Source organism: Buttiauxella gaviniae ATCC 51604, assembly GCF_001654835.1.
GTDB classification, from domain to species: Bacteria; Pseudomonadota; Gammaproteobacteria; order Enterobacterales; family Enterobacteriaceae; genus Buttiauxella; species Buttiauxella gaviniae.
This window is the reverse complement of record NZ_LXEP01000020.1, coordinates 115,343-173,013: the sequence shown is the minus strand read 5'-3', so window position 1 is coordinate 173,013 and position 57,671 is coordinate 115,343. Positions and strand designations below refer to the sequence as shown.

Here is a 57,671-nt window from a genome sequence, read left to right as displayed (position 1 = left end):
TGAAGGTAACCAGCAGATCATTCTGACTTCGGATCGTTATCCAAAAGAGATCAATGGGGTTGAAGATCGTCTGAAATCTCGCTTCGGTTGGGGGCTCACAGTTGCGATTGAGCCACCAGAACTGGAAACGCGTGTTGCGATCCTGATGAAAAAAGCAGACGAGAACGATATCCGTCTGCCTGGTGAAGTGGCCTTCTTTATTGCTAAGCGTTTACGTTCAAACGTGCGTGAGCTTGAAGGGGCATTGAACCGTGTTATCGCCAACGCCAACTTTACTGGCCGGGCGATTACTATCGACTTCGTGCGTGAAGCGCTGCGTGACTTGCTGGCGCTGCAAGAGAAGCTTGTCACCATCGACAATATTCAGAAGACGGTGGCAGAGTACTATAAAATAAAGATTGCTGACCTGTTGTCCAAGCGTCGTTCCCGCTCTGTTGCCCGTCCACGTCAAATGGCAATGGCACTGGCGAAGGAACTGACGAACCACAGCTTGCCAGAAATCGGCGATGCCTTTGGTGGCCGCGACCATACTACGGTTCTGCATGCCTGCCGTAAGATTGAGCAGTTGCGTGAAGAAAGCCACGACATCAAAGAAGATTTCTCTAACCTAATCAGAACATTATCTTCGTGACGCTATGAAATTTACCGTTGAACGTGAAACTTTATTAAAACCGCTGCAACAGGTGAGTGGCCCGTTAGGTGGCCGTCCGACGTTACCGATTCTCGGCAATCTGCTGTTGCAAGTCGCGGAAGGAACTCTTTCATTAACAGGTACTGACCTGGAAATGGAGATGGTGGCGCGTGTCGCGTTGGTGCAACCGCATGAGCCGGGTGCCACAACGGTTCCAGCACGTAAATTTTTCGATATCTGCCGTGGTTTGCCGGAAGGTGCAGAAATCGCTGTTACGCTTGAGGGCGACCGTATGTTGGTGCGCTCCGGGCGTAGCCGTTTCTCGCTCTCGACGCTGCCTGCTGCTGATTTCCCGAACCTGGACGACTGGCAGAGCGAAGTAGAATTCACGCTCCCGCAAGCGACCATGAAACGCCTGATTGAAGCCACGCAATTTTCTATGGCGCATCAGGACGTTCGTTACTATTTGAACGGCATGTTGTTTGAAACCGAAGGCGAAGAGTTACGCACCGTGGCGACCGATGGTCACCGCCTGGCTGTGTGTTCTATGCCGGTCGGTCAGTCTCTGCCAAACCATTCGGTGATCGTGCCGCGTAAAGGCGTGATTGAGCTGATGCGTATGTTGGATGGCGGCGATTCACCGTTGCGTATCCAGATCGGCAGCAACAACATCCGCGCTCACGTCGGCGACTTTATCTTCACATCCAAACTGGTTGATGGCCGTTTCCCGGACTATCGCCGCGTATTGCCGAAGAACCCGGATAAACATCTCGATGCCAGCTGCGATTTACTGAAACAAGCGTTTTCACGCGCGGCGATTTTGTCTAACGAGAAATTCCGTGGTGTTCGTCTGCAAGTGATTGCCAATCAGTTGAAAATCACCGCTAACAACCCGGAGCAGGAAGAAGCCGAAGAGATTCTCGACGTCACTTATGACGGCACAGATATGGAAATCGGCTTCAACGTCAGTTACGTGCTTGATGTTCTGAATGCACTCAAATGCGAGAACGTGCGCATTTTGCTGACCGATTCTGTTTCCAGTGTGCAGATTGAAGATGCAGCTTCTCAGGCGGCGGCCTACGTCGTCATGCCAATGCGTCTTTAGTATCGGGCTATCTTACTTGTTATTCTGGTTCCGGGCAGTGCTGACAATCCTCACGTACTTCAGTACGCTCCGGTTGTTGCGCGCTGGCCGTAATCAGACTAACTGCGCCGATAACGCCCTGGTTGTGAGTTAAATATGTCGCTGTCGCGTTTATTGATTAAAGACTTTCGAAATATCGAAGATGCGGATCTGGCTCTGTCTCCAGGGTTTAATTTCCTGGTCGGAGCCAACGGAAGTGGCAAAACCAGCGTGCTTGAGGCGATTTATACCCTCGGGCACGGTCGCGCTTTTCGCAGTCTGAAAATTGAGCGCGTCATTCGCCATGAAACAGAATCCTTTGTACTGCATGGGCGTATACAGAACGGTGAGCGGGAAACCTCTGTTGGCCTGACCAAAGACCGTGCAGGCGACAGCAAAGTGCGTATCGATGGCAGCGACGGCCACAAAGTGGCTGAACTTGCTCTATTGATGCCAATGCAACTTATCACTCCTGAAGGGTTTACATTGCTCAACGGCGGTCCCAAATTCCGTAGAGCTTTCCTCGATTGGGGATGTTTCCACAACGAACCAGGTTTTTTTGTCGCCTGGAGCAATCTCAAGCGCCTGTTAAAGCAACGTAACGCTGCGTTGCGCCAGGTAACGCGTTATGCGCAACTGCGGCCATGGGATCAAGAACTTATCCCACTAGCGGAGCAAATTAGCCGCTGGCGTGCTGAATACAGTGCGGCCATTGCCGATGACATGGCTGATACCTGTGCGCAATTTCTACCAGAGTTCTCGCTAAACTTCTCTTTCCAGCGCGGCTGGGAAAAAGAGAGTGACTACGGCGAGCTACTGGAACGCAATTTCGAACGCGACAGAATGCTGACCTACACCGCCCACGGCCCTCACAAAGCTGATTTTCGGATCCGTGCTGACGGTGCGCCGGTAGAAGATACTCTGTCGCGCGGGCAGCTTAAATTACTGATGTGCGCCTTAAGACTGGCGCAGGGTGAGTTTCTCACCCGACAGAACGGGCGACGTTGCCTGTATCTGATAGATGATTTTGCCTCTGAACTAGATGATGCACGCCGTGGTCTATTAGCCAGCCGGTTAAAGGCGACGGAATCACAAGTTTTTGTTAGCGCGATTAGCGCAGAACATGTGATGGATATGGCGGACAAAAATTCGAAGATGTTCGCCGTGGATCAGGGTAAAATAACGGATTAACCCAAGAATAAATGAGCGAGAAACGTTGATGTCGAATTCTTATGACTCCTCCAGTATCAAAGTCCTTAAAGGGCTGGATGCGGTACGTAAGCGCCCGGGAATGTATATCGGTGATACGGATGACGGCACCGGTCTGCACCACATGGTATTTGAGGTCGTAGATAACGCTATCGACGAAGCACTTGCCGGTCACTGTAAAGACATCGTTGTCACCATTCATGCTGATAACTCTGTCTCAGTAACCGATGATGGTCGTGGTATTCCTACTGGTATTCACCCGGAAGAAGGTGTGTCTGCTGCCGAAGTTATTATGACCGTGCTTCATGCCGGCGGTAAGTTCGATGACAACTCCTATAAAGTTTCTGGTGGTCTGCACGGTGTGGGTGTTTCGGTTGTTAACGCCCTGTCCCAGAAGCTGGAACTGCTGATTCGCCGCGAAGGCAAAGTGCACCAGCAAACTTATGTTCACGGTGTGCCACAAGCGCCGCTGGCGGCAACGGGTGATACCGATGCAACCGGTACGCAAGTCCGTTTCTGGCCAAGCCACGACACCTTCACCAACGTGATTGAGTTTGAATACGACATTCTGGCTAAACGCCTGCGCGAATTGTCGTTCCTGAACTCTGGTGTTTCTATCCGCCTGATTGATAAGCGTGATGGCCGCCAGGACCACTTCCACTACGAAGGTGGTATCCGTGCGTTTGTTGAATACCTCAACAAAAACAAAACTCCAATTCACCCAACTGTGTTCTATTTCAGCACTGAAAAAGACGGCATTGGCGTAGAAGTGGCGTTGCAGTGGAACGATGGTTTCCAGGAAAACATCTACTGCTTTACCAACAACATCCCGCAGCGCGATGGTGGTACTCACCTGGCAGGTTTCCGCTCGGCGATGACGCGTACATTGAACGCGTATATGGAAAAAGAAGGCTACAGCAAAAAAGCGAAAGTTAGCGCCACCGGTGACGATGCCCGTGAAGGCTTGATTGCTGTTGTCTCCGTAAAAGTTCCAGACCCTAAATTCTCTTCTCAGACCAAAGACAAACTGGTTTCTTCTGAAGTGAAAACAGCGGTTGAGCAGCAGATGAACGAACTGCTGTCTGAATACCTGTTGGAACACCCGTCTGACGCGAAAATCGTGGTCGGTAAAATTATTGATGCCGCTCGTGCTCGTGAAGCAGCACGTCGTGCACGTGAAATGACTCGTCGTAAAGGCGCGCTGGATTTGGCTGGTTTGCCAGGCAAACTGGCTGATTGCCAGGAACGCGACCCGGCTCACTCCGAACTGTACCTTGTGGAAGGGGACTCAGCGGGCGGCTCTGCAAAACAGGGGCGTAACCGTAAGAACCAGGCGATCCTGCCACTGAAAGGTAAAATTCTGAACGTTGAGAAAGCGCGCTTTGACAAAATGCTCGCCTCTCAGGAAGTTGCCACGCTGATCACCGCGTTGGGCTGCGGCATTGGCCGTGACGAATACAACCCGGACAAACTGCGTTACCACAGCATCATCATCATGACGGATGCGGACGTCGATGGCTCACACATTCGTACTCTGCTGTTGACCTTCTTCTACCGTCAGATGCCTGAAATCGTTGAGCGCGGCCATGTGTATATCGCACAGCCACCGCTGTACAAAGTGAAGAAAGGCAAGCAAGAACAGTACATCAAAGATGATGAAGCGATGGACCAATACCAGATTGCAATCGCTCTGGATGGCGCAACGCTGCACACCAATGCTCACGCACCAGCCATTGCTGGCGAAGCGCTGGAAAAACTGGTGTCTGAGTTTAAAGCCTGCCAGAAAATGATTGGCCGCATGGAGCGCCGTTATCCGCGCAACTTGCTGAACAACCTGGTTTATCACTCAACACTTGCTGATGCCGACTTGGTTGACGAAAGCAAAGTGACAGCCTGGGTTTCTGCTCTGGTCACCGCACTGAACGAAAACGAACAGCACGGCAGTACCTGGAACTCTCTGGTTCGTCATAACCGTGAACTGAATCTTTTTGAACCGGTAATTCGTGTGCGTACCCACGGCGTTGATACTGACTATCCGCTGGAGCAAGAGTTTATCGTTGGTGGCGAATACCGTCGTATTTGCACGCTGGGCGAGAAACTGCGCGGTCTTATCGAAGAAGATGCGTTCATCGAACGTGGCGAGCGCCAACAGCCAGTTGCCAGCTTCGAGCAGGCGCTGGAGTGGTTGGGCAAAGAGTCCCGTCGTGGCCTGTCTATTCAGCGCTACAAAGGTTTGGGCGAAATGAACCCGGATCAGCTGTGGGAAACCACAATGGATCCACAAAGCCGCCGCATGCTGCGCGTGACTGTTAAAGACGCGATTGCAGCGGATCAGCTGTTCACCACCCTGATGGGTGATGCGGTTGAACCACGTCGCGCATTTATCGAAGAAAACGCCCTGAAAGCGGCGAACATCGATATCTAATCTCTACCCGTTGGTGGGCGTCTGCCCACCAATAATCTCACTCTCTCGCACCTCTATTTCTCCACGCTAATATCCGTCAATGACTACACTTCTAATGCACACTTCGTGATTGCAGAGGACACGGTCATGGGTTTATTCGATCAAGTTACTGGCATGATGGGGGGTGGCGATGCAGGTAAATTCAAAGTCATCCTTACGTGGATTAATGAACAAGGCGGCATTCAGACGATTCTTGAGCGGTTTCGCGAAAAGGGTTTCTCTGATGTGGTTACCTCCTGGCTGAGCGGCGCGCATAACCAAAGCGTTAGCCCAGAGCAAATGCAAGACGTGCTGGGCACACCAGCAATCAGCGGTCTGGCTGAAAAACTCGGGATTGATGTTGGAAGCGCATCGCAACTACTCGCTGAGCAGTTCCCGAAAATTGTCGATACGCTTTCACCCGCAGGTGAAGTTGCTCACGACGAAGATTTGCTGACTAAAGGCTTCCATATGCTAAAGGATAAATTCTTCAGCTAATACCCGTCATACTTCAAGCCGCAGATGCGTTGGCTGCAACTCGAATTATTTTGGGTATAAACGCCACACTCTACGGGTGGCGTTTTTTTATGCTTAAAACGGACCTTTTTCATTCGAAACGTAGCGCTATTTTTGCAGGCTTAATCGCGTTAGCATGAGATAAACTCATTACCTCAGAAAATCCTATGACTATAAAACTTATTGCTATTGATATGGACGGCACATTGTTGCTGCCTGACCACACCATTTCTCCAGCCGTTAAAGCCGCCATCGCCAGTGCGCGCGAACGTGGCGTAAACGTTGTTTTGTGTACCGGACGCCCTTTTGCAGGTGTTGAGAGCTATCTCCGCGAGCTGCATATGGATAAGCCGAATGATTACTGCATCACCTATAACGGAGCTCTGGTGCAGAAAGCGAGCGACGGCAGCAGTGTGGCGCAAACCGCACTTAGCTATGATGACTACCGTTATCTGGAACAGCTTTCCCGTGATGTTGGTTCTCACTTCCATGCGCTGGACAGGCACACGTTGTACACCGCGAACCGCGATATCAGCTATTACACCGTTCATGAATCCTTTATCGCTAATATCCCGCTGGTGTTCAGCGAGCCAGAAAATATGGATAAAAACGGTGCGTACCTGAAAGTGATGATGATCGACGAGCCGGCTATTTTGGATAAAGCGATCGCTAAAATTCCAGCCGATGTTTATGAGCGCTATACCCTGCTGAAAAGCTCGCCATACTTCCTGGAAATTCTCGATAAGCGCGTCAACAAAGGTACGGGCGTGAAAGCGCTGGCAGAATCTCTCGGCATCAAGCAAGAAGAAGTGATGACGCTGGGCGACCAGGAAAACGACATCGCGATGCTGGAATATGCGGGCATCGGTGTTGCGATGGATAACGCCATCGATAAAGTTAAAGAAGTCAGTAACTTCGTCACCAAATCAAACCTTGAAGATGGCGTTGCGTACGCGATTGAGAAGTTTGTTTTGAACGACCGATAAAGCATGCACCCCGGTAGTCATTTATGCCGGGGCTTATCTACACTGATACTCATCGGGTCTTATTCTTTAGAAGTTAACCATGCCTTTTCTGACCTCCGCTCGACAATACTGCCTCGACCATTTTTCGGCTTTAAATCATGAACTCCGTTTCTGGCATACATCGGCCACAAAAATGCTTTTTGCTGCTGAGGTCATTGTCGCGCTTGCGCTTGCAGTGTGGGTATCAGAAAAATTAGGGTTACATTTTGCCTGGTGGGCGGCACTCAGCAGCTTTGCCGTGACAAAAGCAACGCCGAAGGAAAGCTCGGTTCGTGCTCTGCAACGATTGCTGGGCACAATAGTTGGGGGCTGCTTTGGTCTCCTCTCCACTGTTGTCGTTCTGCCATATGTCGATGTTGCATTTCTGCTGTGTGGCTTGATTGGCGGGTACACCGTTTATCGCGCTAATGAATCTCCCTGGTCCTATGCCTGGCTGCTCGGTGCGGTTACAGCGATGATGGTTATCATCGATGCACAATCTGTTTCATCATTCCCCGTAGTCGTGAGGTTTACGCTAAGCCGTATTTCGGAAGTTGCCGTGGGGATAAGCATGTGTTTGGTGACGGGTTTTGTCTTCCACTGGATTAGCACATTGCTGAACCTGGCGGGCGATAAATCCCCTGCCGCAACTGCTAGCGTAATTGTCGTCAGTGAATCGGAATGGCGCTCAAAGCGCATATTGCTTGGCGTGGAGGCGGGTATCGCCGTTTTTATCGTCGCGCTCATTTTGTGGCAGGCCAATATCAGCGACCTTTCACAGGCACTGGTAACCGTCATTGCCATTTCTGTTTTACCCGCCGGTAAAAACACCCCTGAAACCAATACGCAAATTATCGACCGCATGGTTCAAAGGCTGGTGGGCTGTTTGCTGGCTGGGATATTGGGCATTCTGCTTCTGCCAGTGCTTCATGGCTCTGCGTGGTTATATATCCTGGCGCTCACTGCCGGGCTGTGGCTGGGCTGCCACCTGCAACAAGGAAGCGATAATGTCAGCTATACAGGCAGGCAATTCACCATCGCGTGGATCATAATTTTCATCCAACCCCATTACTGGTCTGCCGATCCGCATGTCGCTTTGCAGAGATTTTATGGGATCATATTGGGTGTGCTGATGCTTGCCATCATCATGCTGCTAGTACGCGTGCTTAAAGCTCATCTCAGTCATCGTCTCAGGGTAAAACCATGACCAAACAACTCACCTTTGCATCACGTAATCATCAACTCACTAACATCAACACCTGGACGCCAGATAGCCAGTGGCTAGTGTTTGATGTTCGCCCTTCAGGCGCGTCGTTTACCAGTGAAACGATTGAAAGGGTAAACGTGATGACTGGGGAAGTGGAACTGATCTATCAGGCATCGCATGGCGCGCATGTCGGCGTGGTGACCGTGAACCCGCAGCAACCCGAACGTTATGTCTTTATCCACGGTCCGGAAAACCCTGACGAAACATGGCAATACGATTTCCATCATCGCCGTGGCGTGGTGGTCGAAAATGGCATCGCAACCAATCTCGATGCAATGGATATTACCCCTCCGTTTACCCCCGGCGCTTTGCGTGGCGGCAGCCATGTTCACGTCTGGAGCCCTGATGGTACGCGCGTTAGCTTCACCTATAACGACCATGTGATGCATCAATACGATGCGACGAAAGATCTGCGTAATGTTTGTATTGCTCTGCCATTCGGCCCGGTGACACCTGTTAAACAGCATCCTCGTGAATATGATGGTAGCCATTATTGCGTGCTGGTGAGCCGCACTACGCCATCACCACAGCCCGGAAGTGATGAAATAAACCGTGCCTATGAAGAAGGTTGGGTGGGCAACCATGGCTATTTAAAACCTGATGGCAGCCAACAGCGTTGGGCGCTGGCATTTATTGGCGATACCGTTTCAGCTAAAGGCGAGAAAGTGCCCGAGCTGTTTATCGTTGATTTGCCTGAAAACAAAGAAGCTTATTTCCAGGCGGGTTCTGAGCCCATTGAAGGAACGCCAACCTCTCTGCCAGCACCACCTGCGGGCATTGAGCAAACACGCCTGACTTTCACTCATCAGCAGCGTTACCCCGGATTAGCTACCCAGCCAAGGCATTGGGTGCGAAGCAGCCCAGACGGCAGCTTACTGGCGTTCTTGATGCGCGATGATGCAGGTATTGTGCAAATGTATCTGATTTCGCCAAACTGTGGGCAGCCACGCCAGCTTACGCATGGGCAAGATGATATCCAGTCGGCGTTTAACTGGCATCCGTCAGGGCAAGCGTTGGGCTTTGTGAGAAAGGGGCAGATTGTCTTGTGCGATTTAAACGATGGTGAAATCACGCCGCTTACAGCAACAGATTGTTGTGCGCCTTCAGCGGATGCGGTGGTGTTTTCACCTGATGGCAAATATATCGCCTGGATGCAGGATGTGGACGGATTCCGTCAGTTATTTATGACGCAAACAGGGCTTTAATTACTGAACAGGCGGGATTACAGAATTGGTTGCCAGATTCTTGCTCTCGCTCGCTTCAACCCTGGATTTTATAGATTTGTCGGTGCGGAACATATCCCACGGCAACAGCACGGTATCCATTACTGCCGTAAACGGCATATCCAGTGCGACAAAAGGTTTGTATCCCCAGCTTGTCTCGCCATCGGCCAGCATTTCGTAACTGGCACGTGTGCCTGGATAGTATCCCTCTTGCCCACCAGTGTGAGTCATCACACTTGAACATCCGCTGACTGTTAGCAATCCGCTGCCGAGAATTAATGTTGGAAGATAGCTTTTCATCATTAGTGTTGCTTATCGTTTCTGGGGGGCCATTTCCGGCCAGGCTGCTCTGGTTTATATCACCCATGCAGATAATTAATATATTGCTCTTGCCACTCTGTGGCGGCTATCGCAGATAAATCCTGTTTACTACCAGGACAGTCTATGTACTGACAGCAGAAGCCGCAAAAAATTTCTTTATGTGGCCTTGAAAAGTGCGAATAAGGACCGATTTTAGAGATGTAGTCAGAAAAAGTACGCCGTAAGGGTACTTGGTTTTAGAAGCCTGTCCATGATGGAAGGCAATGTTTGATTCTCGCTGATTTCAGGAGTTTTTATATATGCGTAATTTCGACCTTTCCCCGCTTTATCGTTCAGCTATTGGTTTTGACCGTCTGTTTAACCTGCTGGAAAACAATCAAAGCCAGAGCAACGGCGGCTATCCTCCATACAATGTTGAATTAGTTGACGAAAATAACTATCGCATTGCGATTGCTGTTGCCGGTTTTGCCGAAAGCGAACTGGACATTACAGCCCAGGATAACCTGCTTGTTATTAAGGGTGCGCATGCAGATCCGCAACCAGAGCGCACTTATCTCTATCAGGGGATTGCTGAGCGCAACTTCGAACGCAAATTCCAGTTAGCGGAAAATATCCACATCCGTGGTGCTAACCTGGTTAACGGCCTGCTGTATATCGACCTGGAACGCGTGATTCCGGAAGCGATGAAACCGCGCCGTATCGAAATCAATTAATTTCAGCGGGTCGCTTTGCGCGGCCCAGGCAATAAAGGCTGGCTTGCCGATAGGGAGCCAATACCAGTTCGCATACTGGTAAGACTTAACTCGCTTCAAAGAAGGAGAAGACTTATGCGTAACCACGATTTATCACCTCTGCTGCGTCAATGGATCGGTTTTGACAAACTGGCTAATGCTTTACAAACAAGCACTGAAGGCCAGTCATTCCCGCCTTACAACATTGAAAAAGGCGATGACAATCATTACCGCATTACGCTTGCGCTGGCAGGGTTCCGCCAGGAAGATCTCGAAATTGAACTCGAAGGTACGCGTCTGCATGTGAAAGGGACGCCGGTTAAACCTGAGAAAGAGCCAACCTGGCTGCATCAAGGGTTAGTGACTCAGCCATTTAATCTGAGCTTTACCCTTGCTGAATATATGAAAGTATCTGGTGCGACGTTTACCAACGGTCTGCTGCATATAGATCTGGTGCGTGAAATCCCTGAAGCCGTTGCGCCAAAACGCATTGCTATCAGCGAACGTCCGGCACTCAACAGCTAAACTAAGTATTCCCTTTTAGGCCCCATTTTATGGGGCCTTTTTTTGTGCTCTGCACCCCATTAACTCCTTCTCCTCTCTGCCAGAATCCCTTGTAACGATGATGTTATTCACAGGGAAATCTTCGATGAGTGGAATAGCGTTAACTGTCAGTATGTTGGCTCTGGTCGCAGTTGTCGGTTTATGGATTGGCAATATCAAAATCCGCGGTGTCGGATTTGGTATCGGTGGCGTGCTGTTCGGCGGGATTATTGTTGGCCATTTCGTTAGTGAGGCTGGGGTAAGTCTGAATGGAGATATGCTTCATTTCATTCAGGAATTCGGCTTGATCCTCTTCGTCTACACCATTGGTATTCAGGTTGGGCCTGGCTTCTTCTCCTCGCTACGCGTTTCCGGTTTACGCCTTAATCTATTTGCTCTTCTGATTGTAGTGATTGGTGCGCTAGTTACGGCACTCGTCCATAAAATCTTCGATGTTCCGCTTCCTGTGGTGCTCGGTGTTTTCTCGGGAGCGGTAACTAACACTCCAGCGTTAGGTGCAGGTCAGCAAATTTTGACCGACCTCGGCACGCCCTCAGAGTTGGTCGATAAAATGGGGATGAGCTACGCGATGGCTTATCCGTTCGGTATTTGCGGGATTCTTCTGACCATGTGGTTAATTCGCATGGTATTTAGAATTAATGTCGATCAAGAAGCACAACGCTTTGATAACAGTAGTGGGCAAAACCACGCGCAACTTCAGACCATGAATATCTGTGTTGCCAACCCTAACCTTAACGGATTACCTATTCAGGAAGTGCCGGTCCTTAATAGCGACACTATTATTTGTTCGCGTTTGAAACGTGGGGAATTGCTGATGGTGCCAGCGCCTGGCACTGTTATTCAAACCGGAGATTTACTCCACCTCGTCGGCCAGGAAAAAGATCTGCACTCTGCATTGCTGGTGATTGGCCAGCAGGTGGATACCTCGCTTTCGACTCGTGGCACAGACCTGCGCGTTGAGCGTGTGGTGGTGACTAACGAGAAAGTGCTAGGCAAGAAAATTCGCGATCTGCATTTAAAACAAAAGTATGACGTGGTGATTTCGCGTCTGAATCGTGCAGGTATTGAACTGGTCGCAAGCAGCAATGCCAGCCTGCAATTTGGTGACATTCTGAACCTGGTGGGCCGCCCGGAATCTATAGAAGCAGTAGCCGCTGAAGTCGGTAACGCGCAACAGAAACTCCAGCAGGTTCAGATGCTTCCGGTATTTATCGGGATTGGTCTTGGGGTGTTGCTCGGTTCTGTCCCACTTTTCATCCCTGGTTTCCCTGTGGCTCTACGCCTTGGGCTGGCAGGTGGGCCGCTTATAATGGCGATCATTCTTGGGCGAATTGGCAGCATCGGTAAGCTCTATTGGTTTATGCCACCAAGTGCGAATCTTGCGCTGCGCGAGCTAGGAATTGTGCTGTTCCTGGCGGTGGTTGGGTTGAAATCGGGCGGTGATTTTGTCAGTACTTTGCTACACGGAGACGGAGTGAGTTGGATTGGCTACGGAATTCTGATTACGGGAATTCCATTGCTGGTTACTGGATTGTTGGCAAGATTACTCGCCAAAATGAATTATCTAACACTATGCGGAATGTTGGCAGGCTCAATGACCGATCCCCCTGCACTGGCCTTTGCCAACGGCTTGCACGCAACCAGTGGAGCTGCAGCACTCTCTTATGCCACTGTTTATCCACTGGTAATGTTCCTGCGCATTATTACGCCGCAGCTATTGGCTGTTATTTTCTGGATCTGACACACAAAGGTGCCCGCTTCGACGGGCATCTCTTTTTAATGCACCCGTCGCAAATGGTAATCCACCTGGTATTCGCTGGCATTTCGGAACATCACTGAATAATTCACATAGTCACCGCTGTCGCTGTATGACAGTGACGTGATGCGCAGAATGGGTGTTAGCTCATCGATATTGAGCAATTTTGCCATTTTCTTGTCGGCCAGCACGGGCGTGAGGCTTTCATAGTTACCGCATACGATGATGTGACATTCATCTTCGATATAACTGAATTTAGAACCTTCCAGATGTGCGATGGACAAATTACGGAATAATTTCACCGGCATATAGCTGTCTTCTACCATTAACGGCTTGCCATCTACCGAGCGTACACGGCGCGAGAAATAGATCCGTTCATCAATATTAATGCGTAATTGGCTGGCGATTGCTGGCGGGGCGGGCATCACATTGAACTCCAGCACATTACTCACTACCTCTTTGCCCTGGTTACGCATCACCTCAATAAACCCGGTCAGATTCGTGGTTTCATGGTGAACATCTTTCTTCGCTACATAAGTGCCACTGCCATGGCGGCGTACGACCAACCCCCAGCCCACCAGCAAATCGATGGCTTTACGAATCGTCATGCGTGAAACATTAAACTCGCCTGCCAGACGAACTTCAGAAGGTAACGGGCTGCCAATGTTGTAATCAGCAGAATTTAGCCGGATGCGTAACCGATCGGCGATAGATTTGTAGATCACCTGTAGACCTCTTAGCCGCTTCGAATGGGGTTTATAGAACCGTTATTTCATTAATCAACTTCATAATTTAAATGGTTTTTATTTCATATTTTCATGATGAATAAGAAATTAAAAATCATCGTGTCTATTTAACTATCAAAAAGTAGACAACTTACCCCAAATAAAAACTATGAAAGCGATCACGAATCAGTGCGACGGGCAACGATAAGTCATCTGCGTCTCCCTACTCTCAGTCTCAGGCCAGCGTTAAAACCAGCGTTAAAAAATAAGGCCATTTACCCTACAGGTTGTTACGTGAGGATTTAAAAATGCTCAGTCAAATACAACGTTTTGGTGGCGCAATGTTTACCCCGGTTTTGTTGTTTCCGTTCGCCGGGATTGTCGTAGGCATCGCCATTATGTTGCGCAATCCGATGTTTGTCGGCGAAGCGCTAACCGCACCCGATAATTTATTCGCGCAAATTGTTCACATTATTGAAGAAGGTGGCTGGACGGTATTCCGTAATATGCCGTTGATTTTTGCCGTCGGCTTACCGATTGGCCTCGCTAAACAAGCGCAGGGCCGTGCTTGCTTAGCGGTGCTGGTGAGCTTTATGACCTGGAACTACTTCATCAACGCCATGGGGATGACCTGGGGCCATTACTTCGGTGTCGATTTCAGCGCCGATCCGGTGGCTGGAACCGGGCTAACTATGATTGCCGGGATCAAAACGCTTGATACCAGCATCATCGGCGCGATTGTTATCTCCGGTTTTGTCACGGCTATCCACAACCGCTATTTCGAAAAACAACTCCCCGTCTTTCTTGGCATTTTCCAGGGCAGTTCATTTGTCGTGATTGTCGCCTTCTTTGCCATGATTCCTTGCGCCTGGCTCACCCTTTATGGCTGGCCAAAAGTGCAAATGGGCATTGAGTCACTTCAGGAATTTTTGCGCAGCGCCGGTTCGCTTGGCGTCTGGGTTTATACCTTCCTGGAACGCATTCTGATTCCAACCGGCCTGCATCACTTCATCTACGGTCCGTTTATCTTTGGCCCGGCGGTAGTTGAAGGCGGTATTCAGGTTTACTGGGCGCAGCATTTACAGGAGTTCAGCCAGAGCACGCTGCCGCTGAAAACCCTGTTCCCGGAAGGCGGGTTTGCACTGCACGGCAACTCTAAGATCTTTGGCTGCCTGGGTATTGCGCTTGCTCTGTACGCCACCTCAGCACCTGAAAATCGCGTAAAAGTCGCCGGATTGCTGATACCAGCAACACTTACTGCGATGCTTGTAGGTATTACCGAGCCACTCGAATTTACCTTCCTGTTTATCTCGCCGGTTTTATTTGCAGTGCATGCATTCCTCGCCGCAACGATGGCGACCGTGATGTACATGTGTGGCGTGGTGGGCAACATGGGGGGCGGGCTTCTCGACCAGTTCCTACCGCAAAACTGGATACCGATGTTCCACAACCACGCATCGATGATGTTTATCCAGATTGGTATTGGCCTCGTCTTCACCGGTATCTACTTCGTCGTGTTCCGCGCCCTCATCTTGCGCTTCAACCTGAAAACACCAGGGCGTGAAGACAGTGAGGTCAAGCTGTACAGCAAGGCGGATTACCAGGCATCGCGCAAGCAAACCACTGCTGCGGCGACCAAAGAGACCAAACAAGGCCAGGCCGCAGGCTTCCTCGAAGCGCTCGGCGGTACCGACAACATTCTTAGCATCAATAACTGTGCGACTCGCTTACGTATCACCCTCGCAGATATGGCTCTGACGCACAGTGACGACATTTTCAAAGCGCTGGGCGCCCACGGTGTGGTGCGACGCGGCAACGGTATTCAGGTGATTGTGGGCCTGCATGTCCCACAAGTCCGAGACCAACTTGAAACTCTGATGAAAGACACTTCTTCGACCGAACTTAAATCCATGACGGAGGCAGTATCATGAAAAAATTCTCTGTAGTAGTAGCCGGTGGCGGCAGCACATTCACTCCTGGTATCGTATTGATGTTACTGGCAAACCAGCATCGCTTCCCGCTGCGTGCCCTAAAGTTTTATGACAATGACGGCGCACGCCAGGAAACGATTGCAGAAGCTTGTAAAGTTATTCTCAAAGAGCAGGCTCCTGAAATCGAGTTCAGCTATACCACCGACCCAAAAGAAGCCTTTACCGATGTGGACTTCGTGATGGCCCATATCCGCGTGGGTAAATACCCGATGCGTGAACAAGATGAGAAAATCCCATTGCGCCATGGCGTTCTGGGCCAGGAAACCTGTGGCCCTGGCGGGATTGCCTACGGTATGCGCTCCATCGGTGGCGTATTAGAGCTGGTTGATTTCATGGAGAAATACTCGCCAAATGCCTGGATGCTTAACTATTCCAACCCGGCAGCGATTGTGGCTGAAGCAACTCGTAAACTGCGCCCGAACGCGAAGATTCTCAACATTTGCGATATGCCAATCGGCATTGAAAGCCGCATGGCGCAAATCGCTGGCTTGAAAGATCGTAAAGAGATGCGCGTACGTTATTACGGCCTTAACCACTTTGGCTGGTGGACCTCAATCGAGGACCAGAATGGCAATGATTTGATGCCTAAAATCCGCGAACATGTGGCTAAATTTGGTTATGTTCCGCCATCAGATGAGCATGGAACCGAAGCCAGCTGGAACGATACATTCTCTAAAGCAAAAGATGTGTGGGCCCTGGACCCGATCACCTTCCCTAATACTTACCTGAAATATTATCTGTTCCCGGATTATGTGGTTGAGCACTCCAACCCGGAACATACCCGCGCCAACGAAGTGATGGAACACCGTGAAAAGCACGTGTTCGGTTCCTGTAATGCCATCATTCAGGCAGGGAAATCATCGGCAGGGGAGCTGGAGATTGACGAACATGCGTCGTACATCGTCGATTTGGCGGCAGCAATTGCCTTTAACACACAAGAACGCATGCTTTTGATTGTGCCAAACAACGGCGCGATTAATAACTTTGACCCGGAAGCGATGGTTGAAATTCCATGTCTGGTTGGGAAAAGCGGGCCGGAGCCGCTGGTTGTCGGCAATATTCCACAGTTCCAGAAAGGGTTGATGAGCCAACAGGTTGCGGTAGAAAAACTGGTGGTTGAAGCCTGGGAAGAACGCTCATACGTGAAGTTATGGCAGGCTATTACGCTGTCGAAAACCGTGCCAAGTGCATCGGTTGCCAAAGCGATTCTGGATGATTTGATCGTAGCGAATAAAGAGTACTGGCCTGAGCTGAAATAGCGGCTAACTGGAGTAAGGGACTGCACCTTACTCCAGATTTTTTCGTAGGTCGGATTAGCGTTAGCGACATCCGACAACTTTGCTGTAAACGGATTACTTCGCTTTCGCCAGATACTGCGCCATCTCTGCTTCCGGCACCATGCCGCCGCCTGTCGCCCAAACGATATGAGTAGCATTTTGCAGTTGCTGCGCTGTGAGGCCATGCATCTGCTGGTAAGCCGTATCGGCACTTACGTGCTGTGGACCTGGCATTCCCGCCAGCGCAGAAGGTTCAAGGCGAATATTTTCCTCTTCCGCAAGCCAGCCGAGCAACTGATACATGGTCTGGTCTTCAAGAGTATAGAAACCATCGAGTAACCGTTGCATTGCGCGCCCAACAAACCCGGATGCACGCCCCACCGCCAGGCCATCAGCGGCAGTAACATTATCAATACCCAAATCTTGTACGGATATCTCATCATGCAGGCCGGTATAAACCCCCAGCAGCATACAAGGCGAATGCGTTGGTTCTGCAAAGAAGCAGTGAACGTTATCGCCGAACGCCATTTTCAGACCAAATGCCACACCACCAGGTCCACCGCCCACGCCGCATGGCAGGTAAACAAACAGCGGGTGTTCTTTATCCACAACGCGATCTTGCTGGGCAAACTGGTCTTTCAGACGCTGACCTGCAACCGAATAACCAAGGAATAAGGTGCGGGAGTTTTCGTCGTCGATAAAGAAACAATTCGGGTCGGATTCAGCCGCTTTGCGGCCTTGTTCAACGGCAACGCCGTAATCTTGTTCGTATTCCACAACCGTCACGCCATGGCTGCGCAGTTTGGCTTTTTTCCACGCTCGGGCATCGGCAGACATATGCACGGTGACATTAAAGCCAATGCGCGCGCTCATGATGCCGATGGATAACCCCAGGTTGCCGGTTGAGCCAACCGCGATGCTGTACTGGCTAAAGAAAGCTTTAAATTCAGGTGATAGCAGTCTGGTGTAGTCATCTTCGGTGGTCAGTAAACCGGCTTCGATTGCCAGTTTTTCGGCATGTGTCAGGACTTCATAAATCCCACCACGCGCTTTGATGGAACCTGAAATCGGCAGATGGCTGTCTTTTTTCAGCAGCAATTGGCCGCAGATTTTCTGATCAAACTCTTTTTCCAGGCGCTTTTGCATCGCCGGAATCGCGACCAGTTCGGACTCGATAATACCGTTAGTCGCAGCGGTTTCCGGGAATGCCTGCGCCAGATACGGCGCAAAGCGCGTCAGGCGTGCATGGGCATCCTGCACATCTTCGGCTGTGAGCCCCACGTACGGTAATCCTTCGGCGAGAGTTGTGGTTTCCGGGTTAAACCAACGGGTTTCTTGCAAATCAATCAGATCGCGAACCAGCGGAAATTGTTGAATCAATGTGTTTATTTCAGCGTTTTTCATAAGACAATCTCTTTGCGCTTAGATGATAAAGGAAAGCAGGAACGTCGCGCCCAGTGCTAACAGAGAGGCGATAAAAGTCGCCGTTGTATAATATTTGAATGTTTCGTTAAGCGTTGCGCCGCAATATTGCTTCACCAACCAGAACAGGGAGTCTGTGACGATGGTGCAGCCAATTGCGCCGGAGCCAATAGCAATGGTGATAATTTCCGGGCTGACGTTGGGATAAAGTGGCAGCATCGGTGCCACAATTGCGGTTGCGCCCATCATTGCCACTGTTGCAGAGCCTACAGCCGCATGCAAAATCAGGGCGACCAGCCATGCCAGCAAAATCGGGTGCATGTGCAAATTGGATAACAACACAGCCAGAGAATCTGCCAGGCCGCTGGTTTTCAGAATGGCGTTAAACGCACCGCCCGCACCGATAATCAGCAAAATATTTGCGATTGAACCAAAGCCATTCTCGGTATGGGTTAATAGCTGGCTCATGCCGATATGCTGGCGTAATCCAAGTACGTAATAAGCGACAAACACCGCAATAAACATGGCTGTGATTGGGTTGCCGATAAACTCCAGCAGGGTATATAACGTCCCGCCTTTCGCCATATTCAACTCGGCGAGGGTTTTGACCAGCATCAGTCCAATTGGCAGCAAGATCGTGAACAGTGTCGCGCCCAACGAAGGCAGCGTTTCTTCGTTACGCACTTTCAGGTCGGAAAATTCAGCTGGCACCGCTTTAAACGGCAGACGATTTCCAACGATTTTCAGGAACAGTGGCCCGCCGACTAGTGATGCAGTTAAGCCCACCAGTAAACCATATACAATCACTGTGCCGACATCCGCACCCAGTTTGTTGGTAACAAACATTGCCGCTGGGTGTGGCGGAACCACGCAATGGACTGCCATTAACGCAGTACACAATGGAATAGCCAGTTTCAGCAAAGAGGTGTTGGTCTTTTTGGCGATAGAAAACGCCAGTGGAATCAGCAGCACAACGCCTACTTCCACGAACAGCGTGATACCGCAAATCAAGCCGACCAAAACCATGATCACATCTGCTGATAACCATCGGCAACGTTGTAACGCCAGGCCAATTCGTTCAGCACCGCCTGACACTTCCATCATCTTGCCCAGAATCGTGCCAAGGCCAATGACTGCCGCGAGGAAGCCCAACGTGCTACCAATGCCGTTTTCAATGGCGTTCACCATATCCAGCGGGCTCATACTCATCATGGTGCCGACAAAAAAACTAGCCAGCAACAAAGCGAGGAAAGGGTGAAACTTCAGTTTTACGATGGTAAAGACGATTAAAATTATGCTGCTAAGCAGCGTTCCCACAACCCAAATCTGAGATTCCATACCCACCTCACTCTGCGATTTATCTGCCGCTATTGGATAAAAATTGCTCCTGACTGACAAACGATATAAATGGCATTTCAGATGAGCCAGATTGATGCAAAAGAGTGATTCAGGTCGGAATTAGGGGTGTTTATTTGATTTTGATTCGATTTCTCACATCTTAAAACGACGTTTTCGAGGGCGTATTTTACAATGCCGCCATGATTTATCTTTCAGGAAAGTGCTATGGACCCGATTCGTGAAGTCAGAAACCGCCTGCTTAACGGCTGGCAGCTATCAAAACTCTACACATTTGAAGTCGCGGCCCGGCATCAATCTTTTGCACTGGCAGCGGAGGAGCTTTCGCTAAGTTCGAGCGCGGTCAGCCACCGGATTAATCAACTTGAGCAGGAGTTGGGGATCCAGCTGTTTGTGCGCTCACACCGTAAAGTCGAGTTAACGCATGAAGGAAAGCGGGTTTTCTGGGCGCTGAAATCGTCGCTCGATACGCTCAACCAGGAAATTCTGGATATCAAAAATCAGGAACTGTCTGGCCTGCTGACGATATATTCGCGCCCTTCCATCGCTCAATGTTGGCTGGTGCCGCGGCTCGGGGATTTCACGCGGCGCTACCCTTCGATTTCACTGACCATTCTGACTGGCAATGACAACGTGAATCTGCAACGTGCGGGAGTCGATTTGGCGCTCTATTTTGACGATGCCCCTTCGTCACAGCTAACCCATCATTTTTTGATGGATGAGTCCATTCTGCCGGTGTGCAGCCCGGAATATGCCCAGCGTTTTGAGTTAAAAAATAAACCTGCACATTTGCGCAATTGCACGCTGTTACATGACCGCCAGGCGTGGAGTAATGATTCGGGTACAGATGAATGGCACAGCTGGGCGCAGCACTTTTCCGTCGATTTACCTTCCTCTTCGGGTATCGGGTTTGATCGCTCAGATTTAGCCGTGATTGCTGCGGTAAACCAGGTTGGAGTGGCGATGGGGCGCAAAAGACTGGTGCAAAAACGGTTGGATCGCGGTGAGCTGGTTGCCCCCTTTGGCGAAATGACATTGAAGTGCCATCAGCATTATTACGCCACTACATTGCCTGGGCGGCAATGGCCAAAAATTGAAGCGTTTATTCAGTGGATGCAGTCGGCGGTGTAATTTTGTAGTTGCCGCGCAGCATTAAATTATGTATTTTTATGCAAATAAAGTGCATAAATAATTTAATGGAGCGCGAAATGTTCAGGAAGTTAGTTAAGTCAGTTATTTTGGCCGGATGCATGGTTTCCGCTGTTTGTACTTCTGCTTATGCCGCACAACAGACCTACGTTGTGGGTTCTGGTGGAACGTATCGCCCGTTTGAATTTGAAAACAGCCAGAAACAGCTGGAAGGTTTTGATATCGACATCATCAAAGCCATCGCTAAAGCAGAAGGCTTTGATATCAAACTGGTTAATACACCGTGGGAAGGTATTTTTGCCACGCTGAACTCCGGTGACCGTGACATCATTATTTCTGGCATCACCATCACCGATAAACGCAAAGCGATGGTTGATTTCTCCGCGCCATATTTCCCGGCAGAGCAGTCCATCGTGGTACCTAATGATTCCAAAGTGGATTCCGTTAACGCGCTGAAAGGTAAGAAAGTTGGCGTAGTGAACTCTAGCGCTGGCGATACTGTCGTGTCCGACACGCTGGGCAAAAACAGCACTGACATCAAGCGCTTTGATAATACCCCGCTGATGCTGCAAGAGCTGGCTGAAGACGGTATCGACGCAGCGGTTGGCGATGTGGGTGTGGTGAAGTACTACATCAAATCTCACCCGGAAAAAGCGCTGAAAGCGGTAAAAGACGACAAATTTGAACGCCAGTATTTCGGCATTGCGGTAGCGAAAGATAACCAGGAACTGCTGGGTAAAATCAACGCAGGCCTGAAGAAAATCGTCGCAGACGGGACCTACGCAAAAATCTATTCCACATGGTTTGATAGCAACGTTCCAACCCTCCCCGCTGAATAATTTGCGATACCCGTTAGCATTCGAGTTGCAGCCAACACCCCTGCAGCTTGAAGGATAATGGGTATATGACTTGGGGCCTTTTCGGCCCCAACAAGGACAGGTATGACCGGATTTCGCTGGGAGATAATCTCAGAATACGCGCCGTTATTTATGCAGGGCGCGATCATGACCATCAAGTGCACCATCATCTGCGTTATTTTAGGCACCACCTGGGGCTTGTTGCTTGGGCTAGGCCGCATGGCGCACGCCGAAGATGGTCCGTGGAAACATGTACTGCGTTATGCGGTGCAATGGCCAGTGCGCGTTTACGTCAGTGCGTTCCGTGGCACACCACTGTTTGTGCAAATCATGGTGGTTCATTTCGCGCTGGTGCCGCTTTTTATTAACCCGCGTGATGGCATGTTAGTGACCAGCGGGCTGATGTCGGTCGATTTTGCCCGTGCACTGCGCTCTGAATATGGCGCGTTTCTCTCGTGCGTGGTGGCGATTACGCTCAATGCCGGGGCCTATGTCTCTGAGATTTTCCGTGCGGGTATTCAGTCAATCGACAAAGGCCAGATGGAAGCATCGCGTGCGTTGGGTATGGGCTGGGGTAAAACGATGCGCAAAGTGATTTTGCCGCAGGCGTTCCGCCGGATTCTGCCACCGCTGGGCAATAACGCTATCGCCATTGTGAAAGATTCTTCACTGGCCTCGGCGATTGGCCTTGCAGATTTGGCCTACGCTGCACGTACTGTCTCTGGCGCTTATGCGACTTATTGGGAACCGTACCTGACGATCTCGCTGGTGTATTGGGTGCTGACGTTCATGCTCTCGCTGATGGTGCAACACATGGAAAAGAGGCTCGGCAAAAGTGATTCACGTTAAGGATTTACAGAAACAATTTGGCAAAACTCATGTGCTGCGCGGCATTTCCTGTGATATCGCGCCGCAGGAAGTGGTATGTGTGATTGGTCCGTCCGGTTCCGGTAAGAGTACCTTTTTACGTTGCCTGAACGCGCTGGAAAAACCAGACGGTGGTGAGGTTATGGTGAACGGTTTTGCCGTGCACGACCCGAAAACTAACCTCAACACGCTGCGCGAAAGTATTGGCATGGTATTCCAGCGTTTTAACCTGTTCCCACATATGACAGTGTTGGAAAACCTGACGATGGCGCCGATGTCGCTTAAAGGGTTATCGAAGGCTGAAGCCGTGTCGCGGGCGGAAAAGTTGCTGCAAAAGGTTGGGCTTATAGACAAAATCGATGCCTGGCCGTCAAGCCTTTCCGGCGGGCAGCAGCAGCGTGTAGCGATTGCTCGTGCATTGGCAATGGAGCCGTCGATCATTCTGTTTGATGAGCCGACTTCGGCACTCGACCCCGAGCTGGTGGGTGAAGTGCTGGCAGTCATGAAACAACTGGCGCTGGAAGGAATGACGATGGTTATCGTCACCCACGAAATGGGCTTTGCCCGTGAAGTGGCGGATCGCGTGGTGTTTATTGATCAGGGTGTGATTCAGGAGCAGGGGCCGCCATCTCAACTGTTTAGCAACCCGACTAACCCACGTACCAAAGAGTTTTTGAGTAAAGTGCTTTAAGTTGGATAGTGTCGGGACCCGGCCTACGTTCGCGTTTAATTCTCTCGGATTTAGCGGAAATTACACCGCTTCCCCATGCCGCTGAAACTTATGCGACAGCGGAAGCCAGCAGAACAAAATCATCACGCCCATTGCCGTCATGAGCATTCCGAGGCTGAATTGCCCGGTTTGTGGCAGTAACGCAGAAAACCACGCCATCGCTCCTGAACCAATATTTTGCAGCCCACCAACCAGCGCGCCCGCGGTGCCTGCGAGGAATGGGAACGGCTCCATTGCGCCGCTGGTCGCCAATGGGAATAACATCCCTGCGCCGAAGAAGAACAGCGCGGCTGGTACCAGTAATGTCCAGATGTTCATAATTCCAAGCCAGCCTGGAATCCACATCAAAATGCCGGCAAACAGGCAGCTCAATACGGCTTGCCACATCAATGAAGAGAAGCGCGCATTCTCCCGGCCAGCATACCAGGAGCCAAAGAAGGCTGCTGGGATAGGGAGAATAAACAGAATACTCACCACTACGCCATTGAGCCCAAGAACGCCGCCCATCAACACACCGGAACAGGCTTCAAACACCGCCACGCCTGCAAGGCCACCGACTAGCATCAGCAAATAGCAATTAAACGAGCCGCTGCCTAGTAAGGCTTTATAGCTCGCAACCAGTCGTTGAGGTTTAGCCTGAACCGGGCGAGTTTCAGGTAACCAACGCAACATGCAGAAAGCGACAATGGTGCAAAGCACCAGCAAGAAGCCGTAGCAAGCACGCCAACCCCATACGGAGTCAAGCATCCCGCCGATGACCGGAGCCAATAGCGGGCTGACCAGAATCCCCATATTCAGCAGACTGTTGGCAGAACGGAGCGATGCACCTTCGTAAAGGTCACGCGGCATGGTTCGTGCCATCACACCTGCAACGCCTGTCCCCATTCCCTGCAACGCACTGGCAATCACCAGCGCTGTTAAATTAGTGGTGAACAGAGCCCAAAGTGTGGCGAGGATAAAAATACTCATACCGGTGAGAATGACCGGGCGGCGGCCGATGCGGTCTGATATCGGCCCGTAGACAAGTTGCGACACGCCATAGGTCAGCAAATATGCCGCCATCACTTGCTGAATTGCACCGCTGCGCACGCCGAAATCGTGAGCCATATCGGGAATTGAAGGGATATAAATGGTTTGCGTCATTTGCCCGACAGCAACCAGCAGAATCAACATCATCAGCAGGTGAATATTGGCTAACTTTTTCATTTTCTCAGGTGTTATTTGGGGTGTATATGCCAATTGTCAGTTTATAAAACTGACTGCGCAAAAAAATCGAGAGGAATCTACCACACAAAGACGATGAAACCCTATGGCCTGACACCTTTTGGATGAGAGATAAATTGGCAGCATGTAAAGCCTGAACGGCAATTTATGTTGCCAGCGAAACGGCAACAGAGGTTTATAAAAAGGAGGCGGTTTCCCGCCTCCTTTTGGTGCGACTTGAAGACGATGAATTACTTGAAGTATTTCATGGCGACTTCAAGTAGTTGCAGTAACGCAACCATGAGTTTCAGAAACAAAATAGCCAGTCCCATCAAGCCCATACGCTTTCTCCTGTTACCAGGAGCACTTTCAGCCGACGAGCCTTTCCGCTGCCTGTAGTCTGCTGAATTTGTTGAGGTGATCCGATGCGCTCCTCTGAGGTTAAGGCACTGACGGCACCACCCGTTTCAGCCAGGACTTAAATTGCGCGGCGGTTTGCGGCCTCAGAGCACATCACATTCAACACAATCAGTATATCCATTATACTGTATAAATAAACAGTAAAAAGATGAAAATGCGAACAGCTTCGCAAGCCACAGATTTATGCATTGCTCACATTAGCAGCAACTATTTGCACCAGGGTGGGTTTCGTCGTATATTTTGTGGGTTGATGTGATCTGGTGTGCGAAGCAGTAAAAGCACTAGTAGCAAAAACAAAAAACCTCGCCTCACCAGCGGGGTTTTTTGTTTTTGTAGGTTCTGAAATTGACTTAGTTCTAAAACCCGTGGGGAACGGATTGCCCGAAACCATCGCCGCTGTCAGTGCTGTTATCCTGCCGTCCTCGTGCTTCCAGCCTGTCTGCACGCATTTTCTCGCTTATTTCTCTGCGCTGCTCCGTGGTTAAGTTTTCACGGCCATAATACTGATCCGGATATTTTGAGCGCATGATTAATGCCTCGTTAGTCTCTGCCGGGTTAATGGTTTTATGCCCGTCATAGCCTGAGGTATCAGTCGATGAACAGCCAATAACGGCGAGTGGGATAAGCACTATCAGAGCAAATTTGTAAGCCATATTTCTTCCTGGACCAGCACAATGGATAGCGTATTCACGCAGCGTATCATGGATAGTTTAGCTCCGACTGCCTGGCGCCACACGATTTGGCGAAATGTTTAAACACACTCTTTCAAACGACTTTCCTCACCGGTTTTCATTTGCGAATTACCCTTAATAAGCTTGCTAATGATTCGTAAACTGAATACTGGAGAGAAAAATGACTAAGCATTGTTTTTCCGCTTTGCTGCTCAGCGCATTGTTGCTGAGTGCTGGTTCTATGGCGACGGCAGCTGAAAATGTTATCAGGCCGGTGCGTGGCATTATCGATGCTGTGAATGGTAATACGCTCATTATCACCACGCGGCAGGGGGAGAAGCTCGATGTCGCTCTGACGGATCAAACCAAAGTGAATAGCGTCAGCGAGGCAAAAGTAAGTGATATCAAACCTGATAGTTTTATTGGCACAGCGGCGGTGCAGCAAGCTGATGGAACGCTAAAAGCGTTAGAAGTACATGTGTTCGCGCCGAGCTTGCGGGGATCGGGTGAAGGGTTTAACCCTTTTGAATCTGCCGACGGCAATGTAAACACGATGACCAACGGTACGGTCGGAAAACTGGTTAATAGTCATGGCCGTACGATGACGGTGAAGGTTAAAGATCAGGAAAAAACAGTCATTGTTCCGGATGACGCTCCGGTGGTGCTAATTACCCCAGCGGATAAATCACTGTTGAAACCTGGTACTAAAGTCGTATTACACACAGCGAAAGATGATAAAGGTCAGTTAGTTGCTCGCGGGATATCCGCCGGTAAAGATGGCCTGACACCGCCGATGTAAATGCAGAGTTTTTTATCAAACTTCGCCCTGGCAATGAGCCAGGGCGAGATACAGCCAAATCCAATGCTTAAGACAGCGGGCTCAGCGTAATTTCTACGCGGCGGTTCTGGGCTTTGCCTTCAGCCGTGCTGTTGCTGGCGATTGGGTTGGCCGGGCCTGCGCCTGTGGTACGCACACGGTTTGCTGCCACACCTTGTGTGATCAGCGCGCTACCCACACCATCTGCACGCTGCTGGGAAAGCTTCATATTCAGCTCCTGGCTGCCGGTGCTGTCAGTGTAACCCACGATGTTAACCGCAGTTTTTGGGTATTCTTTTAATACCATTGCCACGCCGGTCAGGGTATTCGCGCCAGCCGGTTTCAGTGTTGCGCTGCTGCTGTCGAAGGTGACATTGTTTGGCATATTAAGCACGATGTTGTCGCCACTACGCGTCACACTCACGCCCGTTCCCTGCATTTTTTCACGAAGTTTCGCTTCCTGCACATCCATGTAATAACCAACGCCACCGCCTAATGCAGCACCTGCTGCGGCACCAATCAGTGCGCCTTTGCCGCGATCTTTTTTCGATGAGGAGAGTGCGCCAACGCCTGCGCCTACCAGCGAGCCAATACCGGCTCCAATGCCTGATTTCCCTGCTTCACGTTCGCCGGTGTAAGGGTTGGTAGTACAACCAGAAACTGCTAACGTGCCGCAAACAATGGCGGCAATCATCATGACGCGTTTTTTCATCTCATTTCCTTTGTGAATTTAATAACTCAACCGCGACTTCAGCGGCGGTTGATTATGCCGTGTGAATGTGTAGAAATTTCTATAGAGTCGTCTGAATTTGTAAACAAAATATTGAGTGGCCATCAGGCCGCCACCTGCACAACACCTGCAAATAAGGGAGCCCGAATTGGCTAACGTATTCTCATCAAACAAGAAAATTCTAACTGCCGCACACTGGGGCCCGATGATAGTTGAAACTGATGGAGAGCGAGTCCTCGCTTCCAGAGGGGCATTGGAAACCGGGCATGAGAATTCACTGCAAAGCGCAGTTCCAGACCAGGTACACAGTAAAGCCCGTGTGCAGTATCCCATGGCCAGGAAAGGTTTTCTTGCCTCACCCGAAGCACCACAAGGTGTGCGGGGTGAAGATGAGTATGTGCGCATCAGTTGGGGTGAAGCGCTCCAGTTGATTCACCAGCAGCACCAACGCATTCGCACGACTTATGGGGCAGCTTCCATTTTTGCGGGTTCCTACGGCTGGCGCTCCAATGGCGTACTTCATAAAGCGGCGACATTATTGCAGCGCTATATGAGTCTCGCGGGCGGTTATACCGGGCACCTGGGCGATTACTCAACCGGTGCTGCGCAGGTCATCATGCCGTATGTGGTTGGCTCAAATGAGGTTTATCAGCAGCAAACTAGCTGGCCGTTGGTGCTGGAGCACAGCGATGTGGTGGTGCTGTGGAGCGCCAACCCATTGAACACGCTGAAGATTGCCTGGAATGCCAGCGACGAACAGGGCGTGAGGTTTTTTGAGCAACTGAAAAACAGCGGTAAAACCGTGATCGCCATTGATCCGATGCGATCGGAAACGGTGGATTTCTTTGGTGAAAATGCCCAGTGGATTGCTCCAAATATGGGAACTGATGTCGCGCTGATGTTGGGTATCGCGCATACGCTGGTTAAACACGGCTGGCACGATACTGACTTCCTGGCGCGCTGTACTCATGGCTACGATAAATTCGCCGCTTATTTGACGGGCGAATTAGACGGTCAGCCGAAAAACGCCGAGTGGGCAGCGAAGATTTGCGGTGTGCCGGTGCAAACCATTGAATACCTGGCGCAGGTATTTAGCCGCAATCGCACCATGCTGATGTCGGGCTGGGGGATGCAGCGCCAGCAGTATGGCGAGCAAAAGCACTGGATGTTGGTCACGCTTGCAGCGATGCTGGGGCAAATTGGTACGCCGGGCGGCGGTTTTGGTTTGTCTTATCACTTTGCGAACGGTGGCAACCCAACGCGGCGCGCGGCGGTGCTGGGTTCAATGCAGGGAACGGTGGCCAACGGTACTGATGCTGTCGAGAAAATCCCGGTGGCACGCATTGTTGAAGCGCTGGAACACCCAGGTGGCGAGTATCAGCATAATGGGCAGCAAAAAACATTCCCGGATATTCGCATGCTCTGGTGGGCGGGTGGCGGTAATTTTACCCACCATCAAGATACCAATCGTTTGATCAAAGCCTGGCAGAAACCGGAGTTGGTTATTATTTCCGAATGCTTCTGGACGGCGGCCGCAAAACACGCAGATATTGTGTTGCCGATCACCACATCGTTTGAGCGCAATGATTTAACGATGACCGGTGATTACAGTAATCAGCATTTAGTGCCGATGAAGCAGGTCGTTTCCCCACAAGGGGAGGCGCGCAATGATTTCGATGTTTTTGCCCAACTCAGTGCATTGTGGGAAGAGGGCGGCGAAGCCCGTTTTACTGAAGGAAAAACCGAGCTGCAATGGCTGGAGGAGTTCTATGACATTGCGCGCAAGCGCGGTGCAACGCAGCAGATAGAACTGCCGGAATTTAAACAGTTCTGGGAAGCTAACCAGCTGATAGAAATGCCGGAAAGTGAAAAGAACGCCGCTTTTATTCGTTTCGCTGATTTCCGCCATGATCCGCAGGCTAATCCATTAAAAACACCAAGCGGGAAAATCGAAATTTATTCCGAGCGTATTGCCAGTTTTGGTTACGCTGATTGCCCTCCGCATCCGACCTGGCTTGCGCCAGACGAATGGCAAGGCAATGCGCAGTCCGGTCAGCTTCAACTGCTTTCATCTCATCCGGCACATCGCCTGCACAGCCAGCTTAACTATTCGGCGCTACGTGATAAATACGCGATTGCCGGACGTGAGCCGTTAACACTGCATCCAAAAGATGCGGCTGAACGTGGCATTGCGGATGGTGATTTAGTGCGTGTCTGGAATGCGCGTGGGCAGGTGCTGGTGGGTGCGCTGGTAACAGAAGGCATAAAGCCTGGAGTGGTCTGTATTCACCAAGGGGCGTGGCCGGATTTAGACGACGAAAAGCTGTGTAAAAACGGTGCGGTGAATGTGCTGACGCTTGATATTCCGACTTCGCGCCTGGCAAATGGCTGTGCTGCAAACTCGTCGCTGGTATGGGCCGAAAAGTATCTCGGCCCGGTACCGGAAGTTACGGCATTTGTTCCGCCTGCCAGCTCATAATCCAGGTCGGGTGGTGCGTTTCGTTTTGCCAGGCGCTTTCTTCAATGCGAAAGCCCTGGTGATGATAGAAATGCACTGCCCGATGATTCTTCTGGTAAACCTCAAGGCTCAGTGAGGGATAAAGCGCTTTGACGTGCTCCATCAACGCTTGCCCAATCCCCTTGCCAATAAAAGGTTCGCTAACAAACAATGCGCCAATAAATAGCGAATCCAGCACGCTAATAAATCCCACCATTTTGTCCTGATGCAGATAAACCCAGGTCGCAGATTGCGGAATATAAACATTCCGTACGATGGACTCACTTTCGTGCCAGTAATTTTCGCTAATAAATGGATGAGCCTGAATCGTGCTGGCAAGCCAGATTTCAATCAGTTCATCCATTTCACCAGGCTGTAGGCGGCGAATCATTTGAGATTATCGGGATGGCAGAAGCAAGTGGTGACGTGGTCATTGACCAGCCCACAGGCCTGCATAAACGAGTAGCAAATGGTTGACCCGACGAACTTAAAACCGCGTTTTTTCAGCGCTTTTGATAACGCGTCGGACGCGGGGGTGGTGGTAGGGATTTCTGCAAGCGTTGCCGCCTGTGTAATCTGCGCCTGGTTATCGACAAACGACCAGACAAACTCCGGGAATTTCTCACCGTTGGCTTCCATCGCCAGATACGCTTTCGCGTTATTGATGATGGCTTCTATTTTCCCGCGATGGCGGATAATACCGGCATCCTGTACCAGTTCGTCTACGTCTTCCGGTTGCAGTAAAGCCACGGCCTGCGGATCGAAATTTTTAAAGCAGCGACGGTAGTTTTCGCGTTTTTTCAGCACGGTTATCCATGATAAACCGGCCTGTTGTCCTTCAAGGCAAATCATCTCAAACAGGTGTTGCCCGTCAGTCATCGGCACACCCCATTCCTTATCGTGGTACTCAATATAGAGCGGGTCATTTGATACCCATCCACAACGCAGCATACGTTTCTCCTTTGATGAAATTTTTCGTGCCAACTTGACGTGCGAAATAAAGCGACAATAGTTAATTCAGGGCCATCTTGATACACCATGAGTTAATTAGGGGTTATCCGCAAGCCCGACAAAAAGACTAATAATATCGCCGGATTTGGCTCTTTTCTGGAGTCGTTTTGATGATCAAAATTATACGCAGTGGTCGCCGTGTCACTTTCTCCACGGTGCTGGCTTTGTGTTGCCTGTCACACGCTACGAATGTATTTGCCTGGCAACAAGAATATGTCGCCGAAGAAACTTCGGGCGAAGCGCAGGATCGTTACACTTGGGACAGTAATCGCCAACCAAGCTACAACGATATTCTCGCAGAAAGGATCAATTCTTCTTTTACCTCCCAAAACCAGGAGGGGCTGATGCTTGTTTCTGGTAACGATAATATTAGCGCTGATACCTCACGTTTGGGCATCGGCTGGAATATCTCTTTGCCTGGCAATATTACAACCGGCCCGACAGCAAAATACAGTTGGGATGGCACAACGCCCGGAATTTATAACGAGTATGGCGACACGGCTGTCGCAGCGCGATTTACCGATCAACTCTGGCATGCCAGCGTCTCTACTGTGGGTTGGCGTATGGATTCCTCGGTAGGCTATCTGCGCCCGTGGGCACAAGTTAGTTATAACCATCAGTATGGTGAAAATCTCTGGAAGGCACAGTCAGGACTACGAGCAAATGTCGTGCCTAGTCAGGACGCAAGCTGGATGGATGTGACCGTGGGTGCCGATATGCCAATTGGTAAAAATATGGCAGCGTTTGCTTCTATGTCACAAGCCGAAGGATTAACGACAGGTGAGGCATATATTTATAATGTTGGCGTTAGCGCGCGCTTCTGATCATTAATGTAACCTTGAGCTGATATATTTAACATTTAATAATCAGTGTTTACGCACCTTATATTGATAGTAGCCACTAACTTTATTGATTTTGGATTAACGTCCAGGTCATTCATTCCCTCTCAGGTGCATTTCATTCCAGCCTGAGTGCACTTCATGCCTTTTTCTCCTGGAATAAAATGCACTTCGTTACTCTTGGCAGCAGAAGATTTCTCTTAAATTTTGCGGACATCTGCCATGAATAATTCTACCTACAACCGTACTCGTTGGTTAACTCTGATCGGCACCATCATTACCCAGTTTGCATTGGGTTCCGTTTATACCTGGAGCTTGTTCAACAGCGCACTGTCGCAAAAGCTGGGTGAGCCAATCAGCCAGGTGGCATTTTCCTTTGGTTTATTAAGCCTTGGCCTTGCGATTTCCTCTTCCGTTGCGGGCAAATTGCAGGAACGTTTTGGTGTACGCAAAGTAACGATGGCGGCAGGTGTTCTGCTGGGTGTCGGCTTCTTCCTGACCGCACATTCCAATAACTTGCTGATGCTGTGGTTGAGTGCCGGTGTGCTGGTGGGCCTGGCCGATGGTGCGGGTTACCTGTTAACACTCTCCAACTGCGTGAAATGGTTCCCGGAGCGTAAAGGCCTGATTTCCGCATTCGCCATTGGCTCTTACGGCCTCGGCAGCCTGGGTTTCAAATATATCGATACCCATTTACTGGCAACTTACGGCCTTGAAAGCACCTTTATGATTTGGGGTGGCCTGGCGATGGTGATGATTCTTCTCGGTTCATTACTGATGAAAGATGCCCCATTGCAGGAAGTTAAAACCGCGAATGGTGTGGCCGAAAAAGATTACACCCTTGCAGAATCTATGCGTAAGCCACAGTACTGGATGCTGGCTATCATGTTCCTGACTGCCTGCATGAGTGGTTTGTATGTTATCGGTGTAGCAAAAGATATCGCACAAGGCATGGTGCATTTGACTGCTGAGTCTGCGGCAAACGCGGTAACCGTTATCGCGATTGCTAACCTGAGTGGCCGCCTGGTGCTGGGTATTCTGTCCGATAAGATTGCTCGTATCCGCGTTATCACTATTGGCCAGGTTATTTCTTTGGTCGGCATGGCTGCACTGTTGTTTGCCCCACTTAACGAAGCGACTTTCTTTGCAGCGATTGCCTGTGTAGCGTTTAACTTCGGCGGCACCATCACCGTTTACCCATCACTGGTGAGCGAGTTCTTTGGTCTGAATAACCTGACTAAAAACTACGGTGTGATTTACTTAGGCTTCGGTATCGGCAGCATCTGCGGTTCGATTATCGCTTCCATCTTCGGCGGCTTCTACGTGACCTTCTGCGTCATCTTTGCCTTGCTGATTTTGTCTCTGGCGATTTCCACCACCATCCGCACTCCAGCGCGCGAAGTTTATCAAGAAGCTCACGCTTGATAGCGAGCCATTAATGCCGCAAACCATGCCGCCGGGACGTTATACGGCGGCATCATTAATTGTGAAATCCCCTGTTCTATAATGCCTTCCGCTTGTGCTTTTAAGATCTCATTCCCTCGTTGTAATCCTGCCAACTGAATGCGTTTTTCTATCAAATAGACCCGGGCAAAGTGTGGGTCGTAGCGCAAAATTTCACGCGTGTTATCGATGATGTCAGCCAGTTTGATGGTTTGCGCCTCGAGACTTGCGTTGGCGGTATGCTGGAAGTGAGCACGTTTACGATGCATACGATTGGTGCCGGGGAGTTGTTCAGGGTTGGTGACCATTGCCACCAGAGTCGCCACATCCGGACCAAAGTGCTCCTGAATGTCGATAAGCGTGGTACCGGTGTCCTCAACAGTGTCGTGCAACCAGGCTGCCGCGAGCACTTCCTCAATGGGAGAAACGCTTCTGACTATCTCCACCACGGCTGCGGGATGGACGATATATGGCTCAAGGGTATATTTGCGGCGCTGATCGCAAGCTGCATGAGCCTTTGTTGCATATCGGCGTGCGCGTTCTTCTAAAGACAGCATAACTACCTCTCTGCATCACCAATATTGCCTGATATGTTCCATAACCCACCTGCGTTGAGCCAGCATGAGATATGTAAACAACCGTGTGGATCACTAATTTTGCCGATACTTTTTACTCTCGCTATGTTCTACTAATCCGCGCCAAAAATTGGCTAAGAATCATCCTGATTCGGACTCTATTTTTTATTGCTCAGAATTTTCTTCACCAGGGGGAGTCTGAGTGATGTTTATAACATCTCTTTTTTGCATTATTTTTTCGGACAACCTGCATGAATTACATTAAATCGATGACCCAGCAGAAACTCTGTTTTCTGTTAGCGGTATACATCGGCATATTTTTGAACCTTTCGGTTTTTTATAATCGTTTCATGGGCTTTGCTCAGGACTTTAGTCGCCTGAAAGGTTTCTCCATGGTCGCAGAGGTCGTGGCTTGTGTACTGGTCACTTTCTTTTTATTCCGTGTGTTATCCCTGTTTGGCCGTACCGTCTGGCGAATCCTCGCTACATTAATCGTGTTGTGCTCCGTTGGTGCCAGCTATTACATGACGTTGCTTAACGTCGTTATTGGCTACGGTATTATCGCCTCGGTTATGACCACAGATATCGACCTCTCGAAAGAAATTGTCGGCTATCAATTCGTATTGTGGATGGTTTTGGTCAGTGCTATTCCGTTGGTACTTATCTGGGGAAGCAAAACACGCGATACCCTGCTTAACCAATTGAAAACCCCAGGTCAGCGCATCAAAAACGTGGCCATTGTGCTGTTGGCTGGACTGATGGTTTGGGCACCACTGCGTTTACTTGGTAAACAACAAAATCGTACAGAAAAACGCTCCACGGTAGATATGCCAAGCTACGGCGGCGTGGTGGCTAACTCTTATCTGCCATCAAACTGGGTCTCAGCGTTGGGTCTTTTTGCTTGGGCTCAGGCTGATGAGTCCAACGACAATAGTTCGTTGCTCAACCCAGCGAAGAAGTTTACGTATGTCGCGCCAAAAGAGCTCGATGATACCTATGTTGTGTTTGTGATTGGCGAAACCACTCGCTGGGATCACATGGGTATTCTGGGTTATGACCGTGACACCACACCAAAACTCGCCCAGGAGAAAAACTTGGTCGCGTTCAGAGGTGAATCTTGCGATACCGCGACTAAGCTTTCGCTGCGTTGTATGTTCGTGCGTGAAGGCGGTGCGGAAGAGAATCCGCAGCGTACTCTGAAAGAGCAGAATGTCTTTGCGGTACTTAAACAGCTTGGTTTCAGCTCAAACCTTTTTGCGATGCAAAGTGAAGTCTGGTTCTACGGCAACACAATGGCAGATAACTTCTCTTACCGTGAGCAGATTGCTGCTGAACCGCGTAACCGCGGTAAGCAAGTCGATGACATGTTGCTGGTCGAAGAGATGAGACGCTCTGTTGACGAGCATCCTAACGGCAAGCATTTGATTGTGCTGCATACCAAAGGCTCGCACTTCTCTTACGTGCAACGTTACCCACGCAGCTACGCGAAATGGACTCCAGAGTGCGTCAGCATTGATAAAGAGTGCAGCAAAGAGCAGCTGATTAACGCTTTTGATAACTCAGTGCTGTATACCGATAGCGTGCTTGAACAAGTGATTTCTGAGCTGCGTGATAAGCGTGCGATTATTTTCTATGCCTCTGACCATGGTGAGTCTATCGACGAGCACAAACACCTGCACGGTACACCACGTAAAATGGCTCCACCTGAGCAGTTCCGTGTGCCGTTGCTGGTTTGGGCATCTGATAAATATCTGGAAAACCCGGATCGCGCACGTGAGTTTGCACATATGCAGGAACAGGCGAAAATGAAGGTGCCGCACCGCCATGTTGAGCTGTATGACACCATCATGGGTTGTCTGGGCTATACATCTCCAGACGGTGGTATTAACCAGAACAACAACTGGTGCCATGTGCCCGAAAAGAAAGCCGCACAGTAACTTTTTAGCCACATGTGCTGGAATTTAAAGCAAACAGACAGGATTTTCAGTTTCAGGGATTGACGGGTAAAACGGTGCGCAGTAAGATGCGCTCCGCATTCGGCGAGTAGCGCAGCTTGGTAGCGCAACTGGTTTGGGACCAGTGGGTCGGAGGTTCGAATCCTCTCTCGCCGACCAAATTTAGAAAAAGCCAACCTTCGGGTTGGCTTTTTTGCATCTGTAGTTTGAAGAGGATGAGAATCTCCGCAGGAGGTTTGAGCCGAGCGCAGCGAGACAACGTTGCTTCAGCAACGGCCCGTAGGGGAATAATCCTCTCTCGCCGACCAAATTCAAGAAAACCCAACCGCAAGGTTGGGTTTTTTTACGTCTGTAGTTTACCGCCACGCATCTGACATCTCGCTCACCCGCCCCACGTTAAACCCCTAACCTTGTAAAAATATCCGCTTCATCGTCCAACATCTGTCTTTATATGCTTTTGTGACATTTCCCATCGTATTTTGTTATGGAAAATCGTGGGTTAATACGCCATTGCTTATGTTTCATACCAGCATGATTCGCTGTAAGAGATATAGATCACAAAACTTATCGTTCAGATAATCAGCATCTGGCAAGAAATTTTACAGAAATAGCACAACTGCATACCACTCCCGCTCGTCTTTTAATCAGTGGATAATTCTGGTTACATGGCAGTAGCATAAATTTCCCTGCTGGAAACAGAGCGACTGGCTTTTTTTAAACTTTGTTCGCTGATTCTCACCTCGGTTGTAAATCCCCGTTACCTATATTGACGTTTTACTCATCTATTGACAGATTGTAGGGCGTGAGGGGCAAATTATGGACAGTCCGCACTACCACACAGCTAGCCTGACGAAAGGAACACCTGGCCTCACTACCGCCTCCGGGCATACCGAACGGACCGCACACAAATAACAAAGGTCTAACGGAAAAAACAACACGACATATGTCCCCGAATTATTTCTTGCTGTAGCACTGCGGTAACTGAACAAATCATTGTGAGCTTACTTGAGTACGCGATCGGTGTGAGTAAAGGCAGCCCGTAAAGCCGTGGCAAGAAAGATAAAGGGAACATCACAACGGAGCAGAAGAATGAGTCTTTCCTTGAAGAAGTCAGGGATGCTGAAGTTTGGTCTGAGCCTGGTGGCCTTGACCGTAGCAGCTAGCGTTCAGGCAAAAACCCTGGTTTATTGCTCAGAAGGTTCCCCAGAAGGTTTTAACCCGCAGTTGTTCACCTCTGGTACAACTTACGATGCCAGTTCAGTGCCAATCTATAACCGCTTGGTCGAGTTCAAAACTGGTACCACTGAAATTATCCCGGGCCTTGCTGAGAAATGGGAAGTCAGTGCAGACGGTAAAACCTATACCTTCCACCTTCGTTCAGGTGTGAAGTGGCAAGACAACAAAGATTTCAAACCAACGCGCGATCTGAATGCTGATGACGTCGTGTTTTCTTTTGATCGTCAGAAAAATGCCAACAACCCGTATCACAAAGTTTCTGGCGGCAGCTACGAATACTTCGAAGGCATGGGTTTATCTGACCTGATCAGCGAAATTAAGAAAGTGGACGACAATACCGTTCAGTTCGTGCTGACTCGTCCAGAATCACCATTCCTGGCCGATCTCGCCATGGACTTCGCCTCTATTCTTTCCAAAGAATATGCTGACAACATGATGAAAGCCGGTACGCCGGAAAAAACTGACCTGAACCCAATCGGTACCGGTCCGTTCCAGCTGCTGCAATACCAGAAAGATTCTCGCATTCTGTACAAAGCGTTCCCAGGCTACTGGGGCACCAAGCCGCAGATCGACCGTCTGGTCTTCTCCATCACGCCTGATGCGTCTGTGCGTTACGCCAAACTGCAGAAAAACGAGTGCCAGGTTATGCCGTATCCAAACCCGGCTGACATCGCTCGCATGAAACAAGATAAGAGCATCAACTTGATGGAACAGGCTGGCCTGAACGTGGGTTACTTGTCCTTCAACACCGAGAAAAAACCGTTTGATGACGTGAAAGTTCGTCAGGCGCTGACTTATGCGGTGAACAAAGAAGCGATCATCAAAGCGGTTTATCAAGGCGCAGGCACTGCGGCTAAAAACCTGATCCCACCAACCATGTGGGGCTACAACGATGACGTCAAGGATTACACCTATGATCCTGAGAAAGCAAAAGCGCTGCTGAAAGAATCCGGCCACGCTGACGGCTTCACCGTTGATCTGTGGGCAATGCCAGTACAGCGTCCGTACAACCCGAACGCTCGCCGTATGGCTGAGATGATTCAGGCTGACTGGGCGAAAGTCGGTGTGACCGCCAAAATCGTAACTTACGAGTGGGGCGAGTACCTGAAACGCGCTAAAGCCGGTGAACACCAGGCTGTGATGATGGGTTGGACTGGCGACAATGGGGACCCGGATAACTTCTTCGCGACTCTATTCAGCTGTGCCGCAGCAAAAGACGGTTCTAACTACTCTCGCTGGTGCTACAAGCCGTTTGAAGACCTGATTCAACCTGCGCGTGCCACAGACGATCACAACAAGCGTATCGAGCTGTACAAGCAAGCTCAGGTCGTGATGCATGACCAGGCTCCGGCGCTGATCGTTGCTCACTCCACGGTATATGAGCCAGTGCGCAAAGAAGTGAAAGGTTATGTGGTTGACCCATTGGGCAAACACCACTTTGAGAACGTGTCTGTCGAATAATAAATAACAGTAGCGTGCTTTATTCCCTCTCCCAATGGGAGAGGGTGAAAGATTTGTGAGCAATACAGACTGAAGGCTGCAAGGCTTTCAGTCACTACAGAGAATCCGGGTTATGTTGCAGTTCATCCTCCGACGTCTGGGGCTAGTTATCCCCACTTTTATCGGTATTACCCTTCTTACCTTCGCCTTCGTGCATATGATTCCCGGTGACCCGGTGATGATTATGGCCGGTGAGCGCGGTATCTCTCCTGAACGTCATGCTCAGTTGTTGGCTGAACTTGGCCTCGACAAGCCTATGTGGCAGCAATACGTCCATTATATTTGGGGCGTGATGCACGGCGACTTGGGCATTTCGTTAAAAAGCCGTCTTCCAGTGTGGGACGAGTTCGTACCGCGTTTTAAAGCGACCATGGAACTCGGTGTCTGCGCGATGTTGTTTGCCGTTGCCGTGGGTATTCCGGTTGGCGTGCTGGCTGCGGTTAAACGTGGTTCCGTGTTTGACCACACCTCTGTGGGCCTTGCTCTGACAGGCTACTCAATGCCAATTTTCTGGTGGGGTATGATGTTAATCATGCTGGTTTCCGTCTACTGGAACCTCACCCCGGTATCAGGGCGTGTCAGCGATACGGTATTCCTCGACGACACCTTGCCCCTCACCGGCTTCATGCTGATAGACACCGCTATATGGGGTGAGCCGGGCGACTTCATCGATGCAGTGATGCATATGATATTGCCAGCCGTGGTGCTCGGTACTATCCCGCTGGCGGTTATCGTGCGTATGACTCGCTCTTCAATGCTAGAAGTACTCGGTGAAGACTACATCCGTACCGCTCGTGCGAAGGGCCTGACGCGTATGCGCGTCATCGTGGTTCATGCGCTGCGCAACGCCATGCTGCCAGTTGTGACGGTTATCGGCCTGCAAGTCGGTACGTTGCTGGCGGGTGCCATCCTGACGGAAACCATCTTCTCCTGGCCGGGCCTTGGCCGCTGGCTGATTGATGCGTTGCAACGTCGTGACTACCCGGTAGTACAGGGCGGCGTATTGTTGGTCGCGACGATGATTATCCTCGTGAACCTGATCGTCGACTTACTGTACGGCGTGGTGAACCCGCGTATACGCCATAAGAAATAAGGGGCCATCATGACGCAATTAACTGAAAACAAAGTGGTAGCGGCGCCAGTTCCAATGACGCCATTCCAGGAATTCTGGCACTACTTTAAACGTAACAAAGGGGCGGTCATCGGCCTGGTGTATGTCACCGCGATGATCTTGATCGCCATATTCGCCAACGTGCTAGCACCACACGGCCCGGCAGAACAGTTCCGTGATTCACTGCTGCACCCACCGGTCTGGCAGGATGGCGGCAGTTGGCAGTTCCTGCTCGGTACTGACGACGTAGGCCGCGACATCATGGCTCGCCTGATGTACGGCGCGCGTCTGTCGCTGCTGGTAGGTTGCCTGGTGGTTTTGCTGTCGCTGATTATGGGCGTGGTGCTCGGCCTGGTGGCAGGTTACTTCGGCGGCATTATCGACAACATTATTATGCGTGTTGTCGACATTATGCTGGCGCTGCCGAGTCTGCTGTTGGCGCTGGTACTGGTGGCGATTTTCGGCCCGTCGATAGTCAACGCTTCGTTGGCGCTCACCTTCGTCGCCTTGCCGCACTATGTGCGACTGACGCGCGGTGCGGTGCTGGTGGAAGTGAACCGCGATTACGTAACCGCTTCGCGCGTTGCGGGTGCAGGTTCCATGCGTCAGATGTTCATCAACATTCTGCCAAACTGTCTTGCACCGCTTATCGTGCAGGCCTCTCTTGGCTTCTCTAACGCCATTCTCGATATGGCCGCTCTCGGCTTCCTCGGCATGGGTGCGCAACCGCCAACACCGGAGTGGGGCACAATGCTTTCCGATGTGTTGCAGTTCGCGCAAAGTGCCTGGTGGGTGGTCACCTTCCCTGGTGTCGCCATCCTGCTGACGGTGCTGGCATTTAACCTGATGGGTGACGGGCTGCGTGATGCACTCGATCCTAAACTCAAGCAGTAAAGGGCTACGTAATGGCGTTATTGAATGTAAATAAATTATCGGTGCATTTCGGCGACGAAAAGACACCGTTCCGTGCCGTAGACCGCGTGAGTTACAGCGTAAATCAAGGCGAAGTTGTCGGTATCGTTGGGGAATCTGGTTCCGGTAAATCGGTCAGCTCGCTGGCGATTATGGGGCTGATTGATTACCCAGGCCGCGTGATGGCTGAAAAGCTGGAGTTTAACGGCCAGGATCTGCAAAAGATTTCTGAGAAAGAACGTCGCAACCTGGTCGGTGCTGAAGTGGCGATGATCTTCCAGGACCCGATGACAAGCCTCAACCCTTGTTACACCGTTGGTTTCCAGATTATGGAAGCTATCAAGGTGCACCAGGGCGGCAACAAGAAAACCCGCGTTCAGCGTGCTATCGACCTGCTGAACCTGGTGGGTATTCCCGATGCGGCTTCGCGTCTGGACGTTTACCCGCACCAGCTTTCCGGCGGTATGAGCCAGCGCGTCATGATCGCGATGGCGATTGCCTGTCGCCCTAAGCTGTTGATTGCCGACGAACCGACCACCGCACTGGACGTGACCATCCAGGCGCAAATCATCGAACTGTTACTGGAACTCCAGCAAAAAGAGAACATGGCGCTGATTCTTATCACCCATGACCTCGCGCTGGTGGCTGAAGCGGCACACAAAATCATCGTGATGTACGCCGGGCAAGTGGTGGAAACGGGGGCTTCGCAAGATATCTTCCGTGCGCCGCGTCACCCGTACACTCAGGCGTTGCTGCGTGCGCTGCCTGAGTTTGCACAGGACAAAGCGCGTCTGGCCTCGCTGCCGGGTGTGGTTCCGGGTAAGTACGACCGCCCGAACGGCTGCCTGCTCAACCCACGCTGCCCGTATGCCACCGACAAATGTCGCAGCATAGAGCCAGAACTGAATATGGTGGATAACGGACGTCAGTCCAAATGCCACTTCCCACTCGATGATGCCGGGAGGCCAACGCTATGAGTACCGATAAGGCCACTGCGCAACCTCTGTTGCAGGCCATCGACCTGAAAAAACACTACCCGGTGAAGAAGGGCTTTTTCGGCCAGGAACGCCTGGTAAAAGCGCTGGATGGCGTTTCATTTGAACTCGAACGCGGCAAAACGCTGGCCGTGGTAGGCGAATCTGGCTGTGGTAAATCCACGCTGGGCCGCCTGCTGACGATGATCGAAATCCCGACCGGTGGTGAACTGTATTATCAGGGCCAGGATCTGCTCAAGCCTGATGAAACAGCTGAAAAGCTGCGTCGCCAGAAAATCCAGATTGTGTTCCAGAACCCGTATGGCTCGCTGAACCCACGTAAAAAAGTGGGGCAAATCCTTGAAGAGCCACTGCAAATCAACACCAACCTGAGCAAAGCCGAACGCCGTGAAAAATCGCTGGCGATGATGGCGAAAGTTGGCCTGAAAACCGAGCATTACGACCGCTACCCGCATATGTTCTCCGGCGGCCAGCGCCAGCGTATCGCTATCGCCCGTGGCCTGATGCTCGACCCGGACGTGGTGATCGCCGATGAACCGGTTTCTGCTCTCGACGTTTCTGTGCGAGCGCAGGTGTTGAACCTGATGATGGACTTGCAGCAGGAAATGGGGCTGTCTTATGTGTTTATCTCCCACGATTTGTCTGTGGTTGAACACATCGCCGACGAAGTGATGGTGATGTATCTGGGGCGCTGTGTAGAGAAAGGGACGAAAGATCAGATCTTCTCAAACCCACTCCACCCGTACACTCAGGCGCTGCTTTCTGCGACACCTCGTCTGAATCCGGACGACCGCCGCGAACGCATCAAACTTACCGGTGAACTGCCAAGCCCGCTGAACCCGCCTCCAGGCTGCGCGTTCAACGCCCGCTGCCGCCGCCGTTTTGGGCCGTGCACGCAGTTGCAACCGCAGCTCAAAGAGTACGGCGGCCAACTGGTGGCGTGTTTCGCTGTTGATCAGGATGAGAACGGGGAAATTCGTTAACAAGAGTGTGAGCATGGAAGCTCTGTTGTTTTCCGTTCAGCCGAACGTTTGGTTATCTCTGTAAGCGTTGTAAATGGTGAACGTGCCAGGTGGCTCATGCTGTACTGAACGCCAGCCCCCTGGCGACCCCCGCGCCCGGCAAGTAAATCGCTGCTGCGCGGTAAACCCCGATTATTTCCCCAACACTCAGGGGCGTTCGCGACTCGTTCCAGGCGATCGCTCGGTTTTACTGTCGGTTGTCCATTCGCCGCGAATGGGGCGGGAAAACTCAGAAATCGCGGAAGGTGTTCCTGGGGTGGACTACCGCTTACATGCCATCTTCTATCGCATCCGCGATAACGATATTTTTATCCTCAGAATATTGCATCATAAAATGGAGCCGTTAGTGCATTTTAGTGAACTTTAGATCGTTAAAACTACATGCCCCTATCGACCAAATTCAGGGATTATAGTTCCGCACAAAGCGGAAGGTTGAGGTGAGGGCGACAAGTTTCTTTTTCTCCTTAATTCCCATAAATTAACCACACAAAAAGTGGATAATTATCAAAAATAACCCCAGCGATTTCCTTATTGTCATATTCCTCCTACAAACCCTGTCGTATTTGTCCTACAAAACTCCCTAAAAACATTTATTTTCCTAATAAAGTTAATCTCCATCGTGAAATATTAGTGGGCTATAAATATTCCTTTATGTGTGTTGAATCACAAAAAAAGTCTGCTACCTTTATCGATCAGAATTAAATGGCGTTTAATCACAAATCTATGCATCTTCATGCTTAGATAGATATTAATAAGAAAAAAAGGTGGAGAAATGACCTCCTGAGCCTATATATTGGCTTGAAATGCCGTCGATTTATCAAAAAAAGAATAATAAAATAAGTAATGATAACGCATGGCAATTAATAATGATTCATGAAGTCAATAAGTCATAATCATTAACTAAAAAACCTTTTTAATAGTATTGGTATAAGCTTTGAATAACTATCTCATCGAAACGTCTTATAAATCATGAGTGTCGCAATGAAAAACTATGATGACTTGCAGCGATTCAAGGATAAGACCCGCACAGGCGCTATCGAATTCAAGGATATGTCGGCGCAAAATCAGCAATCAGAAGCCAGTAACTGGACGATAATTAAACAGTTAATGAATACTGGCGATGATGATTCTGTGCTTGCTCAGGCCGGGAGTATTTCTGTTCCTGCGCCGCAAGCAGTGAAGGCTGATGAGTTTGATGCCAGCCACTTCAGGCCGATTACGGCACAACCTATCAGTAACACTGCATCACAGGGCTCGATTCTCAACAGCCTGAATAGTGCATTGCCTGAAGCTAAGTCTACGATTTCGCAGCCCGAGCCTGGTAAACCGACCACTAATACATTATTTGAACAACTGGCCCCCGTGGTTGCACCACCTGAACCGGTTATAGAACCCATAAAAGAAATCGTGAAACCTGCCGCTGTTTCAGCGCCGCAGGCCTCTGCGCCGGTAAAAACAGAGCCCGTGCGTTTTGACAAACTGTTCGCAGCCAAAGGGAATACGGCGCGGAGTCATCCCGCCAAAGACTTACCGCTGCAACCGTTGCTGGAGATGATTGCGTCATGCCGCTAGTCTGTGTTTGCTCGCCAAAAGGCGGAGTAGGAAAAACCACGGTTACCGCCAATCTGGCGTATGCGTTGGCTCGCGCAGGTAGCAAAGTGTTAGCCATTGATTTTGATGTGCAGAACGCGCTGCGCCTGCACTTTGGTGTGCCTTTGTCTGATGGACGGGGTTATGTCGCTAAAGCCATTGAATCGGCAGACTGGAGCCAGTCAGTTCTGACGGCAGGCAGTAATATGTTTGTACTGCCATATGGTGACGTCACTGAAGATCAAAGACTTGAGTTTGAACAGCGTCTGACTAACGACAGCCACTTTCTGTTACGCGGGTTAAGCACTTTGCTGAACTATCCAGGCCTTGTGATTATTGCTGATTTCCCCCCAGGGCCGAATCCTGCACTGAAAGCCGTATCGCATCTGGCCGACTTGCATCTGGTGACGATGCTTGCGGATACAGCTTCACTTTCCCTATTGCCGCATATTGAAAATCACCGCTTGATTGGCGAGCCGCTAAACAATAAAGCAGGATATTATTTTGTGCTCAACCAAAGTGATAACCGCCGTCATATAAGCCGCGACGTCACTGCATTTATGCAGCAACGTCTTGGCGATCGCCTGCTTGGTGTTATTAACCGCGATGAAAGTGTGGCTGAAGCTAACGCCTCTCAGCAATCAATATTCGATTTCAGCCCAGCTTCCGCTGCGGCTTTTGATATTGAGCTTATTAGTAAACGCGTAGCCGCTCTTCTCGGTATAAAAATTGGTGATGGCGCGGTTCACACCGCCTTAAGAACGTCAAATTTCTGACAATCATTCAGGATGTCCTATGAAAAAGGTCCTGTTCTATTTACTGCTATTGGTGTTGGCACCAATAGCAGTGCTGATCATCATTACGCCTATGGATAGCCAGAAGCAGTATATCTTTGGCTTTATCAGTCTCGCGATAATGTTTGTATTAGGTTTTAGCAAAAAGCACAGCGTGTCGATAATCATGATGCTGGTCTCGGTCTTGATGTCGACGCGTTATATTTATTTTCGCGCCACCCAAACGCTGCACTTTAATTCTGAAATAGAAGCCATCCTCGGAATAGGGCTATTTTTAGCTGAGCTATTTATCTGGGTTATTTTATTACTGAGCTATCTGCAAACTTCTTTCCCGTTAAAGAGAGGGATTGTACCGTTGCCGGACGATACGTCGACCTGGCCGACGGTGGACGTTTATATTCCCAGCTACAACGAAAGCCTCGATGTGGTGCGCGATACCGTACTGGCCGCGCAATGTATCGACTACCCGCGCGATAAGATCAAAATCTATCTGCTCGATGACGGTAAGCGGCGCGAGTTTGCGGTTTTTGCGGCAGACGTCGGTGTGGGTTACATCACGCGAAACGACAACTCGCATGCCAAAGCCGGTAACCTCAATCACGCCATGAAGCTGACCAAAGGTGAGCTGATTTGCGTCTTTGACTGCGACCACGTAGCCACGCGTATTTTCCTGCAAGCGACGGTTGGCGCATTCCTGAAAGATCCAAAACTGGCACTGTTGCAGACGCCTCACTACTTCTATTCACCCGATCCGTTTGAACGCAATTTATCGGGTGGACGCAATATCCCTAACGAAGGTTCGTTGTTCTACGGCCCAATTCAGCAAGGTAACGATAACTGGAACGCGACATTCTTCTGTGGCTCTTGCGCCGTGATTCGTCGCAGCGCGCTTGAAGAGATTGGTGGATTTGCCGTTGAAACCGTAACTGAAGATGCTCACACCGCGCTGAAGATGCAGCGCCTTGGCTGGAAATCCGCATTCCTGGATATTCCGCTGGCGGCAGGGCTTGCGACTGAGCGCCTGGTGCTGCACGTGATTCAGCGAACCCGCTGGGCGCGCGGCATGACGCAAATATTCCGGATGGATAACCCGTTGTTTGGCCGTGGCCTGACGTGGCAACAGCGCTGCTGTTATCTCAGTGCGATGCTCTACTTCCAGTTCGCTTTGCCGCGTGTGGCGTTTCTCACCGCACCGCTGGCGTATTTGCTGTTTAACCTAAACATCATTCACTCGTCAGCAAGCCTGATTTTCGCTTATGCATTGCCGCACCTGCTGCTCACTATCTATCTGAACTCCCGAATGAACGGGCGTTACCGCTACAGCTTCTGGGGTGAAATTTACGACCTGGTGCTGGCGTTCCACCTGGTTTTGCCAACGGTTATCACGATGATTTTCCCGAAACGCGGCAAGTTCAACGTGACGGACAAAGGTGCGCTGCTGAACGTAGGTTACTTCGATTTCAGCGTGGTGCGACCCCACGTGATTATCGCGGTGTTGCTGACGGTGGCGGTCATCGCCGGGATAGTGCGCGCCTGTGCGCATGATTACTTTGGCGTCGACCCGAACGTTATTGCACTCAACGTTGGTTGGGGCTTATACAGCCTGGTGTTCTTGCTGGCGGCTATAGCGGTTGCCCGTGAAACGCGCCAGACGCGTAAAACCATCCGTATTGATGTTGAAGTGCCAGTCGTTATTCACTACGCCAGCGGTATCTCATCGCGCAGTAATACACTCGATTTGTCGATGGGTGGCTGCCGAATTGCGGTACCGGATGACCGACACCTCACCGATGAAATCGAAGAGATCGAGCTGCAACTGAAATCCGGTTCAATCAGTATTCCGGTACAAGTGGTTGCCAGCGATGAACAGGCGATTCGCCTGCAGTTTGAAGAGATTCCTCTGGACCGTCGCCGTGAACTGGTGCGTGTGGTTCTGGCGCGTGCTGATGCGTGGATTAACCCGCCAAAGCCGCAGGACAACCCATTCCGTTCCCTGTTAATCATTATTCGTTGTGTATTTGACCTGTTCTGGCTGACGTGGAAATCACGCCGCGAAAATCGCCGTTTACGTCAGGAAGAAGCAAGACGTATGGCAGCTGCTGGCGAGGACAACGTTGCATGAAACGGATGACCTATAAAGTTTGCCAGTTGTTGCTCGCATTTAGTGTACTGACTTCACCGATTATGGCCGAAGAGCCTACGACAGTGGAGTCGTTGCTTCCGGTAGATTTACCGGCTCCGGGGCAAGATGCCGTGGAGTCGCAAGATTCTATGCCAGCACCAGAAACGGTGCCTGTACCCGATCCTGTGCAAGCTCCAACGCCGGTTCCTGCTCCTGCGGCGGCACCATCGGTCTTTGTTCCGGGGAGTGTCAGCAGTATTACTATGGCGCAAATGGGCCAGCCGCGCGGTATTACGCTCAGCGGCGGCCAGTTGCAGGCGGGGATTGATTTCACGCTGCCGTCGGATCAGGTCATTACCAACGCACAATTGGCGCTGAACCTAAAAGTGTCTCCGGCAATGGCGGCACGAAATACTACATTGCAGTTGATGATGAATGGTCAGCCGCTAGGGACTGTTCCGCTGGGTTCTGCCGATAGCGATGTGTCGAGCTACCAGTTGGAAATTCCGGCGGCGATGGTGGTATCGAGCAACAATATCAGCTTCAAAATTAATGATGGCGATGCCTTACTGTGCCTGCGCGACCTGTCAGAAAAATACCAGGTCACCATCATGCCGAATACGCGCCTGGACCTGGAAGGGCAGCAGCTCAATATTGGCGCAGACCTCAGCCATTTCCCACGCCCGTTCTTTGACGCGATGCAAATGACTCCGGCTGCTGTGACATTTGCCTTCCCGGCAAAAACGTTACCAGAGCAAGTGAGTGCTGCGGCATTAGTCGCTTCCTGGTTGGGGATTGAGGCGGATTACCGCGGCATCTCCTTTAACGCATTGCGCGACACACTGCCGGAGAAGAACGGTATTCTGTTTGGTAAATCTGGCGAGCAGATTGGCGGCCTGACGCTGCCAGTCACGCAAAAGCCGATGCTGCAAATTATCGATAATCCAGGCAACCCTGTTTATAAACTGCTGCTGGTAGTGGGTAATTCAGACCAGCAACTGCGTGCTGCGGCATGGCGTTTAACTCAGGGTAAATTCCCTGGGCAAACTGCAAGCACAGCGGTAGAAAACCAGACAATCCCGGTGAGCAAAGCGTATGACGCACCGCGTTGGATACCGACCGATCGTCCGGTGCGTTTGACCGAACTGATGCGCAAAGATCAAAGCCTGACGGCGACGGGCATCTGGCATGAGCCGTTAAGCGTTGCCTTCCGAGCGGCCCCGGACCTGTTCTTATGGGATGGTGAAACCATTCCCGTGAAACTTGGCTACCGCTTCCCAACGGAGAGCTGGATTGATGAAGAGCGTTCTTATCTTTCTCTGACCTTCAACGGCACATTCTTGCACAACCTGCCGGTGAACAAACAAGGCGCGCTGGAAACCCTGTGGCGCAAAGTGGGTGGAGATGCGCGTCAGGAAGATTACAACCTGGCGCTGGAGCCTTACCTGATTTACGGCGACAACCAGTTGTCGTTGTACTTCAATATCCAGACCAAAGAAACGGCACCGTGTAGCGTACTGCTCAATAACAACATCAAGAGTCGTATTGATGAAAACTCATCAATTGATTTGAGCAAAACGCGCCACTTCTCGCTGCTGCCAAATCTGTCTTACTTCGTGGGGGCATCGTTCCCGTTCTCACGCTTTGCTGACTTCGCACATACCGTGTTGCTGCTGCCAGAAAACCCAGGTGAGACTGAAATCAGCACACTCCTGAATATGGCGGCACGGTCAGGCAATGCGACCGGAACGTCGCTTAATAATAACGCCGTGATGTTCGGGGTGCCGACGGCGGGTGCCAACCTGCAACGCCTCGAAGAAAGCCACGTGCTTGCGGTTTCTACCATCAACAAAAATACCTTTAACAAAACGCTGTTGGCTCAGTCGCCGTTTACCAGCAACGAACACTCATTCGGTGTGCGTGAACGTTCAATTTGGCAAAAAGTACAAAGCTGGCTTGAAGGCGATTGGGGCTCAACCGGTATTGCCGCCGACCGTTACTTCTCCTCTAACGAGGCATGGCGTGGGTTTGTCAGCTTCCGCTCGCAGTGGAACCCTGACCGCGTGGTGGTGATGGCAATTGGCAGCAATGACGAACAGCTTTCACGCCTTCAGACCGACTTAGCCTCGGCACGCATTAACGCCGGAATTCGTGGTGATGCCTCAATCATTACCGATGAAAACGGCGTGCGCAGCTTCCGGGTTGGCCAACAGTTCCCAAGCGGCCAAATGCCCTGGTACATGATGGTGGTCTGGTATGCCAACCAGCATTCTGCACTGCTGGCCATTTTAGGTTTGTTGTTCGCCACAGTGATTGGCTTGAGCTTGTATGCCTTACTGAAAAAACGCGCGCATAAACGTCTTAATCCTCAGGATGATGGTAAGTAAAGGTGGTGCTCATGAATCATAAAAACAAAACCGCCCGTCGCTTGTTAACTCTGTGCTTCTTTGGCGGCCTGACGTTCGGCGCCCAGGCTGCGGAAAACAATCCGGCATTAAAAGCGCTGTTTGACCAGGCTAATTACTGGCATGAAAAGTCGCATGACGAGCTGGCAAAAGAAGCGCTGCAAAAAGTGCTGATGGTTGATGCCAATAACACACAGGCGATGTACCTGATGGCGTTGTGGGCACAGCAGGCTGGGGATATCAAAGGTGCTGCCCAATGGCGCGAACGCCTTGCGGCTGTATCGCCACAAGATAACAATTTGCAGGCACTCGATAATGCGAAACAAATTCAGCAAATCCCGCGCGGGCAGCTGGATTTGGCGCGTCAGCAGGCGCGAAGCGGCAACATTCCCGCCGCACTTGCCACCTGGCGCAGCTTGTTTAACGGCGATCAGCCACCGCCAAGCCTCGCACCAGAATATTATCTGACGATGGCGGGTGATAAATCACTGTATCCGCAAGCTGTGGCGGGTTTGCGCCAGTTTGTCGCGCAAAACCCGCAGGATAACGGCGGGAAGATTGCGCTGGGTAAAGTGCTGACCTATCAGGAAGGTACGCGACGTGAAGGGATAGATCTGCTGCAGAATATGGCGAGCGGCAGCTCAGACGCTGATAAATCGCTGCGTCAGGCATTGTTGTGGCTTGGCCCAACGGCGAGTGACGAAACCTATTATCAAACCTTCCTGCAACGCCATCCAAAAGACATGGCGGTACAAGACCATTACCGTAAAAGTATTGGTGGTACAGCGAAAGGTGAAGGTTTTACCGCACTCAATAGCGGCAATACTGATGCGGCAAAAAGCCAGTTTGAACAAGTGCTGCAAACCAACCCGCAAGATGCCGATGCGCTGGCAGGTATGGGTTACATCGCCCAGCGCAAAGGTGATTACACTGCTGCATCGGAATACTTAAACCGTGCGGCAAGCCTCGGCGGCGACCAGTCAGATGAACGCAAACAGCAAGCTGATGACGCCGCATTTTACGGGCAACTGGCGAGCGCTCAGGCAGCATTTAAACAGGGCAATGTCAGCCAGGCGCTGGCACTCAGTGCGCCTCTGGCGCAGCAAAGTGGTGAGCGTGGTGCCGCGGCGAAATTATTCCGCGCCGATGTTCAGCGCCACAATAAAGATTACGCCGCCGCAGAGCAGACATTGCGCGGTATTTTGAGCGAGCAGCCAAATAATGGCTCAGCCCGTGAAAACCTCTACTACGTGCTGCGTGAGCAGAATAAAACCGCCGAAGCGCAGGCTATGTTGCAAACCTTGCCTGCAAGCTTACAAGCGAAGTTGCAGCCGCGAGTTTCCGGTGGCAACCCAACTGACCCAGTGCGCCGCCAGGCACAACAGGCGGCAGCAAATGGCGATCCACAACGTGCCATCGCCATTTTGCAGCAAGGTGTTGCACGCTATCCGTCAGATCCATGGTTGCGTCTTGATTTAGCTCGCCAGCTACAAAAACAAGGCAACAGTGCGGAAGCCAGCAACGTGATGGCGCCATCTTTCCGGCCGAATGCTTCCAATACTGAGCTCTATGCAGGCGCTTTGTTTGCTAGCGAAAACAACGCCTGGCAGCAATCGCAGACTTTGCTGTCGCGCATACCGGCTTCCAGCCAGACCAGCGATATGCGCACACTTGCGGCGCGTGTGAACTACAACCTGCAAATGTCAGTTGCGGAACGTTATCTGGCGCAGGGTGATACCGTTGCTGCGGCTAATACCTTAAAAGCACTGGCGACACGCCCACCGCAAAGCCCGGCAGACGCTGGCAAACTGGCAAAAATGTTGGCGCAAGCTGGTGATGTCAGTACTGCCGTGGCGATTGTGCGCGGCAATATGAGTCGTGGTGTGCAGGGCAACGCGGGCGACTATGGCGACCAGATTGCCGTACTTAATCAGGCAGGGCTTGGGCGTGAAGCGCAGGCGTTTCTTGCTAATCCAGAATTGCAGTCGCGCAGCACGCCAACTCAGCTTGCCAGCGTTCGCAATGGCTACGTGATCAACGAAGCTGACCAGCTTCGGACTCAAGGCAATTATGCGGCAGCGTACGACAAACTGATACGCGCCATGCAGAGCGACCCGCAAAATACCGACCTGATGTTTGCGATGGCTCGTTTGTATCAGTCCGGCAAAATGAACAAAGAAGCTGGCGTGGTTTACGACTATCTGATGACCCGTGACACGCCTGAGCAAGATGCGCGCGCGGGTGCTATCGATGTCGCACTCGCGAGCAAGGATGTGGATAAAGCGAAGCAGCTAGCCGCGGGTTTGCGTAACGATGAAACACCGGATCGCTTGCTGTTGCTGGCGCGTGTGGCGGAAGCTGATGGCAACCACCAACAGGCGATGAGCTATTTGCGCACTGCGCGTGGAAAACTGCTTGGCCTTCAAGGTGTGGGTGATGGCACTGCTCCGACATTGGGTGGCCTGGCGTTGGCGGATAACCCGTTTACCCCGAAAACTACTGTCGCCCCGCAAACGGCGTCCAATTCACTGTACGGCGAAGCGATGCCGTGGCAAGTCGCTCAACTGGCACGTAATCCGCAAACTGCATATCCGGGCACGACGCGTACCGATCTGCCAGTAGAAACGGCTCAGGCAGGCACGTTGCGCCAGGTGGATAACATGATGGAGCAGTTAACCGACAAAACGGCCACATGGGCACGAGGTGCGGTATCTGTACGTGGTCGCGATGGTGAAAGTGGCCTGAGCAAACTCACCGAGATAAAGGCACCGCTACAGTGGTCAACGGTGCCATTTGGCGATTCGCGTTTAGATCTTAACGTTACGCCAATTAGTCTGAATGCCGGTAGCTCGTCAGAGGAATCCAGCCGTCGTTTTGGTACGGGAGCATTAATTCAAGGGGAAGTTGCCAAGGATTTGTATGACTCCTCAACCACTACACCGCCTGAACTGCCAAATATCGACAAGATCAAGGTGCCTTCACAAGGCTCGCAAAGCACTGCGGGGGTAGAGGTCGCCATGGCGTTAACGGGTGAGCAGTACAAACTTGATGTCGGCTCAACACCGTTAGGTCAGGATTTGAATACTGTTGTTGGTGGCGTGCAGTGGTCACCACAACTGACTGACTACCTGAAATTGATTTTGACCGGCGAGCGCCGTGCGGTAGTCGACAGCCTGCTCTCTTATGTCGGCGTGGAAGATAAATACAGCGGCAAAAAATGGGGCCAGGTCACCAAGAACGGCGGTAGCGCGCAGTTGAGCTACGACGATGGTGATGCCGGTTTCTACGCAGGTGTCGGGCTGTATAACTACATCGGTGAAAACGTACCGAGTAACGACAACTTCACCGGAAATGCGGGTGTTTATATTCGTCCATATCGTGCTGATGACCGCGAGCTGAAAACCGGTATCAGTATGACTTACATGGACTTCTCGAAAAACCTCAGCTACTTCAGTTATGGGCAAGGCGGCTACTTTAGCCCGCAGGACTATATCAGCGTCTCCTTCCCGGTGGATTACACGCAGAAGTTTGATAACTGGAATATGTCTGTTGGCGCGTCGCTGGGTTATCAGTCGTACAGCCAGGACGAAAGCCCGTATTTCCCGACTGACGCAGCCATGCAATCACAACTGGAAGATTACGTCTCCAGAGGTTTTGCCAAAGAGGCGTGGTACAGCGGTAGTAGCGAAAGCGGTATGGGCTATAACTTGCGTGCCGCAGCCGACTACAAAGTTAATAAAGATATGACGATTGGTGGTCAGGTCGGCTATGACACCTTTGGTGATTACAACGAAAGTACCGCGCAACTCTACTTCCGTTACCTGCTGGGGAATAATTAATCATGAATGACGCGCAGCTTTTGCAGTATTTTCAAAATCAGCAGACGCAACCGGGTTGGTTTTCTCTGCTCCACATCATGATAGACAGCATGGTGGCGAATGCAGGCGAAGCGGAAAGCCGCCAGTTTCTGATACAAATGGGTGATACGTTGGCCGGGCGTCACCCGTTAGCATTAGCGCGAACTGTGGGTGAGCTCGAAACGCAGATAAATGTTCAGCTCGCACGTTTCAACTGGGGCTATATTGATATCGAAGCCAGCGAAACGGCGATGTTGATCCGCCACATGGCTTTACCTGTTCCTGCGGATGAAGCGCAACAGGCTTCCTGGAATAGCGCGTTTAGCGCGGTTCTGGAAGGAGTATACGCCCGCTGGTTACGCGATCAGGGCGGAAAACCGCATGTGTCGCTGTGGCGTGAATCTTCACCGTCTGCAACAGTGGTACACTTTCGATATCAAAACAGTCGATGAGGTGCTTCGATGTGGCAGCGATGCAAGACGCTGATAGTGGCAGTGTTTGCCTTGATTTTTAGTCAGCAAGCGCTGGCTGATAATGCATGGGATAGCTATAAATCACGGTTTTTAATGCCTGATGGTCGCATCGTCGACACCGGCAATAAAAACGTTAGCCACACCGAAGGTCAGGGCTTTGCCATGATGATGGCGGTGGTCAACGATGATCAAGCCAGTTTCGATAAAATGTGGGACTGGACGCGAAAAACCCTGAAAAATCCCGAAAACGGTCTGTTTTACTGGAGATACAACCCGATCGAGGCACAGCCGATCACCGATAAAAATAACGCCACCGATGGCGATACTTTTATCGCATGGGCGTTGCTTAAGGCGGGAACAAAGTGGCAAAACCAGGGTTATCTCAACGAATCAGATGCGATTACCAAGGCACTGGTTGCACATAACGTGGTCCGTTTTGCGGGTTACCAGGTGATGCTGCCCGGAGCCAAAGGCTTTAATCTCAATAGTTATGTGAACCTTAACCCTTCCTATTTTATTCTTCCGGCCTGGCAGGATTTTGCTAACCGCAGCCATTTAATGGTGTGGAAGGATTTGATTAGCGACGGGCAGAAGTTGTTGGGGAAAATGCACTTTGGTGATCCACAACTCCCTTCGGACTGGGTTTCACTCTATTCCGATGGCCGTACTGTTCCGGCAAAAGAGTGGCCTGCCCGTTTTAGTTACGATGCGATCCGCGTTCCGCTGTACGTATCATGGTTTAACCATAGCAGCCCGGAGCTTCAGGTTTACAAAAACTGGTGGGGACGCTTTGCACGCGACAAAACTCCTGCCTGGGTGAATGTGACAACCGGCGATCCCGCGCCATATATGATGAACGGTGGATTGTTGGCGGTACGCGATTTAGTGCTCCAGTCGGCAAGTGTTGAGCAGCCGCAAATTATGGCTCAGGACGATTATTATTCTGCGAGTTTGAAGATGCTGGTGGCTTTGTCGGTGAGGTGATTTTTGATAGTGCGCAGCCCCCTCACCCTAACCCTCTCCATCAGGAGAGGGAACATCCTGAAGATTTCCCTGATAAGCCAGCCTCAACACCTAAACATCGCTACAATGCAGTATACTCAGCCTGCTTAAGAATATGCCCTATACGGCACGGTAATTGCGGAGAGTAAGTTTGCGAGTCAGTCGTTCATTAACGATTAAACAAATGGCAATGGTGTCAGCCGTTTCCATATTGTTTATTTTCATTTTTATCGTGGTACAGCTTTTCCACTTTGTGCAGCAAAGCCGCTACGACACTGCAAGCCAGATGGAGAAAATCGCCCATTCGGTGCGTATTCCTCTGTCTGCAGCAATCCTTAAAGCAGATATTCCTCAGGCTGAATTCATTCTTAATCAAATACAACCCTCCGGGATTATCAGCCGGGCAGATGTTGTTTTACCTAATCAGTTCCAGGCGTTACGCCAGAGCTTTGCACCGGAACGCCCGATTCCAATGTGGATTGCTCGCCTGTTTGAGCTCCCGGTGCAAATTTCGTTACCGCTGTATTCACTTGAGCGCCCGGCAAACCCGCAGCCGTTGGCCTATCTGGTGCTGCAGGCGGATTCCTGGCGGATGTACAAATTCATCATCAGTACGATTTCCACGTTGCTGACCACATATTTGCTACTGGCGCTGATTCTCTCGGTTGCCATCAGCTGGTCGATTAACCGTTTAATTGTGCACCCGATCCGCAAAATCGCTCGTGAGCTTGACAGCTTGAGTCCGCAAGATGCGGCGAGTCATCAGCTCAAACTGCCGCATCTTCATCATGACGATGAGATTGGGATGCTGGTGCGCAGCTATAACCGCAATCAACAAATGTCGCTGCGCTTGCATGAAGAAATGAGCGCTGTGAGCACCCGGAACACGCTCACAGAACTGCCAAATAAAGCCCTGTTCCTGGCGTTGCTTGAACAACTCACGGCGAGTGGGAAGAACAGCACACTGATCGTGATTGCCAGCGAAACCTTGCAGGATGCAGCGGGCGTGTTAAATGAAGAGCAGCGCGAAATGCTGTTGCTGACGCTGGTCGAAAAAATTAAAAGTGTTCTCTCGCCGAATATGGTTCTGGCACAGCTTAGTGGCAACGACTTCGGCATTATTGCGCATGGTGTTCAGGACGCCTGGCAGGCGATGGCACTGGCAAAGCAAATACTCACGGTGCTCAACGAAAAATTACCGATTCAATCGATCTCCCTTAAACCTACGGCCAGCATCGGTATTGCGATGTATCACGGCGGTTTGGCAGCAGAACAATTGTATCGTCGTGCAGTATCGGCGGCATTTTCCGCCCGCCGCCATGGCAAAAATCAGATTCAATTCTTTGACCCTGAACAGATGGAACTGGCTCAACGCCATCTGACTCAGGAACACGATTTAGTGAACGCTTTAGAGAACCAGCAGTTCGCGATATGGCTGCAACCACAGGTCAACATGCGTACCCGCGAAGTTGTGAGCGCAGAGGTTTTGCTGCGTATGCAACAGCCTGATGGCAGCTGGGCGTTACCTGACGATTTGATTGAGCGTATTGAAGATTGTGGTCTGATGTTCACCATCGGCAACTGGGTACTTGAAGAAGCGTGCCGCGTCCTGGCGGGTTGGCAGAGCCAGGGCATCACGATGTCGTTATGTGTGAATGTCTCTGCACACCAGTTGCTGCACGAAGAAATGGGCTCTTCACTGTTAGAGTTGTTGACGCGTTACCGTATTCAGCCGGGCATGTTGACTCTGGAAGTGACGGAAAGTCATCATATCGACGATCCCAAAAAAGCGATCGGCATTTTGCGGCCTCTGCGTAAAGCCGGAGTGCGCATCGCACTGGATGACTTTGGGATGGGCTATGCCAGCCTGCGCCATTTGCACCATTTGAAAGCGCTGCCGGTAGATACCCTGAAACTCGACAAGAGCTTTATCGATGGCTTGCCGGAAGACAGTGCGATGGCTGGCGTGATTATCGGTATGGCGAAAACCCTGGGGCTGAAACTGGTTGCTGAAGGGATTGAGAACCAGGCTCAGTGTGACTGGCTATTAAACGAAGGCGTGACTCTTGCACAGGGGTACCTGTTCTCCAGAGCCATGACACTTAAAGAGTTTGATGCGCAGTATCTATCTACCGCTCAATAGTAAATTATTTGTTGTGAATGTTACTTGGCTGGCGCGAGTCAGTTCAATTATTTAACAATTATGTTTACAAATTAGCGCTATATCACTTCTGGGTGTTTTTGAGGGTGTTATTTTTGGTGCCGCAAACCGAAAGGTTTTGTGGAATCTCTACCTCTCAAGGACACCCTATGAAACTCTCTCTCTTCAAAAGCCTCTACTTCCAGGTTCTTACGGCGATAGCCGTCGGCATCTTGCTGGGACATTTCTACCCGGAAATAGGCGCACAGATGAAACCGCTCGGCGATGCGTTTGTTAAATTGATTAAAATGATTATCGCCCCGGTTATCTTCTGTACGGTTGTGACCGGCATCGCTGGCATGGAAAGCATGAAAGCTGTGGGCCGCACGGGTGCTGTGGCACTACTCTATTTCGAAGTAGTCAGCACTATTGCGCTGATCATCGGCCTGATTGTCGTCAACGTCCTGCAGCCAGGGGCAGGTATGAACGTTGACCCGGCAACGCTTGATGCGAAAGCCGTGGCGATTTATGCCGAGCAGGCGCAGCAACAGGGCGTGACCGCGTTCTTATTGGATGTGATTCCGGGCAGCGTGATTGGTGCGTTTGCCAGTGGCAATATCTTGCAAGTGTTGCTGTTTGCAGTGTTGTTTGGTTTTGCACTGCATCGCCTGGGCCACAAAGGGCAATTGATTTTCAACGTGATTGAAAGTTTCTCGCAGGTCATTTTCGGCATCATCAATATGATCATGCGCCTTGCGCCAATCGGTGCTTTCGGTGCCATGGCGTTTACCATCGGTAAATATGGTGTGGGCTCGTTGGTGCAGCTCGGCCAGCTGATTATCTGCTTCTACATCACCTGTATTTTATTCGTGGTGTTGGTGTTAGGTTCTATCGCCAAAGTGACCGGTTTCAGCATCTTCAAATTTATCCGTTACATCAAAGAAGAGCTGCTGATTGTGCTGGGTACATCTTCGTCTGAATCTGCGCTGCCAAGAATGCTCGATAAAATGGAAAAACTCGGCTGCCGCAAATCGGTTGTGGGGCTTGTGATTCCAACCGGTTACTCGTTTAACCTAGATGGTACCTCCATTTATCTGACGATGGCGGCGGTGTTTATCGCGCAGGCAACCAACAGCCATATGGATATCTTCCATCAAATCACGCTGCTGGTGGTGTTGCTGCTCTCCTC

The 57,671-nt window shown here is 50.8% G+C and carries 48 protein-coding genes, 1 tRNA gene, 1 other RNA gene and 1 other annotated feature (2 of these 51 running past the window's edge); of the genes, 39 read left to right on the top strand and 11 right to left on the bottom strand.

Features of this window, described 5'->3' with window-relative positions; translation table 11 throughout:
* The 8 genes from dnaA to M977_RS10790 all read left to right on the top strand — a co-directional run.
* A protein-coding gene (gene dnaA / locus M977_RS10825; protein WP_422569472.1) for a chromosomal replication initiator protein DnaA crosses the window boundary here: on the top strand, nt 1-631 show its final stretch. 689 nt of this gene lie to the left of the window's left edge; the window shows 631 of its 1,320 coding nt (coding positions 690-1,320); its start codon lies beyond the left edge, outside the window; the stop codon is at nt 629-631.
* Between the two features lie 4 nt (nt 632-635).
* A complete protein-coding gene (gene dnaN / locus M977_RS10820) occupies nt 636-1,736 on the top strand; it encodes a DNA polymerase III subunit beta (protein WP_064514826.1) in 1,101 nt (366 codons plus the stop codon).
* Nucleotides 1,737-1,871: 135 nt separating this feature from the next.
* Nucleotides 1,872-2,945, top strand: coding sequence for a DNA replication/repair protein RecF (gene recF / locus M977_RS10815; RefSeq protein ID WP_064514824.1), 1,074 nt, complete (start codon nt 1,872-1,874; stop codon nt 2,943-2,945).
* 28 nt (nt 2,946-2,973) lie between these two features.
* Nucleotides 2,974-5,388, top strand: coding sequence for a DNA topoisomerase (ATP-hydrolyzing) subunit B (gene gyrB, locus M977_RS10810; protein ID WP_064514822.1), 2,415 nt, complete (start codon nt 2,974-2,976; stop codon nt 5,386-5,388).
* Nucleotides 5,389-5,514: 126 nt separating this feature from the next.
* A complete protein-coding gene (locus tag M977_RS10805; protein WP_064514819.1) occupies nt 5,515-5,904 on the top strand; it encodes a YidB family protein in 390 nt (129 codons plus the stop codon).
* 185 nt (nt 5,905-6,089) lie between these two features.
* Nucleotides 6,090-6,908: a sugar-phosphatase gene (gene yidA / locus M977_RS10800; protein WP_064514817.1), complete on the top strand. Its 819-nt coding sequence runs from the start codon at nt 6,090-6,092 to the stop codon at nt 6,906-6,908.
* Nucleotides 6,909-6,987: 79 nt separating this feature from the next.
* Nucleotides 6,988-8,133 carry an FUSC family protein gene (locus M977_RS10795; protein WP_064514815.1) on the top strand — a complete coding sequence of 382 codons (1,146 nt, stop codon included), beginning with the start codon at nt 6,988-6,990 and terminating at the stop codon, nt 8,131-8,133.
* Nucleotides 8,130-9,398, top strand: a complete 1,269-nt coding sequence (locus M977_RS10790) for a YidR family protein (protein WP_064514813.1) — start codon at nt 8,130-8,132, stop codon at nt 9,396-9,398. Before M977_RS10795 ends, M977_RS10790 begins: the two co-directional genes overlap by 4 nt.
* On the opposite strand, the gene M977_RS10785 is transcribed toward M977_RS10790, so the two are convergent.
* Entirely contained in the window at nt 9,399-9,719 is a 321-nt protein-coding gene (locus M977_RS10785; RefSeq protein WP_064514811.1) for a YceK/YidQ family lipoprotein, read from the bottom strand.
* 247 nt (nt 9,720-9,966) lie between these two features.
* Nucleotides 9,967-10,043 (top strand) — a sequence feature (ROSE (Repression Of Heat Shock gene Expression) occurs in the 5'-region of heat shock genes and acts as an RNA thermometer to modulate expression.).
* On the opposite strand from M977_RS10785, the gene ibpA reads away from it, so the two are divergent.
* The 3 genes from ibpA (at nt 10,037) to M977_RS10770 (ending at nt 12,773) form a co-directional block, all read left to right on the top strand.
* On the top strand, nt 10,037-10,450 hold the full coding sequence (gene ibpA, locus M977_RS10780) for a small heat shock chaperone IbpA (protein WP_064514809.1): 414 nt from the start codon (nt 10,037-10,039) through the stop codon (nt 10,448-10,450). It overlaps the preceding feature by 7 nt.
* A 114-nt stretch (nt 10,451-10,564) precedes the next feature.
* Nucleotides 10,565-10,993, top strand: coding sequence for a small heat shock chaperone IbpB (gene ibpB, locus M977_RS10775; protein WP_034460659.1), 429 nt, complete (start codon nt 10,565-10,567; stop codon nt 10,991-10,993).
* A gap of 124 nt (nt 10,994-11,117) precedes the next feature.
* The gene (locus tag M977_RS10770) at nt 11,118-12,773 is read left to right on the top strand and encodes a putative transporter (protein WP_064514807.1); all 1,656 of its coding nucleotides are present in this window, start codon (nt 11,118-11,120) and stop codon (nt 12,771-12,773) included.
* Between the two features lie 35 nt (nt 12,774-12,808).
* Here the strand turns inward: M977_RS10770 and M977_RS10765 are convergent, their stop codons facing one another.
* Nucleotides 12,809-13,513, bottom strand: a complete 705-nt coding sequence (locus tag M977_RS10765; RefSeq protein WP_064514805.1) for a GntR family transcriptional regulator — start codon at nt 13,511-13,513, stop codon at nt 12,809-12,811.
* A gap of 308 nt (nt 13,514-13,821) precedes the next feature.
* Between M977_RS10765 and M977_RS10760 the strand changes: the two genes are divergently transcribed.
* The gene (locus M977_RS10760) at nt 13,822-15,444 is read left to right on the top strand and encodes an alpha-glucoside-specific PTS transporter subunit IIBC (RefSeq protein WP_064514804.1); all 1,623 of its coding nucleotides are present in this window, start codon (nt 13,822-13,824) and stop codon (nt 15,442-15,444) included.
* Nucleotides 15,441-16,763, top strand: a complete 1,323-nt coding sequence (locus M977_RS10755; protein ID WP_064514802.1) for a 6-phospho-alpha-glucosidase — start codon at nt 15,441-15,443, stop codon at nt 16,761-16,763. Before M977_RS10760 ends, M977_RS10755 begins: the two co-directional genes overlap by 4 nt.
* Nucleotides 16,764-16,856: 93 nt before the next feature.
* Here M977_RS10755 and dsdA read toward each other — a convergent pair whose 3' ends face one another.
* Nucleotides 16,857-18,185, bottom strand: a complete 1,329-nt coding sequence (gene dsdA / locus M977_RS10750) for a D-serine ammonia-lyase (RefSeq protein WP_064514800.1) — start codon at nt 18,183-18,185, stop codon at nt 16,857-16,859.
* Nucleotides 18,186-18,203: 18 nt separating this feature from the next.
* Nucleotides 18,204-19,541 (bottom strand): D-serine transporter DsdX, encoded by a 1,338-nt coding sequence (gene dsdX / locus M977_RS10745; RefSeq protein WP_064514798.1) that lies wholly within the window; start codon nt 19,539-19,541, stop codon nt 18,204-18,206.
* Between the two features lie 225 nt (nt 19,542-19,766).
* On the opposite strand from dsdX, the gene dsdC reads away from it, so the two are divergent.
* The 4 genes from dsdC to M977_RS10725 all read left to right on the top strand — a co-directional run bounded on the left by dsdC (nt 19,767) and on the right by M977_RS10725 (nt 23,123).
* Nucleotides 19,767-20,690 carry a DNA-binding transcriptional regulator DsdC gene (dsdC, locus tag M977_RS10740; protein WP_064514796.1) on the top strand — a complete coding sequence of 308 codons (924 nt, stop codon included), beginning with the start codon at nt 19,767-19,769 and terminating at the stop codon, nt 20,688-20,690.
* Between the two features lie 119 nt (nt 20,691-20,809).
* Nucleotides 20,810-21,547, top strand: a complete 738-nt coding sequence (locus M977_RS10735) for a basic amino acid ABC transporter substrate-binding protein (protein WP_422569473.1) — start codon at nt 20,810-20,812, stop codon at nt 21,545-21,547.
* Nucleotides 21,548-21,649: 102 nt separating this feature from the next.
* Nucleotides 21,650-22,414, top strand: a complete 765-nt coding sequence (locus M977_RS10730; RefSeq protein ID WP_064514792.1) for an amino acid ABC transporter permease — start codon at nt 21,650-21,652, stop codon at nt 22,412-22,414.
* A complete protein-coding gene (locus tag M977_RS10725) occupies nt 22,401-23,123 on the top strand; it encodes an amino acid ABC transporter ATP-binding protein (RefSeq protein WP_064514790.1) in 723 nt (240 codons plus the stop codon). Before M977_RS10730 ends, M977_RS10725 begins: the two co-directional genes overlap by 14 nt.
* Before the next feature lie 60 nt (nt 23,124-23,183).
* On the opposite strand, the gene emrD is transcribed toward M977_RS10725, so the two are convergent.
* From emrD to M977_RS10715, 3 genes are all read right to left on the bottom strand, one after another.
* Nucleotides 23,184-24,368, bottom strand: coding sequence for a multidrug efflux MFS transporter EmrD (gene emrD / locus M977_RS10720; protein ID WP_064514788.1), 1,185 nt, complete (start codon nt 24,366-24,368; stop codon nt 23,184-23,186).
* A 248-nt stretch (nt 24,369-24,616) separates the two neighbouring features.
* The gene (locus M977_RS25260) at nt 24,617-24,706 is read right to left on the bottom strand and encodes a type I toxin-antitoxin system toxin TisB (protein ID WP_134185952.1); all 90 of its coding nucleotides are present in this window, start codon (nt 24,704-24,706) and stop codon (nt 24,617-24,619) included.
* Nucleotides 24,707-25,141: 435 nt separating this feature from the next.
* Complete coding sequence (locus M977_RS10715; protein ID WP_064514786.1) at nt 25,142-25,438, bottom strand: hypothetical protein; 297 nt, start codon at nt 25,436-25,438, stop codon at nt 25,142-25,144.
* Between the two features lie 199 nt (nt 25,439-25,637).
* Here M977_RS10715 and M977_RS10710 point away from each other — a divergent pair, with 199 nt between their 5' ends.
* Nucleotides 25,638-26,255: a hypothetical protein gene (locus M977_RS10710; protein ID WP_064514784.1), complete on the top strand. Its 618-nt coding sequence runs from the start codon at nt 25,638-25,640 to the stop codon at nt 26,253-26,255.
* A gap of 67 nt (nt 26,256-26,322) precedes the next feature.
* On the opposite strand, the gene M977_RS10705 is transcribed toward M977_RS10710, so the two are convergent.
* Complete coding sequence (locus tag M977_RS10705; RefSeq protein WP_034460637.1) at nt 26,323-26,985, bottom strand: OmpA family lipoprotein; 663 nt, start codon at nt 26,983-26,985, stop codon at nt 26,323-26,325.
* Between the two features lie 166 nt (nt 26,986-27,151).
* Here M977_RS10705 and M977_RS10700 point away from each other — a divergent pair, with 166 nt between their 5' ends.
* Complete coding sequence (locus M977_RS10700; RefSeq protein ID WP_064514781.1) at nt 27,152-29,482, top strand: molybdopterin guanine dinucleotide-containing S/N-oxide reductase; 2,331 nt, start codon at nt 27,152-27,154, stop codon at nt 29,480-29,482.
* Here M977_RS10700 and M977_RS10695 read toward each other — a convergent pair.
* Both M977_RS10695 and tag read right to left on the bottom strand, forming a co-directional pair.
* Nucleotides 29,451-29,891: an N-acetyltransferase gene (locus tag M977_RS10695; RefSeq protein ID WP_064514779.1), complete on the bottom strand. Its 441-nt coding sequence runs from the start codon at nt 29,889-29,891 to the stop codon at nt 29,451-29,453. The two genes, M977_RS10700 and M977_RS10695, sit on opposite strands and share 32 nt — an antisense overlap.
* Nucleotides 29,888-30,451: a DNA-3-methyladenine glycosylase I gene (tag, locus tag M977_RS10690; protein ID WP_064514777.1), complete on the bottom strand. Its 564-nt coding sequence runs from the start codon at nt 30,449-30,451 to the stop codon at nt 29,888-29,890. The genes M977_RS10695 and tag overlap by 4 nt, the downstream gene beginning before the upstream one ends.
* Before the next feature lie 170 nt (nt 30,452-30,621).
* Between tag and M977_RS10685 the strand changes: the two genes are divergently transcribed.
* Both M977_RS10685 and M977_RS10680 read left to right on the top strand, forming a co-directional pair.
* Nucleotides 30,622-31,335 (top strand): autotransporter domain-containing protein, encoded by a 714-nt coding sequence (locus tag M977_RS10685; protein ID WP_064514775.1) that lies wholly within the window; start codon nt 30,622-30,624, stop codon nt 31,333-31,335.
* A 237-nt stretch (nt 31,336-31,572) separates the two neighbouring features.
* Nucleotides 31,573-32,775, top strand: coding sequence for an L-lactate MFS transporter (locus M977_RS10680; protein WP_064514773.1), 1,203 nt, complete (start codon nt 31,573-31,575; stop codon nt 32,773-32,775).
* Here the strand turns inward: M977_RS10680 and M977_RS10675 are convergent.
* Nucleotides 32,766-33,350 carry an HD domain-containing protein gene (locus M977_RS10675; RefSeq protein WP_064514771.1) on the bottom strand — a complete coding sequence of 195 codons (585 nt, stop codon included), beginning with the start codon at nt 33,348-33,350 and terminating at the stop codon, nt 32,766-32,768. The two genes, M977_RS10680 and M977_RS10675, sit on opposite strands and share 10 nt — an antisense overlap.
* Nucleotides 33,351-33,619: 269 nt before the next feature.
* Between M977_RS10675 and eptB the strand changes: the two genes are divergently transcribed.
* The 18 genes from eptB to M977_RS10590 all read left to right on the top strand — a co-directional run.
* Nucleotides 33,620-35,305, top strand: coding sequence for a kdo(2)-lipid A phosphoethanolamine 7''-transferase (eptB, locus tag M977_RS10670; protein WP_064514769.1), 1,686 nt, complete (start codon nt 33,620-33,622; stop codon nt 35,303-35,305).
* Between the two features lie 100 nt (nt 35,306-35,405).
* Nucleotides 35,406-35,482, top strand: a tRNA-Pro gene (locus M977_RS10665).
* A gap of 35 nt (nt 35,483-35,517) precedes the next feature.
* Nucleotides 35,518-35,631: non-coding RNA, RtT sRNA (locus M977_RS10660), on the top strand.
* Between the two features lie 781 nt (nt 35,632-36,412).
* Complete coding sequence (dppA, locus tag M977_RS10655) at nt 36,413-38,020, top strand: dipeptide ABC transporter periplasmic-binding protein DppA (RefSeq protein ID WP_064514767.1); 1,608 nt, start codon at nt 36,413-36,415, stop codon at nt 38,018-38,020.
* Between the two features lie 112 nt (nt 38,021-38,132).
* Nucleotides 38,133-39,152 (top strand): dipeptide ABC transporter permease DppB, encoded by a 1,020-nt coding sequence (gene dppB / locus M977_RS10650; RefSeq protein ID WP_034460620.1) that lies wholly within the window; start codon nt 38,133-38,135, stop codon nt 39,150-39,152.
* Between the two features lie 9 nt (nt 39,153-39,161).
* Nucleotides 39,162-40,064 (top strand): dipeptide ABC transporter permease DppC, encoded by a 903-nt coding sequence (dppC, locus tag M977_RS10645; RefSeq protein WP_064514764.1) that lies wholly within the window; start codon nt 39,162-39,164, stop codon nt 40,062-40,064.
* A gap of 11 nt (nt 40,065-40,075) precedes the next feature.
* Entirely contained in the window at nt 40,076-41,059 is a 984-nt protein-coding gene (gene dppD / locus M977_RS10640; protein WP_064514762.1) for a dipeptide ABC transporter ATP-binding protein, read from the top strand.
* A complete protein-coding gene (gene dppF, locus M977_RS10635; RefSeq protein WP_064514760.1) occupies nt 41,056-42,060 on the top strand; it encodes a dipeptide ABC transporter ATP-binding subunit DppF in 1,005 nt (334 codons plus the stop codon). The genes dppD and dppF overlap by 4 nt, the downstream gene beginning before the upstream one ends.
* 73 nt (nt 42,061-42,133) lie before the next feature.
* A complete protein-coding gene (locus M977_RS26120; RefSeq protein ID WP_083962930.1) occupies nt 42,134-42,466 on the top strand; it encodes a type II toxin-antitoxin system RelE/ParE family toxin in 333 nt (110 codons plus the stop codon).
* 614 nt (nt 42,467-43,080) lie between these two features.
* Nucleotides 43,081-43,671, top strand: a complete 591-nt coding sequence (gene bcsO / locus M977_RS10630) for a cellulose biosynthesis protein BcsO (RefSeq protein ID WP_064514758.1) — start codon at nt 43,081-43,083, stop codon at nt 43,669-43,671.
* Entirely contained in the window at nt 43,662-44,465 is an 804-nt protein-coding gene (gene bcsQ / locus M977_RS10625) for a cellulose biosynthesis protein BcsQ (protein ID WP_034460607.1), read from the top strand. The genes bcsO and bcsQ overlap by 10 nt, the downstream gene beginning before the upstream one ends.
* Before the next feature lie 19 nt (nt 44,466-44,484).
* Complete coding sequence (gene bcsA, locus M977_RS10620; RefSeq protein ID WP_064514756.1) at nt 44,485-46,605, top strand: UDP-forming cellulose synthase catalytic subunit; 2,121 nt, start codon at nt 44,485-44,487, stop codon at nt 46,603-46,605.
* A complete protein-coding gene (gene bcsB, locus M977_RS10615) occupies nt 46,602-48,992 on the top strand; it encodes a cellulose biosynthesis cyclic di-GMP-binding regulatory protein BcsB (protein WP_064514754.1) in 2,391 nt (796 codons plus the stop codon). The genes bcsA and bcsB overlap by 4 nt, the downstream gene beginning before the upstream one ends.
* A gap of 11 nt (nt 48,993-49,003) precedes the next feature.
* Nucleotides 49,004-52,849, top strand: a complete 3,846-nt coding sequence (locus M977_RS10610) for a cellulose biosynthesis protein BcsC (RefSeq protein WP_064514752.1) — start codon at nt 49,004-49,006, stop codon at nt 52,847-52,849.
* 2 nt (nt 52,850-52,851) lie between these two features.
* Entirely contained in the window at nt 52,852-53,319 is a 468-nt protein-coding gene (gene bcsD, locus M977_RS10605) for a cellulose biosynthesis protein BcsD (RefSeq protein ID WP_064514750.1), read from the top strand.
* A 9-nt stretch (nt 53,320-53,328) separates the two neighbouring features.
* On the top strand, nt 53,329-54,324 hold the full coding sequence (locus tag M977_RS10600) for a family 8 glycosyl hydrolase (protein ID WP_064514748.1): 996 nt from the start codon (nt 53,329-53,331) through the stop codon (nt 54,322-54,324).
* A gap of 169 nt (nt 54,325-54,493) precedes the next feature.
* The gene (hmsP, locus tag M977_RS10595) at nt 54,494-56,485 is read left to right on the top strand and encodes a biofilm formation regulator HmsP (RefSeq protein WP_064514746.1); all 1,992 of its coding nucleotides are present in this window, start codon (nt 54,494-54,496) and stop codon (nt 56,483-56,485) included.
* A 167-nt stretch (nt 56,486-56,652) separates the two neighbouring features.
* Nucleotides 56,653-57,671: the 5' portion of a dicarboxylate/amino acid:cation symporter gene (locus tag M977_RS10590; protein ID WP_064514745.1), read on the top strand. Its footprint extends 268 nt past the window's final position; only the first 1,019 of its 1,287 coding nucleotides appear in the window; it begins with the start codon at nt 56,653-56,655; its stop codon lies beyond the right edge, outside the window.

Excerpts from the sequence above, each read along its gene's own strand:
- dnaN (WP_064514826.1), top strand. The coding sequence starts at position 636 with ATGAAATTTACCGTTGAACGTGAAACTTTATTAAAACCGCTGCAACAG.
- recF (WP_064514824.1), top strand. The coding sequence starts at position 1,872 with ATGTCGCTGTCGCGTTTATTGATTAAAGACTTTCGAAATATCGAAGAT.
- gyrB (WP_064514822.1), top strand. The coding sequence starts at position 2,974 with ATGTCGAATTCTTATGACTCCTCCAGTATCAAAGTCCTTAAAGGGCTG.
- M977_RS10805 (WP_064514819.1), top strand. The coding sequence starts at position 5,515 with ATGGGTTTATTCGATCAAGTTACTGGCATGATGGGGGGTGGCGATGCA.
- yidA (WP_064514817.1), top strand. The coding sequence starts at position 6,090 with ATGACTATAAAACTTATTGCTATTGATATGGACGGCACATTGTTGCTG.
- M977_RS10795 (WP_064514815.1), top strand. The coding sequence starts at position 6,988 with ATGCCTTTTCTGACCTCCGCTCGACAATACTGCCTCGACCATTTTTCG.
- M977_RS10790 (WP_064514813.1), top strand. The coding sequence starts at position 8,130 with ATGACCAAACAACTCACCTTTGCATCACGTAATCATCAACTCACTAAC.
- M977_RS10785 (WP_064514811.1), bottom strand. The coding sequence starts at position 9,719 with ATGATGAAAAGCTATCTTCCAACATTAATTCTCGGCAGCGGATTGCTA.
- ibpA (WP_064514809.1), top strand. The coding sequence starts at position 10,037 with ATGCGTAATTTCGACCTTTCCCCGCTTTATCGTTCAGCTATTGGTTTT.
- ibpB (WP_034460659.1), top strand. The coding sequence starts at position 10,565 with ATGCGTAACCACGATTTATCACCTCTGCTGCGTCAATGGATCGGTTTT.
- M977_RS10770 (WP_064514807.1), top strand. The coding sequence starts at position 11,118 with ATGAGTGGAATAGCGTTAACTGTCAGTATGTTGGCTCTGGTCGCAGTT.
- M977_RS10760 (WP_064514804.1), top strand. The coding sequence starts at position 13,822 with ATGCTCAGTCAAATACAACGTTTTGGTGGCGCAATGTTTACCCCGGTT.
- M977_RS10755 (WP_064514802.1), top strand. The coding sequence starts at position 15,441 with ATGAAAAAATTCTCTGTAGTAGTAGCCGGTGGCGGCAGCACATTCACT.
- dsdA (WP_064514800.1), bottom strand. The coding sequence starts at position 18,185 with ATGAAAAACGCTGAAATAAACACATTGATTCAACAATTTCCGCTGGTT.
- dsdX (WP_064514798.1), bottom strand. The coding sequence starts at position 19,541 with ATGGAATCTCAGATTTGGGTTGTGGGAACGCTGCTTAGCAGCATAATT.
- dsdC (WP_064514796.1), top strand. The coding sequence starts at position 19,767 with ATGGACCCGATTCGTGAAGTCAGAAACCGCCTGCTTAACGGCTGGCAG.
- M977_RS10735 (WP_422569473.1), top strand. The coding sequence starts at position 20,810 with ATGGTTTCCGCTGTTTGTACTTCTGCTTATGCCGCACAACAGACCTAC.
- M977_RS10730 (WP_064514792.1), top strand. The coding sequence starts at position 21,650 with ATGACCGGATTTCGCTGGGAGATAATCTCAGAATACGCGCCGTTATTT.
- emrD (WP_064514788.1), bottom strand. The coding sequence starts at position 24,368 with ATGAAAAAGTTAGCCAATATTCACCTGCTGATGATGTTGATTCTGCTG.
- M977_RS25260 (WP_134185952.1), bottom strand. The coding sequence starts at position 24,706 with ATGGGCTTGATGGGACTGGCTATTTTGTTTCTGAAACTCATGGTTGCG.
- M977_RS10715 (WP_064514786.1), bottom strand. The coding sequence starts at position 25,438 with ATGGCTTACAAATTTGCTCTGATAGTGCTTATCCCACTCGCCGTTATT.
- M977_RS10710 (WP_064514784.1), top strand. The coding sequence starts at position 25,638 with ATGACTAAGCATTGTTTTTCCGCTTTGCTGCTCAGCGCATTGTTGCTG.
- M977_RS10705 (WP_034460637.1), bottom strand. The coding sequence starts at position 26,985 with ATGAAAAAACGCGTCATGATGATTGCCGCCATTGTTTGCGGCACGTTA.
- M977_RS10695 (WP_064514779.1), bottom strand. The coding sequence starts at position 29,891 with ATGATTCGCCGCCTACAGCCTGGTGAAATGGATGAACTGATTGAAATC.
- tag (WP_064514777.1), bottom strand. The coding sequence starts at position 30,451 with ATGCTGCGTTGTGGATGGGTATCAAATGACCCGCTCTATATTGAGTAC.
- M977_RS10685 (WP_064514775.1), top strand. The coding sequence starts at position 30,622 with ATGATCAAAATTATACGCAGTGGTCGCCGTGTCACTTTCTCCACGGTG.
- M977_RS10680 (WP_064514773.1), top strand. The coding sequence starts at position 31,573 with ATGAATAATTCTACCTACAACCGTACTCGTTGGTTAACTCTGATCGGC.
- M977_RS10675 (WP_064514771.1), bottom strand. The coding sequence starts at position 33,350 with ATGCTGTCTTTAGAAGAACGCGCACGCCGATATGCAACAAAGGCTCAT.
- eptB (WP_064514769.1), top strand. The coding sequence starts at position 33,620 with ATGAATTACATTAAATCGATGACCCAGCAGAAACTCTGTTTTCTGTTA.
- dppA (WP_064514767.1), top strand. The coding sequence starts at position 36,413 with ATGAGTCTTTCCTTGAAGAAGTCAGGGATGCTGAAGTTTGGTCTGAGC.
- dppB (WP_034460620.1), top strand. The coding sequence starts at position 38,133 with ATGTTGCAGTTCATCCTCCGACGTCTGGGGCTAGTTATCCCCACTTTT.
- dppC (WP_064514764.1), top strand. The coding sequence starts at position 39,162 with ATGACGCAATTAACTGAAAACAAAGTGGTAGCGGCGCCAGTTCCAATG.
- dppD (WP_064514762.1), top strand. The coding sequence starts at position 40,076 with ATGGCGTTATTGAATGTAAATAAATTATCGGTGCATTTCGGCGACGAA.
- dppF (WP_064514760.1), top strand. The coding sequence starts at position 41,056 with ATGAGTACCGATAAGGCCACTGCGCAACCTCTGTTGCAGGCCATCGAC.
- M977_RS26120 (WP_083962930.1), top strand. The coding sequence starts at position 42,134 with ATGGTGAACGTGCCAGGTGGCTCATGCTGTACTGAACGCCAGCCCCCT.
- bcsO (WP_064514758.1), top strand. The coding sequence starts at position 43,081 with ATGAAAAACTATGATGACTTGCAGCGATTCAAGGATAAGACCCGCACA.
- bcsQ (WP_034460607.1), top strand. The coding sequence starts at position 43,662 with ATGCCGCTAGTCTGTGTTTGCTCGCCAAAAGGCGGAGTAGGAAAAACC.
- bcsA (WP_064514756.1), top strand. The coding sequence starts at position 44,485 with ATGAAAAAGGTCCTGTTCTATTTACTGCTATTGGTGTTGGCACCAATA.
- bcsB (WP_064514754.1), top strand. The coding sequence starts at position 46,602 with ATGAAACGGATGACCTATAAAGTTTGCCAGTTGTTGCTCGCATTTAGT.
- M977_RS10610 (WP_064514752.1), top strand. The coding sequence starts at position 49,004 with ATGAATCATAAAAACAAAACCGCCCGTCGCTTGTTAACTCTGTGCTTC.
- bcsD (WP_064514750.1), top strand. The coding sequence starts at position 52,852 with ATGAATGACGCGCAGCTTTTGCAGTATTTTCAAAATCAGCAGACGCAA.
- M977_RS10600 (WP_064514748.1), top strand. The coding sequence starts at position 53,329 with ATGTGGCAGCGATGCAAGACGCTGATAGTGGCAGTGTTTGCCTTGATT.